The sequence below is a fragment of the Thermaerobacter sp. PB12/4term genome (assembly GCF_003403315.2).
In the GTDB taxonomy this organism is placed as follows: Bacteria; Bacillota; Sulfobacillia; order Thermaerobacterales; family Thermaerobacteraceae; genus Thermaerobacter.
Map to the genome: position 1 here is coordinate 2,014,159 of NZ_CP048407.1, position 57,671 is coordinate 2,071,829.

Annotated in this window: 45 protein-coding genes and 1 pseudogene (2 of these 46 only partly in view); 21 read left to right on the forward strand and 25 right to left on the reverse strand. The window is 71.1% G+C overall.

Features of this window, described 5'->3' with window-relative positions; genetic code table 11:
• From DYI95_RS08365 to DYI95_RS08375, 3 genes are all read right to left on the reverse strand, one after another.
• Positions 1–288 carry the 5' portion of a M42 family metallopeptidase gene (locus DYI95_RS08365; protein WP_116900245.1) on the reverse strand. Its footprint begins 741 nt before the window's first position, so only the first 288 of its 1,029 coding nucleotides appear in the window; it begins with the start codon at positions 286–288; the stop codon falls past the left edge of the window.
• Positions 266–1,378, reverse strand: coding sequence for a M42 family metallopeptidase (locus DYI95_RS08370; RefSeq protein WP_116900244.1), 1,113 nt, complete (start codon positions 1,376–1,378; stop codon positions 266–268). The genes DYI95_RS08365 and DYI95_RS08370 overlap by 23 nt, the downstream gene beginning before the upstream one ends.
• Before the next feature lie 434 nt (positions 1,379–1,812).
• Positions 1,813–3,978 (reverse strand): DUF2512 family protein, encoded by a 2,166-nt coding sequence (locus tag DYI95_RS08375; protein ID WP_116900243.1) that lies wholly within the window; start codon positions 3,976–3,978, stop codon positions 1,813–1,815.
• 456 nt (positions 3,979–4,434) lie between these two features.
• Between DYI95_RS08375 and DYI95_RS08380 the strand changes: the two genes are divergently transcribed.
• The 5 genes from DYI95_RS08380 (at position 4,435) to DYI95_RS08400 (ending at position 8,927) form a co-directional block, all read left to right on the forward strand.
• Complete coding sequence (locus DYI95_RS08380; RefSeq protein ID WP_116900242.1) at positions 4,435–5,358, forward strand: PRD domain-containing protein; 924 nt, start codon at positions 4,435–4,437, stop codon at positions 5,356–5,358.
• Positions 5,359–5,505: 147 nt separating this feature from the next.
• A complete protein-coding gene (locus tag DYI95_RS08385; protein ID WP_116900241.1) occupies positions 5,506–6,639 on the forward strand; it encodes a PTS transporter subunit EIIC in 1,134 nt (377 codons plus the stop codon).
• Between the two features lie 83 nt (positions 6,640–6,722).
• Positions 6,723–7,049 carry a glucose PTS transporter subunit EIIB gene (locus tag DYI95_RS08390; RefSeq protein WP_256366242.1) on the forward strand — a complete coding sequence of 109 codons (327 nt, stop codon included), beginning with the start codon at positions 6,723–6,725 and terminating at the stop codon, positions 7,047–7,049.
• Positions 7,042–7,593, forward strand: a complete 552-nt coding sequence (locus DYI95_RS08395) for a PTS glucose transporter subunit IIA (protein WP_116900240.1) — start codon at positions 7,042–7,044, stop codon at positions 7,591–7,593. Before DYI95_RS08390 ends, DYI95_RS08395 begins: the two co-directional genes overlap by 8 nt.
• A gap of 50 nt (positions 7,594–7,643) precedes the next feature.
• The gene (locus DYI95_RS08400) at positions 7,644–8,927 is read left to right on the forward strand and encodes a hypothetical protein (RefSeq protein WP_116900239.1); all 1,284 of its coding nucleotides are present in this window, start codon (positions 7,644–7,646) and stop codon (positions 8,925–8,927) included.
• Here DYI95_RS08400 and DYI95_RS08405 read toward each other — a convergent pair.
• The 3 genes from DYI95_RS08405 to DYI95_RS08415 form a co-directional block, all read right to left on the reverse strand.
• The gene (locus DYI95_RS08405) at positions 8,907–9,065 is read right to left on the reverse strand and encodes a hypothetical protein (RefSeq protein WP_158556032.1); all 159 of its coding nucleotides are present in this window, start codon (positions 9,063–9,065) and stop codon (positions 8,907–8,909) included. The two genes, DYI95_RS08400 and DYI95_RS08405, sit on opposite strands and share 21 nt — an antisense overlap.
• A 146-nt stretch (positions 9,066–9,211) precedes the next feature.
• Positions 9,212–12,421 carry a M36 family metallopeptidase gene (locus tag DYI95_RS08410; RefSeq protein WP_243149702.1) on the reverse strand — a complete coding sequence of 1,070 codons (3,210 nt, stop codon included), beginning with the start codon at positions 12,419–12,421 and terminating at the stop codon, positions 9,212–9,214.
• 220 nt (positions 12,422–12,641) lie between these two features.
• The gene (locus DYI95_RS08415; protein WP_243149703.1) at positions 12,642–13,175 is read right to left on the reverse strand and encodes a transcription repressor NadR; all 534 of its coding nucleotides are present in this window, start codon (positions 13,173–13,175) and stop codon (positions 12,642–12,644) included.
• 758 nt (positions 13,176–13,933) lie between these two features.
• Here DYI95_RS08415 and DYI95_RS08420 point away from each other — a divergent pair.
• Positions 13,934–14,476, forward strand: coding sequence for a hypothetical protein (locus DYI95_RS08420; RefSeq protein ID WP_116900238.1), 543 nt, complete (start codon positions 13,934–13,936; stop codon positions 14,474–14,476).
• Between the two features lie 219 nt (positions 14,477–14,695).
• On the opposite strand, the gene DYI95_RS08425 is transcribed toward DYI95_RS08420, so the two are convergent.
• The 5 genes from DYI95_RS08425 to DYI95_RS08445 all read right to left on the reverse strand — a co-directional run bounded on the left by DYI95_RS08425 (position 14,696) and on the right by DYI95_RS08445 (position 22,564).
• Positions 14,696–15,991 (reverse strand): C40 family peptidase, encoded by a 1,296-nt coding sequence (locus DYI95_RS08425; protein ID WP_116900237.1) that lies wholly within the window; start codon positions 15,989–15,991, stop codon positions 14,696–14,698.
• Between the two features lie 243 nt (positions 15,992–16,234).
• On the reverse strand, positions 16,235–18,664 hold the full coding sequence (locus DYI95_RS13290; RefSeq protein ID WP_116900236.1) for an ABC transporter ATP-binding protein: 2,430 nt from the start codon (positions 18,662–18,664) through the stop codon (positions 16,235–16,237).
• 42 nt (positions 18,665–18,706) lie between these two features.
• Positions 18,707–19,660, reverse strand: a complete 954-nt coding sequence (locus DYI95_RS08435; RefSeq protein ID WP_116900235.1) for an ABC transporter permease — start codon at positions 19,658–19,660, stop codon at positions 18,707–18,709.
• 27 nt (positions 19,661–19,687) lie between these two features.
• Positions 19,688–20,599, reverse strand: a complete 912-nt coding sequence (locus DYI95_RS08440; RefSeq protein WP_006903423.1) for an ABC transporter permease — start codon at positions 20,597–20,599, stop codon at positions 19,688–19,690.
• Between the two features lie 306 nt (positions 20,600–20,905).
• Positions 20,906–22,564, reverse strand: a complete 1,659-nt coding sequence (locus tag DYI95_RS08445; RefSeq protein ID WP_243149704.1) for a peptide ABC transporter substrate-binding protein — start codon at positions 22,562–22,564, stop codon at positions 20,906–20,908.
• 459 nt (positions 22,565–23,023) lie between these two features.
• On the opposite strand from DYI95_RS08445, the gene DYI95_RS08450 reads away from it, so the two are divergent.
• On the forward strand, positions 23,024–24,040 hold the full coding sequence (locus tag DYI95_RS08450) for a PH domain-containing protein (protein WP_243149705.1): 1,017 nt from the start codon (positions 23,024–23,026) through the stop codon (positions 24,038–24,040).
• 304 nt (positions 24,041–24,344) lie between these two features.
• Here DYI95_RS08450 and lysA read toward each other — a convergent pair whose 3' ends face one another.
• On the reverse strand, positions 24,345–25,682 hold the full coding sequence (gene lysA / locus DYI95_RS08455; protein ID WP_116900233.1) for a diaminopimelate decarboxylase: 1,338 nt from the start codon (positions 25,680–25,682) through the stop codon (positions 24,345–24,347).
• Between the two features lie 817 nt (positions 25,683–26,499).
• Between lysA and DYI95_RS08460 the strand changes: the two genes are divergently transcribed.
• Positions 26,500–28,065: an MFS transporter gene (locus DYI95_RS08460; protein WP_116900232.1), complete on the forward strand. Its 1,566-nt coding sequence runs from the start codon at positions 26,500–26,502 to the stop codon at positions 28,063–28,065.
• Positions 28,066–28,248: 183 nt separating this feature from the next.
• Here the strand turns inward: DYI95_RS08460 and DYI95_RS08465 are convergent, their stop codons facing one another.
• Entirely contained in the window at positions 28,249–28,983 is a 735-nt protein-coding gene (locus tag DYI95_RS08465; protein WP_243149706.1) for a thermonuclease family protein, read from the reverse strand.
• 579 nt (positions 28,984–29,562) lie between these two features.
• Between DYI95_RS08465 and DYI95_RS08470 the strand changes: the two genes are divergently transcribed.
• On the forward strand, positions 29,563–30,195 hold the full coding sequence (locus tag DYI95_RS08470) for a hypothetical protein (protein ID WP_116900231.1): 633 nt from the start codon (positions 29,563–29,565) through the stop codon (positions 30,193–30,195).
• Positions 30,196–30,311: 116 nt separating this feature from the next.
• Positions 30,312–30,692, forward strand: coding sequence for a PadR family transcriptional regulator (locus tag DYI95_RS08475; RefSeq protein WP_243149707.1), 381 nt, complete (start codon positions 30,312–30,314; stop codon positions 30,690–30,692).
• Between the two features lie 6 nt (positions 30,693–30,698).
• On the opposite strand, the gene DYI95_RS08480 is transcribed toward DYI95_RS08475, so the two are convergent.
• The 4 genes from DYI95_RS08480 to DYI95_RS08495 all read right to left on the reverse strand — a co-directional run bounded on the left by DYI95_RS08480 (position 30,699) and on the right by DYI95_RS08495 (position 34,765).
• Entirely contained in the window at positions 30,699–32,504 is a 1,806-nt protein-coding gene (locus DYI95_RS08480) for a hypothetical protein (protein ID WP_116900229.1), read from the reverse strand.
• Entirely contained in the window at positions 32,504–33,220 is a 717-nt protein-coding gene (locus DYI95_RS08485; RefSeq protein WP_158556031.1) for an RNA polymerase sigma factor, read from the reverse strand. Before DYI95_RS08485 ends, DYI95_RS08480 begins: the two co-directional genes overlap by 1 nt.
• Positions 33,221–33,522: 302 nt before the next feature.
• Positions 33,523–34,053 (reverse strand): hypothetical protein, encoded by a 531-nt coding sequence (locus DYI95_RS08490; protein WP_116900227.1) that lies wholly within the window; start codon positions 34,051–34,053, stop codon positions 33,523–33,525.
• A 196-nt stretch (positions 34,054–34,249) separates the two neighbouring features.
• A complete protein-coding gene (locus DYI95_RS08495) occupies positions 34,250–34,765 on the reverse strand; it encodes a DUF1572 family protein (protein ID WP_158556030.1) in 516 nt (171 codons plus the stop codon).
• Positions 34,766–35,030: 265 nt separating this feature from the next.
• Between DYI95_RS08495 and DYI95_RS08500 the strand changes: the two are divergent.
• The 5 genes and pseudogenes from DYI95_RS08500 (at position 35,031) to DYI95_RS08520 (ending at position 42,604) form a co-directional block, all read left to right on the forward strand.
• A pseudogene (locus tag DYI95_RS08500) lies at positions 35,031–36,225 on the forward strand (IS3 family transposase).
• Between the two features lie 284 nt (positions 36,226–36,509).
• Complete coding sequence (gene fadH, locus DYI95_RS08505) at positions 36,510–37,334, forward strand: 2,4-dienoyl-CoA reductase (protein ID WP_203530604.1); 825 nt, start codon at positions 36,510–36,512, stop codon at positions 37,332–37,334.
• A 135-nt stretch (positions 37,335–37,469) separates the two neighbouring features.
• The gene (locus tag DYI95_RS08510; protein ID WP_116900218.1) at positions 37,470–38,720 is read left to right on the forward strand and encodes an NUDIX hydrolase; all 1,251 of its coding nucleotides are present in this window, start codon (positions 37,470–37,472) and stop codon (positions 38,718–38,720) included.
• A gap of 42 nt (positions 38,721–38,762) precedes the next feature.
• On the forward strand, positions 38,763–39,515 hold the full coding sequence (locus tag DYI95_RS08515; protein ID WP_116900217.1) for a (Fe-S)-binding protein: 753 nt from the start codon (positions 38,763–38,765) through the stop codon (positions 39,513–39,515).
• Positions 39,516–39,715: 200 nt separating this feature from the next.
• Positions 39,716–42,604, forward strand: coding sequence for a LutB/LldF family L-lactate oxidation iron-sulfur protein (locus DYI95_RS08520; RefSeq protein ID WP_116900216.1), 2,889 nt, complete (start codon positions 39,716–39,718; stop codon positions 42,602–42,604).
• Here DYI95_RS08520 and DYI95_RS08525 read toward each other — a convergent pair.
• From DYI95_RS08525 to DYI95_RS12840, 6 genes are all read right to left on the reverse strand, one after another.
• Positions 42,580–43,299, reverse strand: a complete 720-nt coding sequence (locus DYI95_RS08525) for a response regulator (RefSeq protein ID WP_116900215.1) — start codon at positions 43,297–43,299, stop codon at positions 42,580–42,582. The genes DYI95_RS08520 and DYI95_RS08525 overlap by 25 nt on opposite strands.
• Complete coding sequence (locus DYI95_RS08530; protein ID WP_116900214.1) at positions 43,280–45,985, reverse strand: sensor histidine kinase KdpD; 2,706 nt, start codon at positions 45,983–45,985, stop codon at positions 43,280–43,282. The genes DYI95_RS08525 and DYI95_RS08530 overlap by 20 nt, the downstream gene beginning before the upstream one ends.
• An 84-nt stretch (positions 45,986–46,069) precedes the next feature.
• Positions 46,070–48,160 (reverse strand): potassium-transporting ATPase subunit KdpB, encoded by a 2,091-nt coding sequence (gene kdpB, locus DYI95_RS08535; protein WP_116900213.1) that lies wholly within the window; start codon positions 48,158–48,160, stop codon positions 46,070–46,072.
• 77 nt (positions 48,161–48,237) lie between these two features.
• On the reverse strand, positions 48,238–48,831 hold the full coding sequence (gene kdpC / locus DYI95_RS08540) for a potassium-transporting ATPase subunit KdpC (RefSeq protein WP_116900212.1): 594 nt from the start codon (positions 48,829–48,831) through the stop codon (positions 48,238–48,240).
• Between the two features lie 34 nt (positions 48,832–48,865).
• Complete coding sequence (gene kdpA / locus DYI95_RS08545; protein WP_116900211.1) at positions 48,866–50,566, reverse strand: potassium-transporting ATPase subunit KdpA; 1,701 nt, start codon at positions 50,564–50,566, stop codon at positions 48,866–48,868.
• 57 nt (positions 50,567–50,623) lie between these two features.
• Positions 50,624–50,758, reverse strand: coding sequence for a hypothetical protein (locus DYI95_RS12840; RefSeq protein WP_256366243.1), 135 nt, complete (start codon positions 50,756–50,758; stop codon positions 50,624–50,626).
• Positions 50,759–51,303: 545 nt separating this feature from the next.
• Here DYI95_RS12840 and DYI95_RS08555 point away from each other — a divergent pair.
• The 5 genes from DYI95_RS08555 (at position 51,304) to DYI95_RS08575 (ending at position 55,467) form a co-directional block, all read left to right on the forward strand.
• Positions 51,304–52,560: an MFS transporter gene (locus tag DYI95_RS08555; RefSeq protein ID WP_116900209.1), complete on the forward strand. Its 1,257-nt coding sequence runs from the start codon at positions 51,304–51,306 to the stop codon at positions 52,558–52,560.
• Between the two features lie 2 nt (positions 52,561–52,562).
• On the forward strand, positions 52,563–52,979 hold the full coding sequence (locus DYI95_RS08560) for an alpha/beta fold hydrolase (RefSeq protein WP_243149972.1): 417 nt from the start codon (positions 52,563–52,565) through the stop codon (positions 52,977–52,979).
• A gap of 186 nt (positions 52,980–53,165) precedes the next feature.
• Entirely contained in the window at positions 53,166–53,723 is a 558-nt protein-coding gene (locus DYI95_RS08565; RefSeq protein WP_116900207.1) for a GntR family transcriptional regulator, read from the forward strand.
• Positions 53,720–54,550, forward strand: a complete 831-nt coding sequence (locus tag DYI95_RS08570; RefSeq protein ID WP_243149708.1) for an ABC transporter ATP-binding protein — start codon at positions 53,720–53,722, stop codon at positions 54,548–54,550. Before DYI95_RS08565 ends, DYI95_RS08570 begins: the two co-directional genes overlap by 4 nt.
• Complete coding sequence (locus DYI95_RS08575; protein ID WP_116900206.1) at positions 54,547–55,467, forward strand: hypothetical protein; 921 nt, start codon at positions 54,547–54,549, stop codon at positions 55,465–55,467. Before DYI95_RS08570 ends, DYI95_RS08575 begins: the two co-directional genes overlap by 4 nt.
• Positions 55,468–55,565: 98 nt before the next feature.
• Here DYI95_RS08575 and DYI95_RS08580 read toward each other — a convergent pair whose 3' ends face one another.
• A complete protein-coding gene (locus tag DYI95_RS08580; RefSeq protein ID WP_116900205.1) occupies positions 55,566–56,666 on the reverse strand; it encodes a DUF5937 family protein in 1,101 nt (366 codons plus the stop codon).
• 154 nt (positions 56,667–56,820) lie between these two features.
• Here DYI95_RS08580 and DYI95_RS08585 point away from each other — a divergent pair, with 154 nt between their 5' ends.
• Positions 56,821–57,237 (forward strand): hypothetical protein, encoded by a 417-nt coding sequence (locus DYI95_RS08585; RefSeq protein WP_116900204.1) that lies wholly within the window; start codon positions 56,821–56,823, stop codon positions 57,235–57,237.
• A 72-nt stretch (positions 57,238–57,309) separates the two neighbouring features.
• On the opposite strand, the gene DYI95_RS08590 is transcribed toward DYI95_RS08585, so the two are convergent.
• Positions 57,310–57,671 carry the 3' portion of a VOC family protein gene (locus tag DYI95_RS08590; RefSeq protein WP_116900203.1) on the reverse strand. Its footprint extends 40 nt past the window's final position, so 362 of the gene's 402 nt are visible here — the last part of the coding sequence; its start codon lies beyond the right edge, outside the window; its stop codon occupies positions 57,310–57,312.

Here is a 57,671-nt window from a genome sequence, read left to right on the forward strand (position 1 = left end):
CCGCACCCGCTTGCCGGGCAGCAGCCGGTCGTCCAGGCCGCCGACCTTGGCAAAACGCAGGAGGCCGCTCTTCTCGATCCGGGTGATCATCAGGCCGACCTCGTCCATGTGGGCGGCCACCATGACCCTGGGGCCGGGCTTGTCCTTCCCCTTGACGACCAGCAGGTTGCCCATGCTGTCGATGCGGTAGGCGTCGATATGGGGGCGCACCGCCTCCAGGATCAGCTCGCGGACCGCCCCTTCGTCCCCGGAGACGCCCCGGGCCTCACTGAGCCGCGCCAGCAGCACCGGCCCTCACCTCCTGCCAACCCGGACCCACCAGCCGGCTGACGGCCTCGGCGTCGAGCCGGGCCGCCGTGACCGCCAGCAAGCGGGCCGCCTCCTGGACGTCGCCCAGGTCGACCACCTCCGCCGGGCTGTGCATGTGCCGCAGGGGCACCGACACCAGGCCCGTGGGAATCCCCTCCCGGGCGATCTGGATCGCCCAGGCGTCGGTGCCCGACGCCCCCGGGATGGGCTCGGGCTGGGTGGCGATGCCCTCGGCCTTCGCCGCCTCCCGCAGGGCCTCCAGCACCTGCGGGTGGATGTTGGCCCCCTGGGCGACGGCCGCGCCCTTGCCCAGTTCCACGGTCTTGCCGTCGGGCACGCCGGGCTGGTCGCCGAAGGTCACGTCCACGGCGATGGCCAGGGTGGGGTCGAGGCCGTAGGCGCTGGTGGCGGCCCCCCGCAGCCCCACTTCCTCCTGGACCGTGGCCACGGCGTACACGTCCACGGCGTGGCGCCGGCGGGCCAGTTCGGCCAGGGCCAGGGTGAGCACCGTGACGCCCACCCGGTTGTCCAGGCTCTTGCCCGTCATGCGCCGGCCCTGAAGGCGCGCCGGCGACTGGCGGATGGTGACGGGGTCGCCCACCCGCACCCGGCGCCGCACCGCCTCCGCCGGCAGGCCCACGTCGACGAACAGGTCCCGCAGGCGGGGCACCTGGCGCGCCTCTTCGGCGCTGGTCAGGTGGGGCGGCTTGGTCCCCACCACGCCGGCGAGGGGCCCGCCCGCGGTGTGGACCGTGACCTCCAGCCCCAGCAGGTTGCGGGGATCGGCGCCGCCGGCGGCGTCGACCCGCAGGAAGCCCTCTTCTTCGATGGCGGCCACCAGTAGGGCGATCTCGTCCATGTGGGCCGCCCACATCACGCTGGCCCGTCGGCCGCCGGGGAGGGCCAGCCCCTCGCCCCGCACCACGGCGATCACGTTGCCCAGGGCGTCCCGGCGCACCTCGGCGGCCAGGGGCCGCCAGAGCTCTTCCACCGCCGCCGCCACGGGCCCCTCATGGCCCGGGGAACCGGCGATGGAGGCGAGGCGGGCCAGCACTTCCGCCGCATCCAACAAACAACCCTCCTCCCACCCGCCGTTCCCGCCGGTCGAACCGGCCGTCCGGCCCGGCCCGCCGTTGGGCGGTACCCGCCGGCCCGGGGCACGGCGCCTGGAACGGACCCGCCGGTGCGGCGCAAACCAGAGCAAACCGCACCGGCGGGCCGTCCTTCTTCCGAAGTTCGATGATACCACTTCTGGCAGGGTGATCTGCGTCCGGCCGTGGTGAGAGAAGGCCGCGGAGGCGGGTCAGCTTGGCTGCGGTAGGCCACGACGGCAACAGGCTACCACGGCGGCGGGCCACCGCGGCTGCGGCAGGCCGCCGCCGCTGCGGATCAAGGGGCTGCTGCGGCATAGGCCGTCGCCGGGGGGTGACCCGGCGGTCTCCCGGGTTTCCGGGTCTTCCGGTGTCCTGGCCGCGGCCGGAGGGTTGCCGGAGGGTGTGCCCTCTACTCGCCCGGCACCAGCCGGGCCAGCCCCCGTGTCTTCAAGTACCGGTGGAAGAAGAACTCGGCGATGCCCAGGGCCAGGGACGCCAGCCCCACCGGTCCCGGCCGCAGGGCCAGGGCCGGCCACAGGTAGCCGGCCACCGCCAGGATCAGGGCCGCCAGCAGGACGTCCACCACCATCGCCACCGCCTGCCCGCCGACGGGCAAGACGATGCGATCGCCGGTGACGTAACCGGCCAAGGTGACGGCGGCAGCCAGCAGGAGCAGAGCACCGGGTCCGGCCATGCTCCCCCCTGCAGGGAGGATCCAGAGCAGGACGGCCGCCGTGGCGACGAATTTCACGGCCAGCGCCGAGAGGTGCGGCACGGGTCTCACCCTGGTTAGGATTCCCCGCAACCCGGGCGGCCGCAACCCGTGCCGCCAGCCGGCCGGACCCCCGGCCTGCCCCGCGGGCCGTCCAGGGCCGCCAGGGGACAAGGGGCGCGTACCGCCGGCGCGGCGCGGGCTTGCCCACCGCGCCGGCGAGGGCGCCACCCTGCCGCCGCCGGGGACCACCGCCGGCGCCACGACCGTGGCCCGCCGGGCAAGGGCGCGAGGGGCGGCGGCCCGGACGACGGGAAGACCCGCCACCGGCGAGACGATCCCCGGGGTGGCCCGCGCCTTGACCAGGGGACTGGGACGCGAAGCCGGCAAACCTGGAGAGGGCGCCGGGCGCACCAGCGACCGGAGGATGCCGAAGGGGCCGTGGGCCGCGGGCAACTCGACGGTCCACCGCAACCCGCCGGGCGCCGCCCGCCAGCGGCCGCCATGCAGGCCCGCCACCGCCGCCACCAGCTCCAGGGCCAGGGGCGAGGTCACGCCGCGGCGCCACCGGTTGCCCACGGCCGCCCCTCCCGCGGGGCCGGTTCGTCCCGCGGTGGAACCGGCGGAGCCTGCCGGGCCGCCGGCCCGGGAGCCGGCCGCAACGGCGCCAGGGCGAGCGTCGCGGACCGCCTCCGGCAACAGTACTGCCCTGCCCTCCGCCGGGATGATCCCGGGCCGGCCCCCGTCCCCGGCCGGGGCCGGCGGCTGCGCCTCCAGGCCCAGCACGACCGCCGCCCCGTCACCGTCAACCCGCATCTCCAGGCGGCTTCCGGGCGGGCAGCGGTCGATGACCGCCGCCACCAGGCTCGAGCACAGCAGCTCGAGCAACGCCCGGTCGCCGCGCACCACCATGGCCGTCCCGGATCGGCCGGCCAGAGTGACCTGCACCTGGCGGGCCAGGGCCACGGCAGCCAGCCGGCGGGCGGCCCGCTCGGCCACGGCGGCCAGGTCGACCCGTTCCCGTTCGGGCCGCACCCGCCGGGCCTGAAGCCGCAACCAGCAGGCCAGCTGCAAGGCGCTGAGGCGCAGCAGCTCGGCCTCGGCCTCCAGCTGGATCAGCACGTGGCTGTGGGGACGCTCGTCAGCGAACCGGCCGGCGGGCAACCCCTCCTGCACGCGAAGGGGAACGATGCGCCCCCACCCGCCGCCAGGGCCGGCGAGGGACGCGCGGGCGTCCGGCCTGTCCGGGGGATCAGGAAACCGGGGCCCGGTGATGGCGGCAGTCTCCCTCGCTGCGGCAGCCGGCGCCACCGGGGAGGTGGGAGCCGGCACCGCCGGGAAGGTCGCCGGCGAGACGGGCGCGGCCGGGGTCGCGGGATCTACCGCAGAGGCCCCGCCGGAGGCCTGGGAACGGCTGCGCCTCAACATGCCGGCCGCCAGGGTGACGGCGGTGGCCCGGGAGCGGAAGTCATCCAGGACCGTTTCCACCAGCCAGCGCCGGTCGTCTTCCTGCCGGCACCAGCGGCCCCACTGCCGGTCGAGCCAGGCGGTACCCGCCGCCACAGGTACGGCTGCGGCCAGGACCACCAGCCAGGCCGGGCTGCCGGCGCGGCGGGCCAGTTCGGTCGCGGTGACGCTGGCCACCACCGTGAGGATGACGCCCGCGGCCTGGCGCCACCGCCACCCGCCGGCGGCGCTCCGGTGCCGGTCCCCCTCAGGCCCGGGGCTGAGGTCCTGCTCCCCGGCGGCTGCCGCCCCGGCCCGCAGCCCGCCGCCTTCCCGCCCCGATCTGGAGGATCTGGCCGTCCAGCGTGCCGGAAGGCACGCCATCCGCGCCATGCCCGGAATATCCCGGATCCCCATGCCCGCTCCCCCCACCGGTCCCGCGTCCACCCGGGCAGAACCCGGTCACCGTCCCGGCCGGGGCTGGATCTCGCCTCGCCGGGGCGCCGGCCCGCCGCGGGTAATGGCCCAAGTTCGCCCGGGCCTGTCCGTTTCCTGGCGCGAAACGTTCCGAAATACCACGAAGACAACGGGATTCGTGCGACAATTCTCGACGAACCCGGCGACGGCCCGCCGCGATGCCGCCGGCCGGTTCCGGCCGCAGGGCGGCCTATCGGGTCAAGGCCTCATAGTCCTTCGACCTGTCGTGATGGCAATCTGTCCCGCCTGCCCTGATCGCCCCGGTGGCGGCAGGATCGCGGGCGGCCGCCCGCGAACCCAGGGGCGGCGCCCGGCCGAGAGCCACGGGCGCGGGGCGCGAGCCTGGTACACATGGCACCCTATGAGCATCCTGCCAGGCGACGGGGAGGGCAGCCGATGTCCCGCGACCACCAGTCCGAGGCGCGCCAGGCGCGGCCCCCCCGGGGAATCGCCGGGCCCGGTGAGGAGGGCCCGGCGGGGTACCGGGTGATTCAGGTCCTCAACAACAACGCGGTCCTGGCCCGGGACGGGAACGGCCGGGCCGTGGTGCTGCAGGGCCGCGGCCTGGGTTACCGGTCCCGGCAATCCCGCTGGGTTGCCGCCGGTGATCCCGCCATCGAAGCCGTCTACGTGGCCGAACCGGCGGCGGTGCCCGCCCCGGACTGGTTGCCGGGCGTGGTGGCACGGCTCGTGCAGCGGGCGGAGGCGGCCCTGGGCGAGCCGGTGGACCCCCACATCGTGCCCGCCCTGGTGGACCACCTGGCCTTCGCCTTACACCGGGTGCAGCAGGGCCTGCCCCTGGAGAACCCGTTCCTTGACGAGATCGAGGTGCTGTTCCCGGAGGAGCTGCTCCTGGCCCGCCAGCTGCTGGCGGACGTGGCCGGCGCCGGCGGGCCGGTTCTGCCGCCCGCCGAAGCCGGTTTCGTCGCCCTGCACCTGCGGGCTGCCCGGGCGGGGGTCCCCGTCAAGCAACCGGCCCGGGACACGGCGCTGGTGCACGAACTGGTGGAGTGGGTCCGGCGGCGCCTGCAGGTGCCGCTGCGCCCCGGAAACCTGGACCACGCCCGGCTGGTGGCCCACCTGCGTTACCTGGTCGACGCGGTGGCGCGGGGTGGCGGCACCCCCAACCCCCTGCTGCCCCGGATCCGGGAGGAGTTTCCCCAGGCCATGGCCCTGGCGGAGGAAATGGGGGCAGAAATCGCCCGGCGGCTGGGCAAGCCCGTCCCCGAAGACGACCTGGGCTACGTGGCCCTGCACCTGGCCAAACTGATGCTGGAGGGCAGGTCCCCGGAAGGAACGGTACCCTCCCGGCGCGAATAAAGTCGATACCCAGACCACCTTCGAAACCCGGTGTGTTACGGGTTCGACCCGGCATGAACCGGAGGCGTGCGCGGCCCCAAAGCAAGGCCGTGCATCCTCCGGTTTTTTGCTGGCAAGGTGGACATATTCAGAGGAGGGGTGTCCGCGATGAACGTCATGGGGGGATTGCAGCGGGTGGGCCGGGCGTTGATGGCGCCCGTGGCGGTGCTACCCGCGGCCGGCATCCTGCTGCGCCTCGGCCAGCCGGACCTTTTGAACATTCCGGTGATGGCCCAGGCCGGGGATGCCGTCTTCTCCAACCTGCCCCTGCTGTTCGCCATCGGCGTCGGCATCGGCCTGGCAAACCAGGCGGGTGTGGCCGGACTGGCGGCTCTGGTCGGGTACGTGGTGTTCCAGAAGACCCTCACCACCATCAACGAGGACCTCAACATGGGCGTCCTGGCGGGCATTCTCACCGGCGCGCTGGCCGCGGCCATGTACAACCGCTACCACAACATCCGGCTGCCCGAGTGGCTGGGCTTCTTCGGCGGGCGCCGGTTCGTCCCGCTGGTCACCGCCTTCTGGGCCCTGGTCCTGGGCGTGGTCTTCGGGTTCGTCTGGGGCCCCGTCCAGCAGGCCATCGACGCCCTGGGCAACTGGATCGTGGGGGCGGGGGCTGCGGGGGTCTTCGTCTTCGGAGTGCTGAACCGGCTCCTGCTACCCTTCGGCCTGCACCACATCATCAACAGCCTGGTCTGGTTCGTCTTCGGTGACTTCACCAACCCCCAGACGGGCGAGGTGGTCCACGGCGACCTGCACCGGTTCTTCGCCGGCGACCCGTCGGCCGGGATCTTCATGGCCGGGTGGTACCCGATCATGATGTTCGGCCTGATCGGCGTCGCCCTGGCCATGATCCACGAGGCGAAGCCGGAGAACCGGGCGGCGGCCCGCGGCATCCTGCTCTCCGCGGCCCTGACCTCCTTCGTCACCGGCATCACCGAACCGCTGGAGTTCGCCTTCATGTTCCTGACGCCCGTTCTGTACGTCACCCACGCGGTGCTCTCGGGCATCTCCATGGCCCTGGTCTACGAGCTGGGGATCCGCCACGGGTTCACGTTCTCCGCCGGTCTCATCGACTACGTGCTGAACTGGGGCATCGCGACCCGGCCCGCCCTGCTGATCCCCATCGGCCTGGTCTTCGGCGTGGTCTACTACTTCCTGTTCCGGTTCCTGATCCGGCGGCTGGACCTGCCCACGCCCGGCCGGGAGCCGGTGGAGACACGCAGCAATCCGCAGGGTTAGTCTGAAACCGGGGCCAGGTTCGTCGCAGACCTGGCCCCGGAACGGGGCCACGTCCCAACCCGCGCAGAGGAACCACGAAGCGGGTGGGCCCGGCCGGCGTCGCCCGGCCCGCCCGCGGTGGCTCCACGGCGTGGCCTGATCTGGTAGCCGGGGAGGCGAGGACTATGTCGGACAAGGCCCGAGCCGTCATCGAGGCCCTGGGGGGGCCGGACAACATCCGGGAGCTGGACAGCTGCATCACCCGACTGCGCTTGGTGCTGGCGGATCCGGGGAAGGTGGACGAAGCCGCCCTGCGGCGCCAGGGAGCCATGGGCGTGGTGCGCATGGGGGGCGGCGCCGTGCAGGTGGTCTTCGGTACCAGCGCCGAGCACCTGGAAGCCGAGATGAAGGAGCTTCTGGGCCGTGGGTGACCGGCCGAACCCGGCCCGCGGCGGCCCGGCCGGGGCCGCCGCGGCGGAGCCGGCCGGCGGCGGTGACCGCAGGGAGCTGGCCGTGCCGGCGCCGGTGACGGGCCGGATCGTCCCGCTGGAGGAGGTCCCGGATCCCGTCTTCGCCGAGCGGATGGTGGGCGACGGGGTGGCCCTGGACCCGCAGGCGGGCCCCGTCATCGCCCCCCTGGCCGGCACCGTCACCGCCCTTTTCCCTACCGGCCATGCCGTGGGACTGCGGACGCCGGAGGGCGTCGAGCTGCTCATCCACCTGGGGATCGATTCGGCCCACGCCGAGGGGGCCTTCGAGGCCCTGGTGGCCGTGGGGCAGCAGGTGGAGGCGGGCCAGCCCCTGATCCGGATCGACCTGGAGCGCCTCAAGGCAGGAGCCCGCTCCCCTCTCTCGCCGGTCCTGGTCACCAACCTGGACGAGCTGGGGGGCCGGGTTGCGCCCGTGGCCCAGGGCACCGCGCTGGCGGGGAAGAGCGTGCTGTTCCGGGTGGTGTGGGCCGGCGGGCCTGCCTGAGGACCGGTGAGCGGCGCATGCCAGGCGGCGAAATCTCAGGAGGTCGAACCGTGAACGTCCCGTTCCACCCCGGCGAGCCCGCCGGGGAGAACCTGTCCCAGCCCTCTGGATCCCCGCAGCCGCGTGCCGCGGGGGCACCGGAAGAGGTCGTGCAGGCTGCCGCCGTACAGGCTGCCGTGCCGCCGGCGCCGGAGGGCCGGCCCGCAGGGCGGCTGCTGGAGTTGGTACCGGCCGAGCTGGTGCGCCTGCGGGGCACGGCGCTGCGGCAGGCCATCGCGGCCAGCGAGGGCCGGGTGCTGGCCGCCGAGGTGGTGGCCGTGGCCGCGCCCCTGGTGGACGGCGTGACCAACGGCGAGCTGGCCGCCGCCTTCGGTGCGGACCTGTTGCTGGTCAACGTCTACGACGTGCGGGCGCCCCGGATCGCCGGCCTGCCGGGCTGGGACGAACCGGCCGGCGCGGCCCCCGCCTGGGCCGTACCGGGTCCGGCGGCGGCTGCCGGCGAGCCCGCGACCTTGCCTGCTGCCCCGCCGGCCTCCACCGGGCCCGCTCGCGCGGGAACGGCTGCCCCCGCCGCCGCACCCGGTACCCACCCGGCCGAAGCGGCGCCCGCCACCGCGCCCCCGGGCGCACCGGCAACCGGCACGCCCGCCGGGCGGGCGGTACCGGGCGCCGCGGCACCCGGCCTCCAGGGCCCCCTGGCCGCCCTGGCCCTGCTGGCCGGCCGGGTGGTGGGGATCAACCTGGAGCCCAGCGACCGGGTGCCGCCGGGGCGGCGGGCCACCCCGGAGAATGCCCTGCGGGCGGTGGAGCAGGGGGCCCAGTGGATCCTGTTGACCGGCAACCCCCAGACGGGGGTCACCCCGGAAGGCATCCTTCAGGCGGCGGAGGCCATCCGCCGGGTTCTTCCGCCCGAGCGGCTGCTGCTGGCCGCCGGCCGCATGCACGGCGCCGGCTGCTGGTTCGGGCAGGAACCCTTTCTGGACGAGGGTGCCGTGAAGGACCTGGTGGCGGCCGGGGTCGACCTGGTGGCCCTGCCCGCGCCGGCCACCGTGCCGGGGGTTACCCTGGACCAGGCGCGCCGCTGGGTGGAGGCCGTCCACGCCGCCGGCGCCCTGGCCATGAGCACCGTGGGCACTTCCCAGGAAGGGGCAGACCGGGAGACCGTGCGGCAGATCGCCTTGATGGCCAAGGCGGCCGGGTTCGACGTGCATCATGTGGGCGATGCCGGCTACCACGGCATCGCCCTGCCGGAGAACATCCTGGCCTACGGCATCGCCATCCGTGGCCGGCGGCACACCTACCGGCGCATGGCCCTATCGCCCTGGCGGCGGTGATTCCAGAACCTCCAGCGCCCGGTCCAGGAAGGGGTCCATCACCCCGGCGGCCACCTGCTGGGGAATGCCGGCCAGCCGCCCGGCCCCCAGGTCCCGAAGAACCCGGCCCGTGGCGGGCTCGTCCCAGTGCCCGGGCAAAGGCCGGCGGGGCGCCTGCAGGCGCCCCGCCGGCCCCGCTCCTCAACTGCCCGCTGGTGCTCCCCTTCGGGGGAAGCCGTCCCCCGCTCCGTCCGCCGGGCGCCGGGGCCGCGGGCGGATTCGGCGGCGCCGCGGCCGGTTCGTCCTCACTGGGACGGTTCGGCGATCAGGCGCAGCGGGACACTGGCGCCCAGCCAGAGGTCGGCCACCACGAACCGGGTGCCGCCCGGGATCACCGCCGACTCGTCGGCTGCCGCCGACGCCTTGCTGCCCAGCATCTGGCAGTTCGCCGCGTAGAAGTAGAGGTCGAAGTCATAGGTCCCCGTGCCCGGCCCGGCGGCGGTGATGCGATGGGTCCCGTCACCGAAGGACTCGGGCAGCTCCATCACCCACCCGTCGAGGCCCTCGCTGGAGGGGTCGGGGTTGCAGGTGGCGACGAACTCGTTTTGCGTCACGCCGCCCACCGTGTCCGAGGTGGGGTTGCCCACCCGGACCGTCCCCTCCTCGACGATCGGGTCTTCCTTGGGCAGCGGTGCCGGTTCGACCGCGGTGGCCCGGTCCCCGCCGAAGACCTGGATCTCCGCCACCTGGGCATAACCCAAGCTGTTGTCCTGGGCGGTGTCGGCGAAGAACCGGATGTAGGCCGCCTGTTCCGGCCGGCTCAGCGTCCAGAGCTTGTAGTGCAGGGCGGGCGCCACGGGGCGCGGCTTCTCCGTGGGGAAGCTGCCCTGGAGGATGGTCTTCCACACCACCCCGTCGGTGGACACCTGCAGGGTGAAGTCCTTCAGGGCCGCGAAGCGCGCCTTGGCGATGTCCTTGAAGGCGCTGACCTGGACCGCCGTGATGGGCACGGGCCGGTCACCGGCCAGGTCGACCACGACCCACTCGCCGTCATAGCCCTGGTCGTTGACCGCCGTGGCCCAGACGGTGGCCTCGGTGTCGTCCAGGGCGTTCTTGGCCGGCAGGGTGGCGTCCTCGCCCAGCCGGCTGACCTGGATCACCTTCGCCCCGTTGGCCAGGGAGGCGTAGTTGGGCTGCAGGCTGAACCGCAGGGAGGTGGTCCGCCCCGCCGTGACCTGGATGCCGCGGAAGGTCCGGGCCCCGAAGCCCCGCGCCTGGATGGTCACGGTGTAGGTGCCGCCGACCATGTCCAGGGCAAAGCCGCCTTTGGCGCCCGTCACCGCCGCCGGGCTGACCCGCGCCTCGTACTCGCCGATGATCACCCGGGCGCCGGCAATGGGCTTGCCGGTGGTGGCGTTGACCACCGTCCCCACCAGCCGGCCGTTGCGGGCCCTGGCCAGGTGGTCGAAGGCCGGGTGGGGGTCGGTGTCGTCGCCGGTGTTGCTCACGGCTCCGGCCCCCAGGCCGCGGCGGGCAAAGGCGGTCCAGAGCAAATCGAAGTGGTCGCCGTGGTAGCGGTCCACGTCGGCCGTGAGGATGGCATCCCGCATGTCGATCATGCTGGGATCGGGCGGGGAGATGGGCATGGCATCGGTCACCAGCTGCTCGGCGATCTGGGCGCCCTTCGCCTTGCCGTACTTGCCCACCAGCGCCTTCCACACGTCCCACAGGATGACCGCCCAGATCTCGCCGTCGGCGTGGACCTCCGGCCCCGTGATGTCATAGCCGATGTCGCCGAAGCCCAGCGGGCTCTGATCCAGGGCGTAGTTGCGGATGCCCGTCTTGGCATTGCCGGTCACGTACTGGCCGACGATGGGCCGGTCCTGCAGCCCCCGGGCGATCAGGTAGGACATGCCGTACCAGTCGCCCCAGGCCTCGCCCATGGACCCCGCCTGGTGGCTGTTGAGGGCCTCGCCGCCCGCCACCAGCCGGTTCGACAGGGCGTGGCTGTACTCGTGGTATATCACCCCGGCGTCGAAATCGCCGTCGGCGCACTTGCCCTCAAAGGCCCCCGGAATGGGCTCCCAGAGGAACATGCCGCTCCAGGAGGGCAGGCCGTCGGGCAGCGTCAGCATGTAGGCGTTGTCCCGGCCGGTGTAGAGCGGCTCGCCGCCGGTCAGCGCCCCCGCCTGGGCCAGGCCGAGGATCGGGTCGCCGCCCTGGCCGCCCTTGCCGAAGTTGTCGACCTGCAGGTTGCCGGCCGGCTCCGTCCAGCCCAGCTTGTAGAAGTGGTCGTGGAAAAGGTTGTGGTGGTAGAAGAGGTTGGTCACCGCCGCCTCCACGTCTTCCGCGTAAGAGGGCGGCGTGGCCTGGCACTGGGTCCGCCCCCACTGGTCGGTGAAGGCGTAGTGGAAGTGGGAAAGCACGTTCACCGGACGAACCAGCCCCGGCGCCTCGGGCACCAGGAAGTTGCTCCAGTTGGCGAAGGTGTCGGCGTTGTTGCCGAAGGTGGTCGGACCGCTGACACCGGGTAGCACCCCTACCCAGCCCCTGGGCGAGGCGCTGGGATCCCCGGCGAAGGACTTCACCACCTGGGTCCCCCCCGCCGGCGCCCCGGGGTAGTTCTCAAACACCAGCCCCTCGGGCCCGCTGAAGTTCACCAGGGGGCGGCGGTACAGGATCTGGCCGCTGGTGGCGTCGACCAGGACCTCGTAACCTTCGGTGAGTTTGGGGATGAACAGGATCCGCCAGGCAGGCCGCAGCTCCTTCCCCATGGGGAAGAGGGCCTTGCGGGCGTACTGGACGGTGGCAAAGGGTCCCTGGGCCAGCACCGTCCAGCCGGCGCGGGTGCCGGTCACCTCGGGCGTGTACGCCAGTGTCGGGGCCAGTACCGCGGCCACCCGACTGACCGCATCGGTGACGCCAAGATCGAAGCCGCCCTTGACCGGCGCCGCCGGCTGGGCGCTGGCGGCCACGGAGAGGATCCGCCCTTCCCGGTTGACCGCCACGATGATGCGGCCCCCAGCCGCCGTTTCAATCCCGCTGAACGTCTGCTGGAAGGTTACGGGGTGGAGCCCCGTTCCCGGCAAGGCATAGTCCCGGACCACCTTCAGCCCGTCGACCACCTGGTCCGTCCAGCCGAACAGATCCTTGTGCTCCCGCAGCCACTGGCGGGCGATGTCCACCGCCTGGCCCTCCGCCGCCCCGGTCAGGTAGCCCTGGCTGCGGGTGATCATGGACGGGGTCTTGTAGAAGGGGTTCCACCGGATGCGCAGGCCGCTGCCTACCTCGGCGGCCAGCTGCGCCGCCGCCTCCCGGGTCCGCTCCGGCAGGTCCAGGGCCTGCAGGTCATCCCGGATGTCGATGGACGGTGCCAGGGCCGCCGCCGGTTCGTCCCCATGCGCCCGGGCATCGAGCCCCTGAAAGGCCTGGGCGGGTGCCGCCAGGAACGAAAGGGCGATGAGAGCGGCCGTCACCAGGCAGGCCAGCGCGGCCCGCCGTTGCCGCTTGGGCATGACGCACCCTCCTCCCCCGCCCGGACCGGCCCGGGTTCCGGCCCTGACGGGCGGCGATTCCTGCCATCCCCTGGGGATTCACTTAGGGATTCGCGGGCGGGATAAGCTTTGTGCACAGCAGAAGGGGCGGAAAGACCGGGCCAGGCGGGGCAGGCGGGGCGGGAAGGACCGGCGGGCCGCTCCAGGGACGGGCCCCATGCTCCCCCCAGGCTCCAGGTTCTTACTCTTTGTCAAGCAGAAAGCCCAGCCGGCGCAGGGCCTGGTCCACCCGGGCACGGGCGGTGGGGTCGTCGGCCTCCAGGGTGTGGAGGTGCGGGCCGCCCGTCAGGGTCAGCAGGGGCTCGGCCCCGGTGGCGACCATCTGCCGGCAGAACCGGTCGACGTCGTGCCGCGAGCGCAGGTCTAATAGCCCCCTCAGTTCCCCGTAGACAGGGTGCTCCACGATCACATCCCGCACCGTCACGCCCTGGTCCACCATGGCGTAAAGCTCCCGGCGGATGGTCTCCAGTTCTGGGCCGTGCTCAACGGCCACCTGCCAGGTGAAGCGGGCCGGCGGCCGGTTCAGGACGTACCCGGCGGGTGTGGCCAGGATGGGCTCCCCCTGGGCCCGCAGCAGGGCGATGTCGTGGACGATCACGGCTCGGGTGACGCCCATCTGCCCGGCCAGCCGCTGGCCCGGGACGGGTTCCTCCGCCCCAGCCAGAAGCTGGAGGATCGCCTGGCGCCGGCGGGCGGCATCACCCGGCCGGGACAACCCTTCGAAACCAGCGGCCCCGCGCCCAGGCGTCAAAGCAGCGTGAGCGTAGGAGCCGGGTGGCCCGGCATGCCCGGAATCAGAAGACTCCCTTGGAGCCTGCCGGCGGGCCCCCGGCGGATCCAGCTGGGTCTTGTCCCCCTGCCCATGGGAGGGCGCGGTGCGCCGGGGTCCATCCCCCCCGGGGGCCTGGCCTTGACCCTGCCCGCCTCTCCCCTCGTCCGGGCGGCGCCGCGGCGACATGCGGAACATGGAACCCCTCCTCCCCGTGCCTCGACCAGGTGCCGTGGCTGGACCAGGTGCCAGGCCGGTGAGCCACGTGCCGAGCCGGGTCTCGCCAGCAAGTTGCCGCGTCCGAACCGGGACGAACCGGCTGGCGCTCTCCTTCGCAGGATGGCCCGCCCTTTCCTCTTGGCCGCAGCAGCCTGGGAACGGGCTGGCCGGAGCACCCGTTGCTCAGCACCTGCGGATGGTGTATATACACCTGTAGATACATGCGTAGATACATGTTCAACGGTTGAGGTGCAGGTTCAGCTCTAGACAGGTTCAGCCCTAGACAGGCGGGTCTTCCGCTGCCGATCCGGGTTGATCGTTGCCGCAGAAGCAGGTTCTGCACGGGCTCCATGCCCGGCGCCCCAGGGCCGGCCCGCTCATCTCCCTGGGGCATCCCGGTGGGGATCCCGGACGGGCGGCGCCCCACCTGGCCCCGGGCCAGACCGTGCGGCAATGAACAGTACCACCAGGAGAGGAAGGTTGCCATGCCTGCCAGAATGTCCCCGCCGGCTGCGCCCGCATCTACCGCCCCGGTGGCCCGCCAGGTGGTGCTGGGCGGCCTGCTGACGGCCCTTGCCCTGATGATCCCCATCTTCTTCCGGGGAACGCTGCAGCTCACCCTTGGCCCCTATTACACCGCCACCCTGGCGTCCCACGTCCCGCCCATGCTGGCGATGACCCTCGGCCCGGGGGTGGCCGTGATGGTGGGCCTAGGCGCCACGGTCGGGTTCTTCCTCACCCTGGGCCCGGTGGTGGCCGCGCGGGCTTTCGTGCACGTGCCCTTTGCGGTCCTGGGCGCCTGGGCCCTGCGCCGGGGATGGCCCCTCTGGGCCGCCCTGCTCCTGGCCCTGCCGGTACACGCCGCCGGTGAAGGCCTGGTGGTCTGGCTGGCCTCCGGCACGGCGATCCAGGCGTGGCTCACCGCTGGTGGCACCGCGGTGCACCATCTGATCGACGGCGCCCTGACCCTGGCGGTGCTGCGCCTGCTGCGGCGGGCGGGGATCCGGCTGGCGGGCACGAGCAGCTAAGATCCCAACCCGGCCCTGGCACCAGGTGGCGGCGCAGCGCCCCGCCTGGCGCTCTGGCCCTGCCGCCGGATCGGGAACCGGGCCCGCGCGGGCCCGGTTCTTCGCGGGCCCGAATCCTTGTGGAACAGGACACCGGAGGAACCGCAGCGTCGCCGCCGCGAGCCGGCCAGCGGGCACAGGTGGGCGCCGGTGCCCGGCGGCCTCGCCGGACCCGGTTTCCTAACCCGCGTGATAGCGGCGGGCGCCGGCGTACTTTTCCCCGTAAGGCGGCGTGTCCAGGGGGATCTCCTCCACCACCCGCCCGGAGCTGGGGGCGTGGATCATGCGGCCGCCGCCGGCGTACATCCCCACGTGATGAACGCTGCCCTTGCCGCCATCGTGGGCAAAGAAAACCAGATCGCCAGGCTGCAGCCGGTCCCGCTCCACCGGCTGCCCCCGGCCGTGATCCCGCTGCGGGGCCGCGTCACGGGGGATCAGCAGGCCGTGGAAGCGGTGGACTAGGTACATGAAACCCGAGCAGTCCACTCCGAAGCCCGAGGTGCCGCCCCAAAGGTAGGGGAGTCCCAGGAACCGGCGCGCCGTTTCCAGGAGGGTCGTTCCCGGCACCTTGGCGGGTGGAACCTGGCCGCCGGGTGGAACCCGGCGGGGAGGGTCCAGGCGAACGGCCGCCCGCCGCACCCACGCCACGGTGGGAGGTCCTGCGGCCAGCGGGTCATCCTCCGCCGGTGGGGCCCCGGTTGGGCGGCTGGCGTGCCGGCCCGGATCGCCGGCCGCCGGGCCGGCCGTGGCGGCCCTGGCCGGGCCACCGCCGTCGCCTTCCGGGGTGAAGCCTGCCCGTCGCCCCGGCGCCGGGTTGGGGGTGGGCACCGCCACGGGCAGCCACTCGCCTTCCGCCCCGCCGGCGGCCGCGCCAGCTCCGGCCGCCGAGCCGTCTTCAAAGGCCGCGGCAATGCTCCCGGTCCCGCTGTCTCCGTGGGAAAGGCCGGGGAGGCAGGTGCCGAAGCTGACCTCCGTCCAGCGAGCCTGAGGGTGGGGCCGGTGGTACAGCCAGGTGGTCAGGGCCGTGACGGTAGCGGTGGTCAGGGCCTCCGCGGCTTCCTCCGGCGCCGGTGCCCCGGCAAGACCCGCCCGGCGCGCCACCGCCGCCCAGGCGGGATCGGCCGTCAACTGCCAGCCCGGGATCCAGCCCGGATACCCACCGGGAGCGCCGGGTTCCGCCTGTTCGGGAACGGCCACCCGGGCCCACCCGTCCCGTTCTTCCAGCACCGTGACCGGCTGGCCCAGCAACACCTGGGTCTCGATGCGGCCCACCAGGTCCTTCCGGGCCTCCACGTCCAGGGCGGACAGCCACTCCCGCAAGCCTGCGGGGGCCGCCAGCGCCGGCAGGTCGACGGGCCGGGGCCGGCCGGGATCCCGCCAGACGGTGGCTACCGCTACGGCCACCCAGCGAGTGACCGCGGGGCCCATGGGGCTCTCCTGGCCCGCACCGGCCTTCGCAGACGAAGGGGTTGCCATGCCTTGCCGCCTCCCTCGGGCTTGACCTTGCACCGCCTCCGGGGTTGAAACCGGCGCCCTTGCCCCCACCCCTGCCATGCCCTGACCGGATGCAGCAGCCCGCAATCTGCAGGGGCCCGGCGCGCCGCCCGCAGAGAGCGCGCCGGACGGGGGAACAACGGCGAACCGCAGCAAACCAGCCCCCTCAACGGGAGCGGACCAGCACCTTGAGCGGCCCGTAAGGCCGACACGCCCTTTCCAGCCTCAGCCGGCCAAGTGGCAGGCCACCCGGTGCCCCGGCGCCAGTTCCCGGAGTTCGGGCACCTCTTCCGCGCAGCGGGCCTGGGCCAGCGGACAGCGGGTCCGGAAGGGGCAGCCCGAAGGCGGGTTCACCGGATCGGGCGGCTCCCCCTGGACCAGCTTCCGCTCCCGCCGCCGCGCCCGCACCGGGTCGGGTACGGGGATGGCTGCCATCAGCGCCTGGGTATACGGATGCAGGGGCCGCGCGAAGAGTTCCTCGACAGGCGCCTCCTCTACCACCCGCCCCAGGTACATCACCGCCACCCGCTGGCACACGTGCCGCACCACCGCCAGGTCGTGGGTGATCAACAGGTAGGAGAGGCCCAGCTCCTCCTGCAGGGACCCGAGCAGGTGCAGGATCTGGGCCTGGACCGACACGTCCAGGGCCGAGAGGGGCTCGTCGGCGACCACCAGCTCGGGTTCCACCACCAGCGCCCGGGCGATGCCGATGCGCTGGCGCTGGCCGCCGGAGAACTCGTGGGGATAGCGCGAGGCGTGGTCGGGGCGCAACCCCACCCGCGCCAGCATGGCCCGCACCCGTTCCCGCTGCTCCCGGCGGCTCAGGCCGGGGATGAGGTGGAGAGGCTCGGCGATCAGATCTTCCACCCGCATGCGGGGATCCAGCGAGGCGTACGGGTCCTGGAAGACCATCTGCAGGTGGCGCCGCACGGGGCGCAGGGCCGGTTCGTCCAGGGGAGCCAGGTCCCGGCCTCGGAAGAGGATGCGTCCCCGGGCCGGCCGGTAAAGGCGCGCGATGGTGCGACCCAGCGTGGTCTTGCCGCAGCCGCTCTCCCCCACCAGCCCCAGGGTCTCGCCCCGCCGCACTTCCAGGGACACCCCGTCGACCGCCCGCAGGAAACGGGTTTGCCGCCACCCGCGCTGGACGGGAAAGACGGTGGCCACATCCTCCAGCCGCAGCAGGATGTCAGCCTGCCTGGGGTCACCGCCGGCCACCCCGCCACGGGCGGTCTGGGGAGCCTGCCGCGGATCCTGCCGGCCAGCCTGCCCCAGGTCCTGCTGCCGATCCTGCCGCGCCGCCTGCCACGGGCCCTGGTGCGGGTCCTGCCGCCGCGGGTCCTGCCCATCGTGGGGACGAACCGGCTCCCCAGGACCGCTGCCGTAGGTCACCCGCACCCGTGGTCCCGCCGGGGCCTGCACCGGGGCGCGTTCCGCGCCGGCCCCGGCCCTGCCCGCACCGCCAGCGGCCCGGCCGGAGGTCGCCGCCGGGGCGCCTTGGCCGCCGCCTCCGGCCAGCGGAGCTTCCCAACCGGCGGACCAGGCCTCCCCTTCGCCCGCCTCCTCCACCAGCCAGCAAGCGGCCACGTGGCCGGGGGCCAGCTCCCGCAGCGGCGGCACCTGGTGGAAGCAGCGTTCTTCCGCCAGCGGGCACCGGCTGGCGAAGGGGCAGCCGGCGGGAAGCCGCCGCGGGTCGGGGGGATCGCCCGGGATGGGGTCGGGGGGTCGCGCCTCGGCTGCGAAGGGATCGGGCACCGCTGCCAGCAGCGCCCGCGTGTAGGGGTGGGCCGGCCGGGCGAAGAGCCGGTCGACGGGCGCGGCCTCGGCGATGCGGCCCCCGTACATCACGTACACCCGGTCGGCCAGTTCCGCCACCACCCCCAGGTTGTGGGTGATCAGCAGCAGGGAGGCGCCCGTCTGGCGGCGCAGGTCGTCGAGGAGCGCCAGGATCTGGGCCTGGATGGTCACGTCCAGGGCGGTGGTGGGCTCGTCGGCGATGACCAGCCGCGGCGGGGTGGCCAGGGCCATGGCGATCAGCACCCGCTGGCGCATGCCGCCCGACAGCTCGTGGGGATACTGGCGCAGCCGGTCGGCCGGCCGCGGCAGGCCGGCCAGCGCCAGCAGTTCCTCCGCCCGCGCCATCGCCCTGGCCCGGGGCATCCGGCGGTGGGCGGTGATGGCCTCCACCAGCTGGTCGCCCACGGTGAAGAGGGGGTCGAGGGAGGTCATGGGATCCTGAAAGACCAGCCCCACCTCCCGGCCACGGACGGCCCGCCAGGCGGCCGGGCTCAGGTCGAGGAGGTCGCGGCCCCCCAGCCGGATCCGGCCGCCCACCACCCGGCCCGGGGGCGGCACCAGCCCCGTAATGGCCCGGGCGGTCACCGACTTGCCCGACCCGGACTCGCCCACCAGGGCGACCACCTCGCCCTGGCCCACGTTGAGGCTCACCCCCCGCACCGCGGGAACCGGCCCCTCGTCGGTGAAGAAGGTCACCTCCAGGTTCTCCACTTCCAGCAGGGGCTCAGCGCCCGGCGCCGTGCTGCCGGCCGGATCTTCCGGGCGCAACGGCTTCACCCCCGCCATGGCCCGGCCGCCGCCCGCCGGCTTCGTCCCCGGTGCCGGCCCGGCGCCGGCCCTGACCTCACCCGTCCCGCCCACATCGCTGCCTCCTCGAGTGCAAGATCGCCATGTCGTCCTGGTCTAGCGCAGCCGCGGGTCCAGGGCATCGCGCAACCCGTCGCCCAGAAAGTTGAAGGCCAGCATGGTGACGCAAATGAAGGTGGCGGGGAAGAACAGGGCCCAGGGTGCCGCCCGCAGGGCGCGGTTGCCCTCGGCCGCCAGCACGCCCCACGAGGCGAAGGGGGCCTGCACCCCCAGCCCCAGGTAGCTCAGAAAGGCCTCGCTGAAAATGGCCTCGGGCACCAGCAGCGTCATGGTGACCAGGATCGGTCCGATGGCGTTGGGCACCAGATGGCGCCACACCACCCGCCACGGCGGCACGCCCATCACGCGGGCGGCCAGGACGAACTCCCGCTGCTTGAGACTCAGGACCTCCCCGCGCACGATGCGGGCCATGCCCGTCCAGTACACCGCGCCCAGGGCGATGAACACGTTGTCCAGCCCCGGGCCCATGACCACCACCAGCAGGACCACGTACAGGATGAAGGGCAGGCCGTAGATCACGTCGATGATCCGCATCATCACGTTGTCGACCAGGCCGCCGTAGAACCCGGCGATGGCACCGTAGGTGACGCCGATGGTCAGGCCGATCAGGCTCGCCATGATGCCTACCGCCAGGGACACCCGCGCCCCCCAGAGCACCCGGGTCAGGATGTCGCGCCCCAGATGGTCCGTGCCGAACCAGTGGGCGGCGCTGGGCGGCTGGTTGGCCTCGGCCAGCACCTGCTCCTCGTAGCCGTAGGGGGACAGCATGGGCCCCACGACGGCCGCCACCACCATGAGGGCCACCACCACCAGGCCCGCCATGGCCAGCGGGTTCTTCCGCAACCGCCGCCAGGCCTCTTGCCAGTATCCTGGCGCCGGGGCCGCCAGCGTCTCCGCGGGTAGACCGTGCCCACCGCCGCCTCCCGGGAACGCGGGGGCCAGGGAACCGGCGTTTCCACCGGGCAGGGGATGGATCGAGGGGGTCGCCATGGCGTCATCCTCCCGTAACGGCGCCACCTACAGCCGGATACGCGGGTCGACGAGCCGGTACGCCACGTCGACCAGCACGTTGGCCACCACCAGCAGCGCGCTGTAGAACATGGTCACGCCCATGATGACGGAGTAGTCGCGGTTCGTGACGCTCTGCACGAAATACTTGCCGAGCCCGGGGATGGCGAAGATGTTCTCGACCACGAAGCTTCCCGTCAGGACGCCGGCGGCCAGCGGGCCCAGGTAGGTGATGACGGGCAGCACGGCACTGCGCAGGGCGTGGACGAAGATCACCCGCCGGGGGCTGAGCCCCTTGGCGTGGCAGACCGTGATGAAATCCTGGCGCAGGACCTCCAGCATGTTGGACCGCACCAGCCGGGCGATGACCGCCGTGGGCAGGGCCGCCAGGGCCAGGGTGGGCATCACCGCCTGGGCGGGCTTGCCCCAGAGGCCGGCCGGCAGCCAGCGCAGATGGTAGGCGAAGACGTAGATCAAGAGGCCGCTCAGGATGAAGTTGGGGATGGAGATACCCAGGGTGGCGGCGAACATGGCCACCCGGTCGGGCCAGCGGGTGTGGTAGACCGCGGCCGCCACGCCGACCCCGATGCCGGCCACCAGGGCGACGCCGATGGCCAGGGCGCCCAGGGCGGCCGAGACCCGGAACCCGTCGGCCACGATGTCGTTCACCGTCCGGTTGGGGTAGGTGAAGGACGGCCCCAGATCCCACACGGCGGTGCGGTAGAGGTAGTCCAGATACTGGCGCCAGAGAGGCCAGTCCAAATGGTAGCGGGCCTCCAGGTTGGCCAGGACCGCCGGCGGCAGTTCCTTCTCGGCGGCGAAGGGACCGCCGGGCACCGCCCGCATCATGAAGAAGGTCAGGCTGGCAATGGCCCAAAGGGTGATCAGGGTCACCACAAGGCGCTGGCCCGCATACTTCACGGTACTGCCTCCTTCGGGATGAACGCCGCCTCGACCGCCCCCAAGGCATCACAACCGGGCCCGCGGCCCCCCAGCGCCACGGGCCCGGTCGCACGGGTCACACGGGACGGTATGGCAACGTCCGGCAGGCGGCCGGTCACGCCGCGGGCCTGCCGGACGGGCAAGGGCCGGCGCGCCGCCCCGCTGCCGCTGGGGTTGTTGGAGGGCACCCGGAACCCGCGGTGGCGGGCCCCGCCGCCGGCGGCACCGGCGCCCCCGGCGGCGGGAACGGCGCTCGCAGCGCGTTCGGCACCCCCGGCCCGGGGCTCACTGGCCCTTGCCTTCGATGTAGGCCCACTTGTAGTCCGTAGTGCCCAGGGCGGTGCGGAAGACGCCCTTGACGTAGGGCTTCTCCTGGTAGACGTTGACCCCGAAAAAGATCGGGCCGATGGGCATCTCGTCCATCAGGATCTTCTCTGCCTCGTGCATGTTCCGGAAGCGTACCTGCTGATCGCCGGTGGTCTTCGCCTCTTCGATCAACCGGTCATATTGGGCGTTGGACCAGCCCACGCGGTTGTTCCCGCCGCCGGTGACCCACAGGTCGAGGAAGGTCATGGGATCCAGGTAGTCGCCCACCCAGTTGCCGCGGCTGAGGTCGTAGTCACCTTGCTTCTGGGCGGCGAGGAAGACCTTCCATTCCATGGACTGGAGCTCGACCTGGACCCCCAGATTCTGCTTCCACATCTGCTGGTAGGCCTCGGCCAGCGCCCGGTTGGTGTCGTTGTCGTTGTAGAGGTAAGTCACCTTGGGGAAGCCCTGGCCGTCGGGATAGCCCGCCTCCGCCAGCAGCCGGCGCGCGGTTTCGACGTCGGCGTCCTTGAAGTAGTCGCCGCCTTCCTCCCGGAAGTCCTCGTTCGTCACCGGGTTAGGAATGCCGAAGGGCACGAAGGCCAGGGCCGGCTTCTGCCCGCCCTTGAGGATCTGCTCGACGATGGCCTTGCGGTCCAGGGCGAGGGTGAAGGCCTTCCGCACCCGCGGGTCATCAAAGGGCGCCTTGCGGGTGTTGAAGTAGATGGACGTCACGCTGATCATGGGCGACGTCTTCGCCTCGCCGCTGGCCAGCAGTTGCGGGATGTCCTGCGGGTTCAGGCTGCCGTTGGAGTCCAGCTCGCCGTTGGCGAACATGGTCTCCGCCGTGGCACCCTCATTGACCATGACGATGTGCATCTTCTCCAGGCGCACCGTGTCCTTGTCCCAGTAGGTGTCGCTCTTCACCAGGTCGATGTGGCTGTCGTGGACCCACTCGGCGATCTTGAAGGGGCCGTTGCCCACGTAGGTGGCCGCCTCGCCGGCCCAGTCCGGGTTGGACTCCACCGTCGCCTTGTGCACCGGCATCAACGTGGGGAAGGCCGTCAGGCTGAGGAAGTAGGGCGTCGGCGCCTCAAGGCTCACCTGCAGCGTCTTCTCGTCCAGCGCCTTGACGCCCACCTGGGTCGGGTCCGTGATCTCACCGCTGTTGTAGGCCTCGGCGTTCTTGATGTAGTAAAGCTGGTACGCATACGGGGCGCCGGTCTCGGGATTCAGCACCCGCAACCAGGCGTAGACGAAGTCCTCGGCGGTGACGGGCTCACCGTTCTGCCACACCGCATCCCGCAGGTGGAAGGTGTAGGTCAGCTGGTCGTCGCTGACCTCCCACTCGGCCGCCATGCCGGGTTCGACCCCGTTGGGACCGATGCGGGTCAGGCCCTCCATCACCGAGTTGACGATCTGGAAGCTGGTCAGGTCGGTCATCAGGGCCGGATCCAGCGTCGGCGGCTCCGATCCGATGTTGTCGTTGAGGACCTGCTCGTCCCCGCCGCTCCCGTCGGAACCCGGCGAGCCGCAGCCGCCGAGGACGAGGGCGACCAGCAGCACCCCCGCCAGGACCGCGCCGCCCGCGCGGCGAATCCGCCGTAGAACGGTTCGGTGCCACCCTCCGTGGTTCACCGTACCACCCCTTCGCTCCCCGTCCGGGGATTTTCCGCCCGGGGTCCGCAACGCGGCGGCCGCCCCCTCGCGACCACAGCCACCGCACCGCCATGCCTGCCGGTCCCCCAGGATCCAACGCCATGGGCATTTCTTAGCCGAAACCGCTATTTCCTGCTTATCGGGCGGCGAATTGCGCGATTGCCCGGGAAATTCACCGCTTCCCCCGGCCGTCCCGGGGTCGCTGGAGAGATTCATCACCCATGCCAGTTCATAAGGCGGCTGGGCGCATCATCGAGGAAGGGAAGGGCCCGGTCGGCAAAGAATCATCAAGGCGCTGGTTTGGTTTTCCTGTAGGCGGACACTGCCAGGAACCGGCGGCCGGATCACAACCGGCTCGGCCCTCGAGGTGAGCCCGTGACGCGAGAAAGCCCACCAGGGCGGGAGGCTCCGGCTTCCGCGCCTCCCGGCGCAACAACGGTGGACGAACAGCCTACCCGGGGCAAAGACGCCGCGCAAGACGAACTGGAGCGAGGCTGGCGGGAGCCCATGACGGTCTGGGAGTGGGTCCTTGAGATTCTGTCGGCGCTCTTGCTCCTGGCGACCCTGGCGTGGATCGTCGCCCTTTGGCCCCACCTCCCCGACCGGATTCCGGTCCACTTCAACCTGCGGGGCGAGGCCGATGGCTTCGGGGCCAAGGCCAGCATCTGGGGCCTCTGGGGGGCCGGCGTGTTCCTCTACGGGCTGGTCACGGCGGTGACGCGATTGCCGGCATCGCTACTCAACTGGCCCGTCGAACCGCAGCCGGAGACGGCCCGGGCCATGGCGCGCGCCAGCCGTCACCTGGTCCGCGGGATGAAGTTCCTGCTCATGGCCACGCTGCTGCACCTTACGGTGGGCGTCACCGCCGTCGCCCTGGGCAGGTGGGCTGGCCTTACACCCTGGTTCTATCTGTGGATCGTGGCCCTGCTGGGGCTGGTGCTTGGCGGCTGCGCGGCGGTATACCGGGCGGGGCTGCGCCCACGGACGGCACCGGCCGCGACCCGACCGGACGGGTCCTGGCCCGACGTGGTCGACTTCCCCGCCGCCCGCAGCAAGATCCTGATGGCCCTGACGGCCATCCCGCCGCTGATTCCCTTCTACATGGCGCTGCGCGGCGACGAGACGGCCATCGCCGGGTTTGTCGCCTTGGGGCCGTATCTCTTGGTGGTGGGCTTCACCTTGTGGCGCCCGTCCTACTACCGCGTCACACCGACCCACCTGCAAATCCGGGCGGGGTTTGCGGACTTCGACATCCGACTGGCTCGGATCCGCCGCGTTCGCCCGACCTGGAACCCCGTCGCAAGTCCGGCACCGTCCCTGCGCCGGGTGGCCATCGAGACCGACCAGGGCGAGACGGTGCTGGTGTCCCCCGTGGATCGCGAGGGCTTCATCGCCGTCCTGCGGGAACGCTGCCCCCAGGCCGTGGTCGAAGGGGGCCGCGGCTCACGTCGCTGAACGGCCCCTCCCCATCCTGCACAATCCGGCCAACCGTTCGCTAGCGTCCCTCGATGTCGACGAAGGGGTAAGATCCAGCGGGCGGGCACAGGCTCGACAACGGACAGGAACGGACAGGCCACGGGGGATGACGGGGCCTGCGGGATCCGGTCCCCTGCAGGACCGGGGGCCCGCCAGCTTGACGCGGGCCTACCCGGGACTGACCCGGGGGCCCCGACCTCCGGTGGAGGTCGCCGCATCGACGGCACCGCCGGCAGGACCGCTGCTGCCACCGATCCCGATGCACCGGTCGCGGGCAGGCCCCTCACCCTTCCCGGTCAAGGGACGGGGGGATGCGGTCGTGGCGCAAGAGATCGTCGTAGGTCTCCCGCTCCACGATGACCGCCGCCTCTCCGTCCCGCACCAGCACCATGGCGGGCCGCGGGAAGCGGTTGTACTGGCTGGACATGCTGTAGTTGTACGCGCCCGTGCTGAAGACCGCCACCACGTCGCCGGGCTCGACCCGCGGCAGTTCGATCTCCGGGATCAGCACGTCGCCCGACTCGCAGTAGCGGCCCACCAGGCAGACCCTCTCGGCCGGTTCGTCCAGGGGCCGGTTGGCCAGCACGGCCGTGTAGAGGGCGCGGTAGAGGGCGTAGCGGGGGTTGTCGGCCATGCCGCCGTCGACGGCCACGTAGGGCATCAGGCCCGGAACCCGCTTGACGGACCCCACCGTGTACAGCGTGACCCCGGCCTCGCCCACGATGGAGCGGCCGGGCTCCAGGATGAGCCGCGGCACCGGCAGGCCGCGCTCGCCCGCCGCCCGCTCCACGGCGGTCCGGATGCGGGTCACCGTCTCCGCGATGGAGGGCGGCTCATCGCCCGGGACGTAGCGGATGCCCAGGCCGCCCCCCAGGTCCAGCTCCCGGACGAACCGGCCCGTGCGCCGGTGCGCCTCGGCGGCCAGATCCATCATGATCCGGGCCGCCTGCTCCCAGGGCTCGACGGCCAGGATCTGCGAGCCGATGTGGCAGTGGAAGCCGTGCCAGTCCAGGGCCGGTTCGTCCAGCACGCGGTCCAGGGCCTCAAGGACCTGGCCGGTGGCCAGGTCGAAGCCGAACTTGGACTCCTGCTGGCCGGTGCGGATGAACTCGTGGGTGTGGGCCTCGACCCCCGGCGCCACGCGCAGCAGCACGGGTACGGACCGGCCCGCGGCCCGGGCCATGGCGGCCAGGCGGTCGAGCTCGTGGAAGTTGTCTACGACGACCCGGCCCACTCCCGTCTCGATGGCCAGGCGCAGTTCCTCGTCGCTCTTGTTGTTCCCGTGCAGGAGCACACGGCCGGCGGGAAAGCCGGCGGCCAGGGCGGTATGCAGTTCGCCGGCCGAGACGGCGTCGATCCACAGGCCCTCCTGGTCCATGAGGCGGACGATCGCGGTGGTGCACAGGGCCTTGGCGGCGTAGGCCACGTTCCCGGCGTCGCCCATGGCCTCGCGGTAGGCGCGGCAGCGCCGGCGGATGGCGGCCTCGTCGAGGACGTAGAGGGGCGTTCCGAATCGTTCCACCAGTTCCAGGGCGTCGGCCCCGCCGATGGCCAGGTGCCCGCGTGGGCTGGTGACCAGCGGCGGCCAGGCCGTGCGCGGCTGCAGTTCCGGCTGCGGCAAGGCGCTCTCCTCCTGCGGCGGCGTACTGTCCTGCGTCGTGCGTTCGTGGCCGCGCTGCGGATCAACCCGTAACGGGACCGGATTGCCGGGATGTGGGATAGGTCGCGGTTAGGTTAGCACAGGCACGGCAGCGGGGACAAGGTCCTGGACGGGCGTGGCGATCGCAGTCACGATCGAACGATTCTATAACCGCTGGGTCCCACGGGATGGGCCTCACGGGTTTCGGAACCCTTGGTCCTCGGTATGGGGCCGTTTTGGGCACCGCGACGTCCCCGGCGCACGGCGAGGACCGTTGACGCAGGTTGCCGCCGCGTGGTAGAAAGTCAGGTGTACTTCCTGGCCGGGTTGGCATTTTGTGGCAAACTCCCGCTGGTAACCCGGCTCAGGCGATCCTCCGAGATGTCCAACGCCGCGGAGGTCCGGATGACCTCGCGGCCACCCTATCGGGGGGAGGGAGGCACCCGTGCTCGCCATACCAAACCTGGACGCACCCGTCGCCCTGGTGGGCGGGACCGGCGGCCTCCCGCTGCCCCTCGCCCTCCAATGACGCCCCTCACGGGGTCAAGCGTGCGTTTTTGACCCATGGGCCGTTAACCCATCGGTGACCCATCGGTTAACCGGCAGCCGGGCGACCGGCAGGCGGTTCCCGCGCGGCTCGTCAGTCGCCGGCCGTCAGGGGTAACCCGCCCCGTTGGCCGCGCCACGCGCCGTGTTTTCTGAAGGCTTTGCCGGATTCACGGGGCCCGTTGCGCCGCGCCGGTCCCTCCCCGTCGCAGTGCGCGGGATCTTCATGCCAGACAAGGAGCGACGCATCCCGATGAAGTCCATCGTCACCCTCGCCGCCCGGTTGCGGGCCGCGGCCGTCCCCACCGGCCTGCCGCCTTCCCTGTACTGGCTGGCCGCCGGTCAGGTGGTGGACTCCCTGGGCAGCGGACTGGTCTTCCCCCTGACCACCCTGTTCGTGGTGCAGGTGCTCGGACGGGACCTGACCTGGGCGGGATCGGTCCTGTTCTTCCATTCTCTGGCCGCCACTCTGGGTGCGGCCCTGGGCGGACGGCTCGCCGATGCCCACGGGCGCAAGCCGGTCCTTCTGGCGAGCCTGGCCGGAGCCGCCCTCTGCTCGCTGGTCATCGGCTGGCGCCAGGAGGCGGCCCTCTACGCCGCCGCCATGGCCGTCTTCGGCCTGGTCATCAGCCTGTTCCGCCCTGCGTCCCAGGCGCTGGTGAGCGACCTGGCACCGGGCCGGGAGCGGCAGGTCTTCGGGCTGATCTACATGGCCAGCAACGTGGGCGTCGCCGCGGGTGCCGCCCTGGGCGGTATCGTGGCCGCCTGGTCGTTCCGGGCGGTCTTCTGGGTCGACGCGCTGACCTACGCCGTGTTTGCGCTGGTCCTGGCGAAGGCGGTCCCGGACCCCTATGGCCAGCTGCTGCGGGCCCGGCGGCGCCGGGCGAGGGCGGCGACCGATCCGGCGGCCCCGCGGTCAAAGGGACACCAGGTGGGAGCCGGCGGCGCCGGTGGGGACGAACCGGCCCCCGCGGCAGGAACGCCGGCCGCAGCGGTGTCTGCAGCGCAGGTCCCGGCAGGGGGTGCCGGCGCGCCTGAGCCGGGTTCCGGCCCCGTGGTTGCGGCACCCTGGACGCCGGCACCTGCGGTGCAGGACCCTGCCGCACGGCCCCATGGCGGGCGGCCATGGCGTCCCGCGGTTCCTCCCCGTAGCCCCCGGTCCCCCTGGGGGACACGCCTTGCGGTGTGGCACCGACAAGGGCTTCTCACCGTGGTCCTCCTGGCCGTGGCCAGCGCCTTCCTGTTCTTCCCGTACGCGCAGCTCCACACGGCGCTGCCGGTGGACATGACGCGGCACGGGTTCAGCGAGGCGGCCTACGGCCTGCTCTGGACCCTCAACGCGTTGCTGGTGGTGGTCTCGACGCCGGTGGCGTCGACCTGGGCGGACCGGCGCGGCTGGACGCTGGACGACATGCTCAAAGGCTCGGCGGCGCTGCATGGAGCCGGGTTCGCTCTGTTGCTGGTGACGGCCGTATGGCCGGCCTATGCCGCCTTCGCATTGGCCATGGTGGTGATCACCGCGGGCGAGGTCCTGCACGCCATCTCCTTCAACGCCGCCGTCGCCCGAGCCGCCCCGGAAGACCGCCGGGGATCCTACCAGGGTCTGGCTGGGACCCTGGCCGGGGGCGCGTGGATGGTCGGACCGCTGGCCGGCGGGGCGATCGTCGACCGCTTCGGGATCCACGTCCTGTGGACCGTCACCGTGGCGGTGGCGCTGGCGGCGCTGGGGGTGTTCTGGCTGGCGGAAGCCGTCGAGAGCGCCCGACGCCGGGCTTCGGATGCGGCGGTGCCCACCGGCTCCATGCCCCAGGACGCCTGATCGCGGCGGGGCTTGCCGGCCGGCGCCGCTGGTGGAACGGGAACCCGCCACAGGTATCCCCGGACGCGTGTTCGCGGCGGAACTTGCTGGGCCGGCGCCCGCCACGGGTGCCCTGGGACCCGTGATCGCGGCAGAGCTGGCAGTGTTGCTGCTCCTGCACCGGGTCCGGCTCTCTGTCCCGCCTCAGCTCTCGCACCCGATCCCGTCCCGATCCCGCCCGTCGAAGCGGTGCGGATCGGGCGGCAGCACCCGGAAGTTGCGGTAGGGGATGTCCCCGCAATCGAGATCCGGCGGGGGCGACGGGATGCACACGTCGGGATAGGCGGGGTCGCATCCCGTCCGCCCGCCCGGAGCGGTGGAACCGGCCGCCCCGGCCCGCCCGATCGCCCCGGCGCCTCCGCCGGGCGACCGGGAGCCGCCGCTCGGGGCTCGGGCGGCCCCGCCGGCCGCACCAGCCCCCCAGAGACCCCGCTCCGCTTCCCGGGCCTCGCGCTGGAATTGGACGAACAGGTCCGCATATCGCACGTCCGGCGGGTACGTGGCCACCTGGGCGTAGCCCTCGAGGACCAGGATGGCGTTGAACATGCCCTTGCGCACCTGGGTCGGGGTGGGTTCCGCGGGCGGTTCGACCAGCCAGACGTAGCGCAGCGCACGACCGTAGCGGTCCGTCTCGGAGACGTCCTTCTCGAGCCAGACCGTCCTGCCGGTCAGGCGCCGTTGGGTGAACCGGGCCGCCTCCGGACCGTAGGGTTCGACGTCCCCGTGGATCTCGGGCGTGTTGACACCGATCAGGCGGACCCGGGTGGCCGGCAGGGGCGCACCGGCCAGCGGCTCGACGTCGATGGTGTCCCCGTCGACCACGTGGACCACCCGGGCCCGGGTGACCCCCGGCCGCTCCCGGCCGGCAGCCGGTTGCACCGGACCGGAGCGGCGGCCCGGTCCCCCGGCAGGATCCGTGCCTGGATGGGTTTCCGAGGCGGTGCCAGAGGGGCCCCACGGTCCCGCGTTGGCCTCATTCCCAGCGCCGGCGCCGCCCCCCTCCATTGCGGGTCGTTCAGTGCCCGGCGCACCGGGATCGGCCGTGGTGCCCTGCTGCCGCTCGGCCGCGCAGCCTGCCACCCCGAGGACGACGGCGACGACCAGCGCAACGACGACGGCCGTGGCCGCCGTCAGGCCGCTCTTCCTAAGGCTGCTGTTCTTAATAAGGCCACCCTTCCTCAGGCCAACCTTGGGCCGGATCGTCCGGACCACTTCCCCATCACCACCTGCGCGCCCAACGGCCGCACAAACTCGAACCCGACGCCCGCGATGGATCTCGAAGTTCCATACGTTAGTTGTCCGCGGCCATCGCCGCGCCGGTCAAGAGGCAACGGGCTCCGCTCAAGCGTCGATGAGCCCCCATGGCAAAGTATCTTGCAACACATGATAGCGACTTGTATGCTTCGCTCAGAGGTACCTTGCAGTACAAGATACGCCCGAGCCAGGAGGGGTGGCACGATGCCGCAGGGTTCCCGGAACGCCGTCACCGAGGCCGTCGACTCGTGCGTGGTCTATTGGGTCGCCGCCGGTCTTCCCCGGCCTCAGATCGACCAGATGGCGGCCGAACTCCGGACCCATCTGGAGCAGGCCGCCGCGGCCGGCAAGTCCGTCGAGGCCGTGATCGGCGACGACGTCGCCCGGTTCGCCGAGGAGTGGCTCAAGGCCGTGGGCCGGCACCGGCCAGGGTGGGAACGTCTGCTGGCGGCGGCCCAGATCGTCGCCGCGGCGGTCTTCATCACGTTGCTGCCGGCCGCATGGTTGCAACCGGTGGTCGCCATCGAAGCGGCCCACCTGGTCCAGGTGCTCTGGGTCACGGCGGGCGTCTGGGTGCTGCTGTCGCCCCGGTTGGGCGCCCGCTGGCTGGCCAACAGCGCCGATGGGCGCCAGGGTCGCTTGTGGGTGGCGGTGCTGGCCCTCACCTTCGTCGGCCTGCTGCTCTCCAACCCGGCTTGGCCGTGGGTTCCCGAACGCATCCTGTACGAAGTCCCGCGGTGGCAGGCGCTGGTGGTGATGGCCGCTTGCGTCGCGGCCAACGTGCTCGCGATGCTCCGCGACCCTACCCGGCCGCAGCGACCGGCAACGCCCTCCTGAATCCGCCGGTTCGTCCCGGCTGCTGCTGCCCGGGCTCGGTGACGGCGCGGCCCGCACGGGCGCCGGATCCACGATCGTCGTGTGCGGTCTCAGGTGGTCTCGTTCGTCAGGAGGAGGTGCCCGCAGCCTTGCCCGCCCGTGGTCGCGACGAAGCCCGCGGCAGTCAACTGCTCAAGGGTGTGCTGGACATGCTGCTCCTGGCCCTCATCGCGGAGCAGCCCCGGTACGGCTACGAGATGGTGGAGGAACTCGGCCGCCGCGGGCTCCGGCTCGTCAGCGAGGGAAGCATCTACCCCGTCCTGGCCCGCCTAGAGCGGTCGGGGCTCATCCAGGGATACTTCGAGCCGTCGCCTCAGGGACCGCCGCGGAAGTACTATTGCATCCTTCCCCGGGGAAGCCAGGCACTCCGGCAGTGGGTCGATGAGTGGCAGCGGTTCGCGCGGGGCGTGGACGCCGTGGTGGTGCGCCACGCTGCCACCGGTGCGACATCACCTTAAGCACCGTCACCGCAGGGGAATCTGGACCGTCCACGGCCCCTCCAGGACCACCGAGGGGCTGCTGAACCGCACCACCAGCACGCCGTCGCGGGGTACCGGCGCCGGGAAGATCAGGTCGACACGCTGCAGCCGGTCCGTCACCGGGTCGTGGATCATGCCCACCGTGCTCGCCACCCGACCCTCGCCGAAGGCCTCACCCGGGCGGCCCGGGCCGGATGCACCTCGTCCACCTACCGCCCCGGTGCCGGCGGCATCGTCCATCGCTTGGTCCGGGACCACGGCGGCCTGCACGCTCAGCCCCCGGAGGAGCGCGCCGCCTTGCGCGGCCCCAAGGTCGAGGTGCAGGCTAACGGCACTGGCGTCGACCCGCTCGACCTCCCGCACGGTGACGGTCCACCGGCCCACCTCGACGCGCCGGTCCACGGCGCGTCGGGTGCCCCGAGCCAGACCACCCGGCGCCAGCGGGATCCGCAGCTCGCCGGCGCCAGGTTCCAGCACATAGAGGCGGGACGCCTTCAATTCCAGGGAGCGCGCCCACGCCGGGACCACGCCCCGGAACCGGGCCACCAGGCCGAAGGTGGGCGCGTCGACCCGGCCGTGGGCCGTGCCGGCCTCTTCCAGAGCAAGGCGCGCGCCCAGGGGTCCCGTCAGGTGGAGGTCGTCCGCCCTCAGCAGGTGCCAGGACGGGGTCCCGGTCCCGCCGCCATCCCCTTCCCTGGTCCCCTGGCCGCTCCCCTGTCCCGCGCCGGGTACACCACCCGTAGCATCCGGCGCGGGACGCACGTCCAGCCCCAGGAGCACCTCGTCTTCCCGGACGACCAGGTGGGGCACGCCCAATTCCCAGCCCGATCGGGCCGGGGACCAGGCATCCGGCTCCACGGCCGCCACCCCCACCAGCGCCGCGCTGACCAGGTTCAGGGCAATCTTCGCAGTCACCGCAGAGGAACCCGGAGGGACGCCGGGCGCCGGCGCCGCCTGGTGCACCAGTTCCACCCGGTCCACCCCGTCCGGCAGCGGCGGGAACCACACGTTGAGGGGCGAACCCGGGCCCCACTCCACCACCTGGGAGTTCAACGCCGTTCCGTCCGGGAGCCGCAGCGTCCACCCCTGGACCAGGGCATCGGGCCACTCCGCCCCGGGTGCTCCGTCCGTTGTCACCGGTCCACCCGCTCCGGCTGCGCCTGCCGACGTCGCGGAGGTCTTGCGGGTGTCCGCGGCGCCCGCCACCGCGGCGCCTTCCAGACGCATGCGCACCTCCGTGAGCTCCGGCAACGCCGTCACGGCCTCCACCGTGAGGCGACCGGCCCCCCAGCCGGGGACCGCCACCGCCACCGTGACAGGATCCTTCAGAGCCCGAACCCTTTCCCCGGTTCCGTCACGCAGGACGAACCCGGCCCCCGGCAGCCACAGGGCAATGCGCTCCAGGGCGGCTTGCACCACGGCCGGGTGCATCCAGGCGAGAAGACCGGCCGCAACCAGCGCGGCGGCCGCCACCTTCCACGACCGGGGCCGGAAGAGCGGCGTCGAGCGGTACGATGGGAAGACGCGCGGCGCGGAACGCGACCGGGAGCGCAGCCGGGATCGGGCACCTGCCCCAGGCTCCGTGGATTCGGCCGTCACGGCGCCCGCCACCCGCTGCCGGAGCCGCTCGACGGCGAGCGGGTCGGGAGCGGGTGCCGCCGCCGCCAGGCGCTCCAGCAGGACGTCGCCCACCCGGCCCCGATCCGCGGCCTGCACGCCGAGTTCCTCAAGAAAGGTCGCCTCGTCCGTGGTCCACCGCGGGTGACCGGTTCTGGTGCGTCCTTGTCCCATCACGTCCGGTCTCCTTTCCTGTCCGCCGGTTCGGGTGGCTCCATCGCCCGGCGCAGCGCCTGGCGCGCCCGCCAGAGCCGGCTGTCCATGGCGTTCCGCGAGATCCCTGCCTCCCGCGCCATCCGTTCGATGGGTTCTTCCAACCAGTACCGGCGGATCAGCAGGTCCCGTTCCGCCGGGGGGAGGGACTCGAGGGCCATCCGCAGCCGCACCGCCTCGTCCCGCGCCGCCACCAGCTCGGCGGGGTCCGCGGGTGCGACCGGGGCGTGGCCGCCCGAGGGCAAGCCGTAGCCAAGGCCGGACCAAGCCGGGCCGCCAGGCTGGGGCGCGGGATCTGGGCCCCTTCCCGGACCGGCCCCGACCCGGCGCAGCCACCCGCTGCGACGGCGCAGCTCGCGTTCCAGCTGCCGGCGCCGGTCCAGGGCCGCGTACTTGAGCAGCATGAAAACCCAGGTCCGGAACCGGCCGCGCGCCGGGTCAAACTCGGCCGCCCGCTGCCATGCGGCCACCAGGGCGTCCGCCGCGACTTCTTCGGCGTCGGCGTCGGTGCCCGCGGGCCCGAGGATGAGCCGTGCCAGGTACAGCACGGCCCCGCCCAGACGCCGCACCATCTCCGCCACGGCGCCCGGGTCGCCCCGGCGAATCCGGTCGACCAGGTCCGGTGGAAGGTCGCCGGTCCGGTCCGCCGGAACGGTGGCCGCAGGGGTCAGGGCCACGGGGGCTCGGCCGGCACCGTCCGGATACGCAGTGGGTTCCTGCGCGTCCGTGACGCCTTCCGGTGACTCCGTGACGCCTTCAGGTGACGCCATGACGCTTTGCGGTGCCTTGGATCGCATGCGGAATGGTGGTGGGGTCGCGCCCCCCGCCGGCCCATGAGAGATGGCCCGTCGCCTCCTCGCAGGGCACCCTTCACCCATTTACTACGGCGGTCACCGGAGTGATCTTGCGAGGGAAGGATCCGGTCGGTGGCATGGGACGGGGCGGGGCGGGGCGGGACTGGCCGCGCGCCTGCGACCCGTCAGGCCGCCCGCGTATGGCGTCCCGAAAATCCCACGATCAGCAGGCAGGTGGCAAAAGCGACGGCGGTCACCAGCACCGCCGCGATGAGGCCCACGGCAGCCATGACAAGGTCGTCTCCCGGGTACGCCGGCTGGAGACCCGCGAGCCGGTAGGAAAAGGCGGCCGCCAGAAGCAAATACGGGCTGCTGCCCAGGAGTGCCACCCGGACGCTGTGGCGGCCCCTCACCCGGCAGGCGGCAGCGGTGCATAGCCAAAGGTACACACTGGCAACGACCGCACCGGCCATGACGAGCCAGTGCAAATACGGAACCTGCAGCCGAACCACGCCCGCCAGCAACGCCAGCGCCGCGCCGAACAGCAGCAGGTTCGATGCCAGCAAGAACCCGCCAGCGCCCGTATCCCGGTGGAACCACGGCAACCGTAGCAGGTGACGGGTCAGGCCATGACCCTGCACCCGGTCCACCAGCGATCGCCGGATCCCAACCACCCACAACACCCCGGCAAGACCGGCGAGCAGCAGGAGAACCACACCCTCTCCCTCCCCGATGGGCCGCCCGAGACACGGCACACGTACGGTCACGGCGCGGCAGGAATCCATTCCCCGTAGCCTGGTCCTGTTGCCGAGTCTGCAGACATCTCCCTCCGCTTGCCAGGGCAGCCGTGCGGGGTGTACCGGTCAGGCTAGGGCCCTGGCCGAAACGACGGGCAGGGGCCGTCGCAGCCGATCATCGCCTTCGAGGGATGGTGAGACTCCGCCATCGCTCGCCGGCCCTCGCCTTGGCCAAGTAGACGATCTGGCCCACGTGATAGGAGTAGTGGAACATCTGGCGCTCGATGGCGTCGATGACGGTATGCGGCTCGCCGCGGATGGACACGGTCCGCAGGAGGTCGTCCGGCCCGAGGGCGTCCAGCGCCGCGAAGACCGCCTGCCATCCCCTCTCCCACCGCTCCAACAGTTCCTGCCGGGGGAGCCGTTCTTCCACGAATTCGGCATCGCGGTCGCGGCCCGGCTTCTCGCCGTCGGAGGTCAGGAAGTCGGTCCACCGGGAGAGCATGTTGCCGCTCAAGTGCTTGATGATCACCGTGATGCTGTTGGACTCCCCGCCGGAGGACCAGGCGAGGGCGTCATCGTCGACCTGCGCCAGCGCCCGCTCGGCGAGGTCCTTGATGTAGCGGAAGCGGCTCTTGACGGCCTCGAGGTAGACCTCCGCCACCCGCCGGCCGTCCACCAGGTCATCCACGGGCCTTCCCTCCCCGGTCTGGGAAACATGCACCGCACCTTCCGGCCGCCGGTGCGGCGGCCGGCCGCAAGGGCAGCGGGGGGTTAGTTGCACATTCCGCTGGGCAGTTCCTGCGCCTCCCGGCCCACCGGGCAGCTGCTGCGCATGGTCGCGATGGAGTGGGCGGTCAAGCTGGCGGGCTGCCGCGGTTACTTCGTGCTGGACTTGCCCCGGTTTAGTGGACACCCCGATACTTGGGGCGTAAGCCCCGGAAAGGGTGATCCCCATGCCGGCTACCAAGCCGCCGTATCCTCCCGAGTTCCGGGCCGAAGCCGTCCGCCTCGTCCGGGAGAGTGGGAAGAAGCTCCAGCAGATTGCCGCCGACCTCGGCGTCTCGGAGGCCAGCCTGCGGAAGTGGGTTCGGCAAGCCGGGATCGACGCGGGGCAGCGCCCCGGGTTGACGACCGCCGAACGGGAGGAACTCAACCGGCTGCGGCGGGAGAACCGGATCCTGCGGGAGGAGCGTGAAATCCTAAAAAAAGCCGCAGCCTTTTTTGCCCAGGAGAGCCGACGGAACCGGTGACCGTGTTTCGGTTCATCGAGCAGGAGAAGGCCCACCATCCGGTGGCCACGCTGTGCCGTGTCCTGGGCGTCTCGACGAGTGGCTATTACGCATGGCGGCAACGGGGTGCCTCCAGACGGTCCCAGGAGGACGCGGATTTGAGCCAGCGGATCCGGCTCATCCATGCTGGCAGCCGGGGCACGTATGGCGCGCCCCGCATCCATGCAGAGCTGCGGTTGACGCATGGGGTCCGCTGTGGTCGGAAGCGGGTCGCCCGGCTGATGCGGGCTATGGGGCTGGCCGGCGTGCACCGGCGCCGGACCCGGGGGATCACACTCCGGGATCCCCGCCGCCCCGTCTACCCTGATCGGCTGGGTCGGCAGTTTGTGCCCGATGCCCCCAACCGGGTGTGGGTGGCGGACCTCACGCAGCATCGCACGGAGGAAGGCTGGCTGTACCTGGCCACGGTGGTGGATGCCTTCTCCCGCGCCGTGGTGGGCTGGGCCATGGGGACCGGCCCGTGGCGGAGTTGGTGGTCGACGCCGTCACCATGGCGGTACGGCGTCGCCGGCCGGGGCCCGGTCTGATCCACCACTCGGACCATGGCGTGCAATACACCTCGCTGGCATTCACCCGCCGCTTGGAGGTCCTGGGCATCGCCGGATCAATGGGTTCCGTGGGCGATGCGCTGGACAACGCGATGGCGGAGAGTTTCTACGCGACCCTGCAACGGGAGCTCCTCGACCGCCAAGCCTGGGCCACACGGGATCAACTGCGCATGGCGATCTTCGAGTACGTCGAAGGGTTCTACAACCGGCGGCGGCGTCACTCGGCACTTGGTTACCTCTCGCCCTACGAGTACGAGGAGCGTTGGATCCAGGAGCGAAAGGCTCAGCCACAGGAAGGGGTTGTCGCGTAAGCCTCAACCTGTCCACGAAACCGGGTCAACTTCAGTGCCGCCATCGCCTCGCCGCGGATCCTAATCCCGCTCCCGGGAATAGACCAGCGGGAGGACGACAGCGTCCGCGCCCCCGAGGCGCTCCGGCCGTACATGGGTGGCCTAAATACGCTGGTCCCGTCACGTTGCGCGGACAACCGTGCGGGCAGGCATTCGCACCTTGACCGGGAATCTCTGTAACGAAAACCTGCGTCGAAGCGGTGCACGACCGCCAGTGCGGATTGCAACAGGGGGAGGCGAACAAGGTGCTACCGCCAGGTACGCTGCAGGACCGCGTCGCCATCGTCACCGGGGGAGGAACCGGCCTCGGCAAGGCCATGGCCCTGGAGTTCACCCGCCTGGGAGCCCGGGTCGTCCTGGCCAGCCGCAAGCCGGAGAACCTGGAGAAGGCCGCCGCCGAGATCGCCGAACGGGGCGGCGAGGCCTTGACCGTCCCCACCGACGTCCGCGACCCCGAGCAGGTCGACCGGATGGTCCAGGCCGCCCTGGATCGCTTTGGCCGGATCGACATCCTGGTCAACAACGCCGCCGGTAACTTCGTCTGCCCCGCCGAGGAGCTCTCGATCAACGGGTGGAACGCTGTCGTCAACATCGTGCTGCACGGGACCTTCTACTGCACGCGGGCCGTCGCCCGGCACTGGATCGCCCAGGGCCGGGGCGGCAACATCCTGAACATCATCGCCACTTACGCCTGGACAGGCGGGCCCGGCACGGTCCACTCGGCAGCGGCCAAGGCGGGCGTCCTGGCCATGACCCGCACCCTGGCCGTGGAGTGGGCACCCAAGGGGATCCGGGTCAACTGCATCGCCCCTGGGCCCGTCGACGGCACGGGCGCCGCGCCCCAGCTCTGGCCCACGGAAGAGGTCCGGCAGGCGGTGCTGCGCTCCATCCCCCTGGGCCGCATGGGCCGGCCGGAGGAGATCGCCCACGCCGCGGCCTACCTGGTGTCCGACTACGCCGGGTTCATCACCGGCGAGGTGCTGACCATCGACGGCGGGCAGTGGCTGGGGCGGGGCGTGTTCAAGGGAACTCCGCGGGCCGGGTCCACCGCGTCGGAGTCCGGGACATGAAGCCGGCACCGGGTGGAACCGGCGGCGCCTGAGGCGCGGGCCTGAGGCGTGGCGGCGGGTTCGTCCGCCGGTCCCGCGCCGGGCCGTTCCGTCGGAACCCAGGGACGTCGCCGCAGGGGAGGACCGGAGGAGCCCATGGAGCACGCCGCCGGTTGGGAAACCATCGTCGCCGAGGTCACGGAGGACGCCATCGCCATCGAGGTGCGTTGGGGGAGGGAGGTCTTCTACGTCGAGGTCTCGGGCGGTGACGTGCGCTACCGGGAGACCACCCGCTGGGACCGCAACGCCTCGTATATCGAGAATCTGTTCGACCTCGGCAAACTTGTGCAGCATCTTCGGACCGCGCACGCATCCCTGCGGGGTCGTTCCGTTCTGGCCGAGCTGCGGTTCGACAACCACCAGATGGCCGTCGTCCGCTGGAGGCAACGGCCCGCAGCGAGCCGGATCCCCTGGACGGTTGAACAGCGATGGTCGCAACGGGCAGCCGACTATGAGAAATGTAGCGAGACCCGTTTCGTGTGGGGCGCGTTCGACTGCGAGGGCGTGGTGTGGAACAGCGACGAATGGAACCCGGAGGAACCGGCCGGCGACGGTCGCAAGGGCCCGTTGGTGCTTCTGACCGGACAGCATCCCGTCTGGGCGGATGGGAGACTGGCTTCCCTTCTCCGGCAGGGCCGGCAAGTCGTGCTGCTGGATTCCGAAGACGGGTTTCGCCTGGCCGAGCGGAGGGATCGGCTTCCTCCCCCGGGTGTCCCGAAGCACCACTTTGGATACATGTCCGTCGCCTGGCTGCCCCCCCAAACGCTCCTGGGCAGGGTCGTCCGGGTGATCTCCGACGGGCACCAGGGCGTCCTCCTGCTGCCTCGTGCGGAAGCAGGCGACGGTAGGGCGCCTCATGCCACCCATGACCGCCGCCGCACCGACCTGTTGCCGGCCGCCCGGCGCCGGGTGACGTTGACCCCCGTGGCGAGGGACGTCGTACCCTCGTTCGAGCAGGTCACCAGCGTGGGGGTCGTCGCCTTCACCGCGGAGGGGAAGGTCGTCGTCACCCTGCAATCCCGGGGTTTCGACATACCGGGGGGCCATGTCCAGCTGGGCGACCGGACGCTGGAGGAAACGGCGCGAAGAGAGGCCCTTGAGGAAGCCAGGGTGACTCTGGGGAAGGTCGAGTACCTGGGCGCACTGCGCTCGAACTACTACACGGTGCCTACCTACATCGTGCTGATGGCGGCGATGGTGGACCAGGTCCTTCCCTTCGAACCGACGCCATGCCATAGGCTGCGGCTGTTCTTGACCCCGGAGCAATTCGGCTCCGTGTACTCGGCGGGTGACCGGGAGCGGATGCAGAAGGCGGTCAACCAGGCCCGGGCCTTGCTGTTCCCGTGATGCCGCGCGGTCCCCAAACTGCCGCTGGAGGAGCGATCAGCCGTGCGCGTCGCCCTGTTCATCACCTGTCTCTGTGACCTGTTCTTCCCCGAGGTCGGCGAGAGCACCGTCCGGCTGCTGCGCCGGCTGGGCATCGAGGTCACATTCCCCGCCGGGCAGACCTGCTGCGGCCAGCCGGCCTACAACACGGGCTACACCGCCGAGGCCCGGGACGTGGCCCGCAACCTGATCGAGGCCTTCGAGCGGGAGGCACCGGACCTGCCGGTGGTGACCCCGTCGGGCTCCTGCGCCGCCATGATCCGCCACCACTACCCGCGGCTCTTCGCCGGCGATCCGGCCTGGGCCGCCCGGGCCGCGGCCTTCGCCGAGCGGGTGTACGAGCTGTCGGAGTTCATCGTCCACGTGCTGGGCCGGAAGGACCTGGGCGCTCGTTACCCCGCCGTCGCCACCTTCCACCGCTCCTGCCACATGGCGCGGGGACTGGGCCGCGTGGAGGAACCCCTGGCCCTCCTGCAGGCGGTGGAGGGGTTGGAGCTGGTGGACCTCCCCCACCCCGGCGAGTGCTGCGGCTTCGGCGGCACCTTCGCCGTGAAGATGGCGGAACTCTCGACGGCCATGGTCGACGCCAAGGTCCAGGCCGTCGAGGACACCGGCGCCCAGCTGCTGGTCGGCTGCGACGTGGGCTGCCTCATGCACATCGGTGGGCGGCTGCGGCGCCTGGGCCGGCCGGTGCGGGTTCTTCACCTGGCGCAGCTTCTCGATGAGGCCACCCGGCCCGCCCGGCAGACGGCATAGGCTCCTGAGGAGGCGCCGCCCTGGTCCGGCCGGAACGGCCGGCGGCACCGCCCCGGCCGACAGCCCCGGCGCCTGGAATGCAGGAGACGGCCTGCAGCCCCCGTCCGGAGGCTCGCAGAGCCGGCTAACAATCGGCCGCCGTCCGCCGGGTTCGTCCGGCGGGTGACCCCTTGACCGACGTACCGGGGGAGGAACCGGCCATGCGGAACGCAACCCCAGATCACGCCGAAGCCCGCACCGCGGCGGCCACCGCGGGGGCCGCCGCGCCTGCCACCGCGCCCGGCAGCACCGGTGCGATGGCGAGCACGACCACGAACCGCATCGTGAGCAGCACCCCCCGCCCCGCTAATCCCTCCCACCGCCCCCCCGCCGAGCCCTTCCAGCAGCGGGCCGCCGCGGCCCTGCGGGACGACTTCCTCCGCGTCGCCGTCCCCCGCGCCACCTACCGCCAGCACTACGGCCGCCAGGAGGCCCTGGCCCAGCTGGGCGACCCCCTCAAGTGGCGGGAGCGGGCCCGCGCCATCCGCGCCCGCACCATCGCCCAGCTCGACCGGTACCTGGACCAGGCCATCGCCGCGGTCAAGGCCCGGGGTGGTCACGTCCACCGGGCGGCGACGGCGGGCGAGGCGGTGGAGGCCATCCTGGGCATCATCCAGCGGGCCGGCGCCCGCCGGGTCGTCAAGTCGAAGTCGATGGTGACGGAAGAGATCCAGTTGAACCCCCACCTGGAGGCGGCGGACATCGAGGTGGTGGAGACGGACCTGGGGGAGTACATCATCCAGCTGGCCGGTCACCGGCCGTCCCACATCGTGGCGCCGGCCGTGCACCTGTCCCAGCAGCAGATCCGGGAGATCTTCAGCCGCGAGGCGGGCCGCCCCCTCCCCGACGACGCCGTCGCCCTGGCCGCCTTCGCCCGCCAGCAGCTGCGCCGGAAGTTTCTCCGCGCCGGCGTGGGCATCTCCGGGGTCAACTTCCTGGTGGCCGAGTCGGGCACCGTGGTGCTGGTGACCAACGAGGGCAACGGGCGCATGGTCACCTCCCTGCCCCGGATCCACATCGCCGTCATGGGCATGGAGCGGGTCGTGCCGACCTGGGCCGACCTGGCCGTGCTCCTGGAAGTCCTGGCCCGCAGCGCCACGGGCCAGAAGATCACCGTGTACACCACCTTCGTGGGCGGCCCGCGGCGCCCGGGCGAGGCCGACGGGCCCGAGGAGTTCCACCTGGTGATCGTGGACAACGGGCGGTCGAACCTGCTGGGGACGCGGTTCCAGGAGGCCCTGCACTGCATCCGCTGCGGGGCGTGCCTGAACGCCTGCCCGGTGTACCGGCAGATCGGGGGCCATCCCTACGGGGGCGTGTACAGCGGGCCCATCGGCGCCGTGATCACGCCGCTGCTGGGCGGCCTGGACGGCTGGGACGACCTGCCCTACGCCTCCAGCCTCTGCGGCGCCTGCCACGAGGCCTGCCCGGTGATGATCCCCCTGCACGATCTTCTGGTCGACCTGCGGGAAGAGGTGGTGAACCGGCGGCGGCCGGCCGGGGAAGCCGCCCATGAGGACGCCGGCCCCCGAGCCCGGCCCTCTGGCACGTCCGGGTGGAAAGGGGCGACCGCCGCGGGAGGCGAGGCAGGCGCGTCCGGCCCCGAGGCCGGTGGCCGGGAGACCGGCGTGTGGGCAGATTCAAGGCGGGAAGCTTCAAGCAGTGACGGCTTGCATGGCCTCCGCCACCGCGCCGAAGGCTGGGCGTTCCGTCTGTGGCGCTGGGCCTTTACGGACCCGCGGCGCTATCGCCTGGCGGCCCGGCTCGCAGCCTGGCTGCAGGCGCCCTGGCTGGTTCAGGACGAACCCGCTCCTTCCGCGGCGCCGCCCGGCGCCACCGGCCACCGGCCGCGGGACGGCCAGCGAGAGGCCGCCGGTCCAGTTCCCCATGGCCGAGCAGTTCCCCATGACCGAGCGGGCAAGCCGCCGGCCATGCCCGCCACCCAGGAGGATCCGGAGGAGCATGCCGGGGCACCCGGCGCCGGTGCCAAGAGCGACCGCCGGTCGCCGGCGGGGTTCCCGGCCGGGCTTCCGGCGGGGCTTCCGCCCGGGCCTTCGGCCGGCCTGATGGACGGTGCCGTCCTGCGCGGAGGTCCGGGCCCCCTGGGTGCCTGGACTGCCTCCCGCGACTTTCCGGCCGTGGCCTCCCGGCCCTTCCACGCCCGCTGGGCTGACCTCGCCCGGGAGGAGGAACCCGGCCCCGCGGCCGCGGCGAGCCCGGGTCCACTACAGCCGGGCGTTCCACCGGAGTCCCGACCTGGGCCTTTGCCGGGGTCTCCCCCTGGGTCTGTCCCGGGGTCGCCGCCTGCGTCGCCGCGCGGGTCCCCGCCACGGCCTTTGCCAGGATTCGCGGTGATGGAGAGCGGCCCCACCGCCGGCTTGCCCCGGGTAGACCACCCGGGCCCCGACCCTGCCGGCTGGCCGGAGCGCTTTGGCCGGGAGCTGGAGGCCGTCCACGGCACCTGGACCCGCGTCCAGGGGGGAACGCCCGAAGCCGTGGCGGCGGCCTGCGCCGCCGCCTGTGCCGCGTTCGTCCGGTCCCGCGGCTTACGCCGGGTGGTGGCCTGGGACCCCGCCGCCCCGGACCTGCCGGAGGGAGCCGGGCCGGTCCTGGAAGCCGTGCTTCACGCCCTGGAGGAGGCGGGCTGCCAGATCACCCGCTGGCGGGACCACGAGCCGGGCCCTTCCCCGCTAAGGCTGCGTGAGGCAGCGGCCACCGCGGACCTGGGCATCGTCGTGGCCCACTTCGCCATCGCCGCCAGCGGTACCGTGGCCGTGGTGCACGGGCCGGGCCGCGGGCGGGCCGTCAGCCTGCTGCCGGAGCACCTGGTGATCCTGGTCCCCGGCGCTGTGCTGGTCCCCACCCTGGCCGAGGCCGTCACGGGCCTCACCGGCCGGTACGGGGTCGCCGACCCCATCAGGGCCCCTCAGAACGTGACCTTTATCACGGGTCCCAGCAAGTCGTCGGACATCGAGCTGCACCCGGTGGTGGGAGTCCACGGGCCGCGGTACGTGCACGCGGTGATCTACGAGCCCTCCCGCAGCCGATAGCCAACGCCCGGTTCCGTGATGAGGTACTGGGGCTTGAGCGGGTTCGGCTCCACCTTGCGCCGCAAGTTGCTCATGTTGACCCGGAGGAGGTGGCTCTCCCCCTCGTAACCCGGGCCCCAAACGGCTTGCAGCAGCTGCTTGTGGGTCAGCACCTTCCCCGCGTGCAGCGCCAGGGTTCGCAGCAGCGCGTACTCCGTGGCCGTCAGGTGCACCTCGCGCCCGCCTACGGTCACCCGGCGCCTTGCCAGATCGATCACGAGGTCCTTCACATGGATGACCGGCTCGTCGGGCGCCCGCGCCATGCGCCGGAGGGCAACCCGGAGCCTTGCCAGAAGCTCGCCGGTTCCGAAGGGTTTGGTGAGGTAGTCGTCGGCCCCGGCGTCCAGGGCCTGGATCTTGTCACTTTCCTGGCCTCGCACCGAGAGGACGATGATGGGGATCTCCGTCCACTCCCGCAGGCGGCGGATGACGTCGACGCCATCCCCGTCAGGCAGGCCCAGGTCCAGGATGACCAGGTCCGGCTGCGTCGTCACGGCCTGCTGCAGTGCCGATTGCACGCTGTCGGCCTCGACCACGCCGTACCCCGCGCTACCGAGGGCAACCCGCAGGAACCGGCGAATCGGCCGTTCGTCATCCACCACGAGGACCCGGGCAAGCGCAGCGGATGCGGATGCATCACCGGGCCTCTTGCCCAAGGCCGTTCCCCCCTGACTGTGCAGCGGCGGTGACGGGCAAGGTGAAGGTCACGACCGTACCGCCACCCGGGCGGGGTTCACTCCAGATACGACCGCCGTGGGCCTCGACGATCCCCTTGCAGATGGCCAGGCCCAGACCGGTACCCACAGGATGACCGGGCTGTTCCACACGGTAGAACTTATCAAAAATCCGGTGGCGGTGTTCCTCCGGGATCCCATATCCCCGGTCCGCCACCCGGACGTGCACCTCGTCGTCCTTTCGGTAGACGGACACCTCCACCGGGCTACGCGGCGGCGAATACTTGACGGCGTTGTCCAGGAGGTTCGCCAGGACCTGCGCGATCAGGGCGTGGTCCACCTGCAGCAGGGGCAGGTCCGGGGCCACGTCGACCTCCACGGCCCGGTCCCTGAGCTGGGGCGCCACCTGATCGAGGGCGGTGGTCACCACGTCCTCCAGGTCGCACCAGTCGGTAGCGAGCTTGAGGCGCCCCGACTCCAGCCGCGTCATGTCCAGCAGGTTCGACACCAGGCGGTTGAGCCGTTCTGCCTCCTCCCGCGCCGTCTCGAGCAGCTCGTTCCGTGTCGTCTCGTCCAGTTGATTACCCTGGCCCGCCAGCGTGGTGAGAGACCCGATGATGGACGCGAGGGGAGTGCGCAGATCGTGGGAGATGGAGTTGAGCAGCGTCGCGTGCAGGCGCTCGGCTTCTGCCGCCAATTGAGCCCGCCGCGCCTCGTCGGCCAGCCTGGCCCTTTCGATGGCGACCGCGGCCTGGGCGGCGATGGCCTCCAGCACACGGCGCTGATCGGGTGTCAGGGGCGGCTCTTTCTCCCCCGCCGGTGCCACCGCCAGCACCCCCACCACTCCCTGGCCCGTCTTCAGGGGCAGAAAGCGGGCCCGAACGCCGGGGAGGGTGTTTTCTCCGCGGCCGGACGGCTCCCCGTGGCTGAAGGTCCAGCTGGCGGCAGCCATCTCCTTGGCGTCTAACCGAAACCCTACACCGCCAGCTTGGACGCGGAGGCGGCCGTTCTCCGGGAGCAACACGGCCACCTGGCGACGGAACCGTTCCCGCATGTGCCGGACAAGGGCGAGAGCAGTTTCCTCGACGCTGCGGGTGGCAACCAGCCTGCGGGTCAAATCGTAGAGTGCGGCCTGCTCCAACTCCCGCCGCCGGGACAACTCGGCCTGCTCCCGTAACCGGCCGGTCAGGGTGCCCACCGTCCCCGCCACCACCAGAAAGGCCACAAAGGTGATCACATATTCCGCATCGCTTACCGCGAAACTTAGACTCGGCGGCACGAAGAAAAAGTCGAAGGTCAGCACCCCCAGGACGGAGGCGAGGATGGCCGGCGTCCGGCCCCACCACACCCCCACCAGGACCACCGCCAGCAGGTAGAGCATCACAAGGTTGACGGGTTGGATGTAGGGAGCGATGGCCGCACCCGCTCCCGTGACCACGACGACCGCGGCCGGCGCGGCCGCGAGACGTCGCCACCGGACCGCCGGACGACTCGCCCGGCCCCACCGCCCCCGGCCCCGGGCGGCCGCCGGGGAACTGATTACATGCACGTCGACCCCGCCGCTCCGGCGGATCACCTGCTCGACGAGAGAACCGCTGGCGAAGTCCTTCCACCGGGGCCCGACGGACTTGCCGATGACGATCTTGGTGACATTGTGGGCGCGGGCGTAGTGGACGACCTCGTCGGCGACATCGAGACCCGGGACCGTGACCGCCCGGCCGCCGAGTTCCTCGGCCAGGCGTAGGGCTCGGTGGACCTGGTCACGCTCCGCCGGCGGCCGCGCCCGGTCCCTGGGCGTCTCCACGTACAGGGCGATCCACTCGGCATCCAGGTGCGCGGCCAGCCGGCGCCCGGTCCGGACCAGGCGCTCTGCCATGGGACTCGGCCCGACACAGACCAGCACCCGCTCGCCCGCAGGCCACGGTCCCGGGATGCCGTGGGTCACCATGTAGGCGCGCATCTCCCGGTCAACCCGCTGGGCAGTGCGGCGCAAGGCCAGCTCCCGGAGGGCGATCAGGTTCCCCGGACGGAAGAACTGGCGCATCGCCCGTTCGGCCTGCTCCGGGATATAGACCTTGCCTTCCTTCAGGCGCTGGAGCAGCTCCTCGGGCGGCAGGTCGATGAGCTCCACCTCGTCCGCCTGGTCGAACACGCGGTCCGGAACCGTCTCCTGGACCCTGACGCCCGTGATCTGGGCCACGATGTCGTTGAGGCTCTCCAGGTGCTGGACGTTCAGGGTGGTGTAGACGTGAATACCTGCAGCCAGGATCTCCTCGACGTCCTGATACCGCTTCACGTGACGGGAGCCGGGCGCGTTGGTGTGGGGCAGTTCGTCCACCAGCACCAGCTGCGGGCGGCGGGCCAGGATGGCGTCCAGGTCCATTTCCTCCAGCACCACGTTGCGGTAGCGGACCTGGCGGCGAGGGATGACCTCAAGGCCGCGCAGGAGGGCCTCCGTCTCCTTGCGGCCGTGGGTCTCTACGTATCCCACCACCACGTCCACACCCTCGGCCTTGCGCTGGTGCGCGGCCTCCAGCATGGCGTAGGTCTTGCCCACACCCGCGGCGAAGCCGAAGAAGATCTTCAACTTGCCGCGGTTCCGGCTCTGCTCTTCCTGCTGGACCGCCGCCAGCAGTTCTTCCGGATCGGGTCGTTCTTCCCGTTCCATGGCCAGGGCCGCCTCCGTCCACCGCCTGCGCCCGCACCTGATGGCCCACGCCGCCCCCCCCCGCCGCCGGCAGTAGCCTTACCTTCAGGCGAGGCCCAGGGCCACGACGAGCCAGTCGATGAGCTTGATGCCCACGAAGGGCGCCACAACCCCGCCCAGGCCGTACACCAGCAGGTTGTCGCGAAGCAGGACGCTGGCGCCCACCGCCCGGTAGCGAACACCCCGCAGCGCCAGGGGGATCAGGGCGGGGATGATCACCGCGTTGAAGATGACCGCCGACAGGATAGCACTCTGCGGCGTGTGCAGGTCCATGATGTTCAGCGCGCCCAGTTCCGGGTAGATGCCCGCGAAGGCCGCCGGGATGATGGCGAAGTACTTGGCCACGTCATTGGCGATGCTGAAGGTGGTGATGGCTCCCCGGGTGATCAGGAGCTGCTTGCCGATCTCCACGATGTCAATGAGCTTGGTAGGGTTGCTGTCCAGGTCGATCATGTTGGCCGCTTCCTTGGCCGCCTGCGTGCCGCTGTTCATGGCCACGGCCACATCCGCCTGGGCTAAGGCGGGCGCGTCGTTGGTGCCGTCGCCCGTCATGGCCACGAGATGGCCCTCGGCCTGGTACTTGCGGATGAGTTGCAACTTGTCCTCTGGCTTGGCCTCGGCCAGGAAGTCGTCCACCCCGGCCTCCGCGGCGATGGCGGCCGCGGTGAGCGGGTTGTCGCCGGTGATCATCACCGTCTTGATCCCCATCCGGCGCAGTTGCTCGAAGCGCTCGCGGATGCCCCCTTTGAGGACATCCTTGAGGTGGATCACACCGAGGGCCCGCTTGCCGTCGGGGCCGGCCTCGGCCACCACCAGGGGCGTACCCCCCGCCTTGGCGATCTCCCGCACGGCTTCCTCGACTTCGCGGGGCAGGTCCCGGCCCAGCCACACCCGGATGGCGTCGGCCGCCCCCTTGCGGATCTGCCGCCCCGGCAGGTCCACCCCGCTCATGCGGGTCTGGGCCGTGAAAGGCACGAAGCTGGCGCTGTCCGCCCGAAGATCGCGGGCGCGGAGGCCGTAGCGCTCCTTGGCCAGCACCACGATGCTGCGTCCTTCCGGCGTCTCATCGGCCAAGGATGCCAGTTGCGCCGCCGCGGCCAGTTCGGCCTCGTCCACGCCGGCGGCAGGTGCAAAGGCCACCGCCTGCCGGTTGCCCAGGGTGATGGTGCCGGTCTTGTCCAGCAGCAGCACGTCCACGTCGCCGGCCGCCTCGATGGCTCGGCCGGAGAGGGCGATCACGTTCCGGCGGATCAGGCGGTCCATGCCGGCGATACCGATGGCGCTGAGCAGGCCACCGATGGTCGTCGGGATCAGACAGACCAGCAGGGCGACCAGGATGGTGAGGGGAACCGGTGCACCCCGCCCGGTCGCTTCGACGCTGTAGAGGGAGAAGGGCAGCAGGGTCGCGCAAACCAGGAGGAAGATGATGGTGAACCCCGACAGCAGGATATGCAGGGCGATCTCGTTGGGCGTCTTCTTCCGCCGGGCTCCTTCCACCAGGGAGATCATCCGGTCCAGGAACGTCTCGCCCGGATTGGCGGTAATGCGTACGATCAGCCAGTCGCTCAGAACCCGCGTACCACCCGTCACCGCGCTCCGGTCCCCGCCCGATTCCCGGATGACAGGCGCGCTTTCGCCGGTGACGGCACTCTCGTCCACCGCCGCCACGCCCTCGACGACTTCCCCGTCGCCGGGGATGATGTCGCCCGCCTCCACCAGGACCACGTCACCCTTGCGCAGCCGGTCTGCCGGCACTTGCTGGTAGGGGGCGCCCCGTTCCGGCCGCTCCAGCCGCTTGGCCACGACGTTCCGGCGCATGCGGCGAAGGGACTCGGCTTGAGCCTTGCCCCGCCCCTCCGCCAGCGCCTCGGCGAAATTGGCGAAGAGGACGGTCAGCCAGAGCCAGAGGGCCACCTGGCCGGTGAAACCGGGCGATGCCTCGCCACGCCCCCAAAGAGCCTGGAACCAGAGAAGGGTGGCGAACACGCCGCCGACCTCGACGACGAACATCACGGGGTTGCGGACCTGCCAGCGCGGGTCCAGCTTGACGAAGGCGTCGCGAAAGGCTTGCCGCAGCAGCGGTGCGTAATCGGGTCGCCCGGTACGCTTGCCGCGCCGGCGCGTATCGTCCTTCATCCCATCCCCACTCCCCGGGAACTGGGTGCGGGCCCTCCGCCCGCTGGCCCCAGGGGCTGTCGCACGGGTCATTGACATCACCGGCCATCTCCTCCCCGCGTCGCCAGCTGGTCGAGGGCCAAGTTCAGTTCCAGCACGTTCACGACCGGCTCACCCAGGAACCCCGGTGCGGGCCGCTGCACGTGGCGGCTGACCAGCGCGCGCACCTCGGTCTCGGGCAGGTCGCGGGCCCGGGCCACCCGCGGGACCTGGAGGAACGCGGCCGCAGGGGAGATGTGGGGATCCAGCCCGCTGGCCGAGGCCGTAACCAGGTCGGCCGGCACGCCGGCGCCTTGCGGCAGGCCGTTTTCCTTGCGCACCCGCTCGACCTGCCGGCTCACGGTGTCGATCAACCGGCGGTTGGTGGGACCCAAGTTGCTGCCTCCAGACGATGTGGCGTCGTAACCCTCCCCGGCCGCCGAGGGGCGCCCGTGGAAGTAGCCCGGGCCGGTGAAGGGCTGCCCGATGAACCGCGAGCCCACCGCCCGCCCGTCGACCTCGATGAGGCTGCCGTTGGCCTGGTGGGGGAAGAGCACCTGGGCGATCCCCGTCATCGCCAGGGGATAGGCAATGCCCGTCAGGATCGTCAGGACCAGGACCATGCCCAGGGCCTGGATGGCGGTGCGGCCCATGCCGTCGCGACCTCCTCTCGCCGACTCCATGCCTTCAAAAGAGGCGCCCGGCCCGCAGCAGCAGGTGTTCCACGACGGGCCCCAGGGCCAGGGCCGGGAAGAAGTTCAAGGCGCCCACCAGCAGGATGACCCCCACGAGGAACCCGCTGAACAACGCCCCGTCGGTGGGCAGGGTGCCGGGCCCCGGCGGCACCGGCCGTTTCGCCGCCAGGCTGCCCGCCATGGCCAGCACCGGAGGGATCACGGCGAAACGCCCGATGAGCATCGCCAGGCCCAGGGCCACGTTGTAGAAGACCGTATTGGCCGCTAGACCGCCGAAGGCGCTGCCGTTGTTCCCCGCCGCCGACGCGAAGGCGTAGAGGATCTCGCTGAGCCCGTGGGGACCGGGGTTGAAGACCGAGGCTCGTCCCGCCGGCAGGGCCGCCGCCGCGGCGCCGCCGATGAGGATGGTGACGGCGGGCATCAGTACGGCCAGCGTGGCCATCTTCATCTCCCAGGGACCGATCTTCTTCCCCAGGAACTCCGGCGTGCGGCCCACCATGAGACCGGCGATGAAGACGGCGACGACGACGAAGGCCAGGATGCCGTAGAGACCCGCACCCGCACCCCCGAAGACGACCTCCCCCAGCATGATGTTGAACATCGGCACCAGCCCGCCCAAGGGCGTCAGGCTGTCATGCATTGCATTGACCGCCCCGCAGGCCACGGCCGTGGTCACGGCGGCAAAGAGGGACGAACCGCCGATCCCGAACCGTACCTCCTTGCCCTCCATGGCCGTGGGACCGATCACCCCCTGGGCGGCCACGACGGGGTTGCCCGCGTGCTCAACGGCGTAGAGGGTTCCCAGCCCCACCACGAAGAGCAGGGTCATCGCGCCGTAGATCACCCAGGCCTGCCGCCTGGCCCTGGTCATGGCGCCGAAGGTGAAGACCAAGGCAGCTGGGATCAGGATGATGGACAGCATCTCGACGAAGTTGGTGTAGGCATTGGGGTTCTCGAAGGGGTGGGACGCGTTGGCCCCGAAGAAGCCGCCGCCGTTGGTGCCCAGGAGCTTGATCGCCTCCTGGGAAGCTACCGGCCCCATGGCGATGGTCTGGTGCGCCCCCTCCAGTGTGGTGACCGTGACATAGGGGTTGAGATTCTGGATCACGCCCTGGGACACCAGGAAGAGGGCCACCAGGCAGGAGAGGGGCAGCAGGACCCAGAGGACGGAACGGGTCAGGTCCACCCAGAAGTTACCCAGGGCCTGCGTGTCCCTTCGAACCAGGCCGCGGATGAGAGCGACCGCCACCGCCATGCCCGTGGCAGCCGAGACGAAGTTCTGCACGGTCAGTCCGGCCATCTGCGTAAGGTAGCTCATGGTGCTCTCGCCCGCATAGGCCTGCCAGTTGGTGTTGGTCACGAAGCTGGCGGCGGTGTTGAAGGCCAGGTCCGGCGGCACCGCTCCGAAGCCCTGCGGGTTCAGGGGAAGCCAGCCCTGCAGGCGCTGGATGACGTACAGCACGCCCATGCCGAAGGCGTTGAACATGAGCAGGGCGACTGCATACCGTTTCCAATCCATCTCTTCCGCTTCATTCACACCGGATACGCGATAGATGAGGCGCTCGAGGGGACGCAGCAACGGATCCAGCCGTGTTGGCTGGCGCTCGAACACCCGGGCCATGTACGAACCCAGGGGTACGGCCAAGGCGGTCAGGACCGCCAGGAAGGCGGCGAAGAGGGCGACGTCCTTCAACCACGACCTACCTCCTCCACGACCGTTCCCGGACCCCGGCGGGCACCGGCCGGGACGTCATTCGAAGACCTCCGGCGCCAGCAGGGCGATGAACAGGTAGATCAGCAGGAAGAGGGCGATCAGGCCTGCCAGCAGGTACACCGCGCCTACCCCCCGTTCAATCGGTCCAGCATGTGAACCAACGCCATACAACTGAGGAAGAAACCAGCGGTCAGGACCATGAAGAGAAGATCCGTCACGGAGCGCCTTCCCCCCTGAAGGAACGCGCGCAAGGCATCGGGTGAGAACTCGACCCGTATTATGGCAACGCGCTGACTCAAGGATGCGTCAAGGATCTCTGCAGGGTCGTAAAGAAACCATCAAGGCGACCGGCAGGACCGTTCAGGCCTGGCTCCTCCGAAGCGGAAGAGCGGTCCTGGAAGCGCGGCCCCCCAGTAAGCCGTCGTCGTCGGACATCGAGCGGCACCCGGTGGTGGGGGTCACGGGCCGAGGCACGTCCACGGCGTGATCTACGGGCTACCGTGATCTCTCCCACGAGTGACCTGCAGCGCGCCTCGCGGAACGAGGCGTCCGCGGGCCGTGTCTGCGGATCGCGAGCCGGGGAGGGTGAGGGGTCAAGTGCTTTTCTTGCGTCAACGGCTGCCAAAGCGGATTGGAACGTGCGGTGAAAGGTGTAATCCTCACGCGCCATGCCGTGTGGCACTACGTAATTTGCATGACGGCAGGGATGATGAAGGTTGTACCGGAAGTTGTTGACGAACAAGGCCTTCTTGCTACTTTTTGGGGGTCGCTTGATCACCAATGCCGGCGACAGCGTCTACCTGGTGGCGACGCTGTGGTACGTGAGCCAGTCTGATACTTCCGGTGTGGTGGCCGGACTGGCGGGATTTCTGATCACGGTTCCACAAGTGTTTCAATTTGTCTTCGGGCCCTTTGTGGATCGTCTCCGGGTGAAGCCCGTTGTCGTCGGAGCCCAGATCGTGCAAGGTGTGTTCGTCATGCTCTTGTTGATCCTTGTCACGAAGAACGCGTCCACCTTGCTTGTGTTGCCGGTGGTATTCGGCATTCATCTTGTCGCGACGGCCGCCAAGCCGGCCTATGGCAAGTGGATGCGCATCATCGTCCCCGACCGGCTGATGGTCCATGCCACCTCCCTCATGGGATTTGCCAACGAAACGGCCGACGTGGTGTTCAACTCCATGTCGGGCGTCATCATCGCCACCGCCGGCGTGGCCGGTTCCCTGTGGTTCGACGTATCGACTTTTGTCGTTGCCATGGTATTGTTCGGACTGATTGGCGTCTCTCGAGTGGCCAGGGAGTATGCCTTGGGGAAACTCTCTGTCAAATCCTTTTGGGGAGACCTGGTCCAAGGCGTTCGCTTTGTATACGGCACGTTAGTCGGCAAGATTGCCCTCACGGCCGTCCTGGCTAACGGGCTCAATGGAATGCTCTTGCCGATATTGCCTCGCATCGGAGAGGCGTTGGGAGGACCGGAGTACTACGGATTCCTGGTCGCCGCCCAAAGCGCTGGCATCCTGGCCGGCACGCTTGTTGCACCCCTGCTTACGGAGGTCAATGTGGGGATCCTCGTCATTGGCTGCATGGTTGTCAGCACAATTTCGTGGGTTGGATCGCTGGTTGCAGCCTTCATCTTCGGATATCCCGAAGTATCGGTGGCCATGTTCGGAATTGCATGGTTACCTGTCGGAATTATGAATGTGGTCGTCTCATCGGCGGTGATGGTTCTCACCCCTCCAAATTTCATAGGAAGGGTAGGTTCCACAGTACAAAGCATCAGTACGATGGTGATGCCTGTCGGAGCGTTGCTGGGTGGTGTGGTGGCCGGGTTTACAAGCGTCGGCACCGTGTTTGGCTTAACATGTTTGACGCCGTTGAGCGTTGCGTTGCTGTGGATGGCGATTCGCGATTTGCGTGGCATGCCTGCAGCAAGTAAATTGACCCCGTTGCCGTTGGCGGAAGGAGTCGATGGTTGAAGGTGCCCGGGCTGGCGCCGGCCCTGTTCGCCTTGACCGTGTCGCCCCCGCTCTTTGGGTGGCAAATGCGCACTCTCTTCGGATTGTCCGACGAGGCCCGGATCGCCGAGTACCGGGCCGCATACGTCTCCCGCCAGTGCCGGCGGGCGGTGGCCCGTGCGGTCGCCGCCTGGGCGCCGGTTTTACCGCCCGTGGCGGGGCGGCTGCGCCTGCTGCGTTGTCCCGTGCTTCTGCTGTGGGGCATGCGCGACCGCTGGATCTTCCCGTGGAAGCCCTTCGGCGAATGCTTCCTGCGGGACCTGCCTCGGGCCCGCGTGGTCAAGCTTCACCGGGCGGGTCACTTTCTGCAGCTGGAGGCACCGGCCGAGGTGGCGCACCACGTGGCGGACTTCGTCACGGCTTGTGCCGCCCGCATGTGAGCGGCGGTCCGTTTGGCCACGTAACATTGCGATCAGGTTTTGAGTCGCCTTGCACCGCACGCCGCATTCCCCGATCGGGTGCGAACCGGCCCATGGCCCACCCCCCACCACCGCCATGCTCCCCTTGACACCTATCTTTCTAGTGCACTAGTGTAGTAGTGCAATCGAGTGACGGGAGGAGCGGCGGTGCCCGAACTCTTCGGCAGCGAGTTCCGTCTGGACCCAACCCGGCCGATCTACCTGCAGATCATCGAGCGGTTCCAGGAGGCCGTCGCCCGGGGCGTGCTCCAGCCGGGGGATCAGATTCCCGCCCAGCGGGAACTGGCCCAGCGCATCGGCGTCAACCCCAACACGGTGCAGCGGGCCTACCGGGAGATGGAGGTCATGGGCCTGGTGGAGACAGCCCGGGGCACCGGAACCTTCATCACTCTGGACGCCGGCCGCGTCCGGGCCCTTCGGGAAGACCTGGCCCGCCAGGCGGTGGCCGAGTTCGTCCGGCGGTTGCAGGACCTGGGCTTCGGCCAGGACGAGATCGTTCGCCGGGTGGCTGCGGCTCTCGGCACGCCGGTACCGGGCGCGGGCGACCTCGAAAGGGGGTCCCACCCAGACGACCCCGGAAGAGCGTTCCACGCGGGAAGCCCCGGAAGCCGGTCCCCCGCAGATCGCCCCGCCACCGGGTCGCAGGCAGCAAGCCCGGGCAACGGGTCCCGCGTTGAAAACCAAGAAGGAGGGACACCATCGTGACGCCCTGGCATCCTCTGGCTGCATCCGCTGCCGCACCGGCTGCGGCGGCCGAACCCACCGTCCAGGCTACCGCGCCGCCAGCCGCCGGCTCTGCAGGCGGTACAGACCCGTCGACGGCGACGGGGGCGCCCCCGCCTGCCGTGTCCTTCCGCCACGTCTGGAAACGCTACGGCTCCGTGGAGGCCTTGCGGGATGTGACTTTCACCCTGCCTGCCGGCACCGTCACGGGCCTGGTCGGGGCCAACGGCAGCGGCAAGTCGACCCTCCTCAAGGTGGCGGCCGGGTTTGTGCGGCCCGCCCGGGGCGAGGTCCAGGTCCTGGGCGAGACCCCCGGCGTGGAACTGCGCCGCCGGATCGCCTTCGTCGCCGAGGTCGACCCGCTGGACCCGTGGATGACGGTGGACCAGACGGTCAGGTTCGTCCGTTCCTTCTTCACCGGCTGGGACGAGGAACACGAGGGCGAGCTGCGGGAGATCCTGGAGCTGCCGGGCCGGAGGCGCGTGGGAGAGCTGTCCAAGGGAATGCGGACCCGGGTGCGCCTGCTGTTGGGCCTGGCCCGCTCAGCGCCGCTGGTTCTTCTGGACGAACCCTTCTCGGGCATCGACCCGGTGTCCCGCCGCCGCATCGCCGACGCCATCCTGGCGGCCTGCCGGCGGGGCGGCCGGACGATCCTGCTCTCGACCCACGACTTGAAGGACGCGGAGCCGCTGTTCGACCGGCTGATGGTGCTGGCGGGCGGGCGCCTGGTGCTCGCGGGCGATGCCGACGAGCTCCGGGCCCGGCACGGGAAGTCCCTGGAGGGGATCGTCGAGGAGGTGCTGGCATGACGCCGTTCTTCCGGCTCCTCTGGCGGGAGGTGCGCCAGGGGCTGCCCACCACGGCGGCCTCGGTGGTCGCCGTCCTGGCGTGGTACACCTTTCTGGCCAGCCGCATCGGCCGCTGGAACGAGGGGCTGGTCCTGGCGATGAGTCAGATGCCGCTGTGGTGGCTGCCCCTGGGAGCCTTGTGGCACACGTACCAGAGCTTCAAGAACGACCTGGACACCTCCCGCGCCTACCTGCTCCTCTCCCTGCCGGTCTACGGATGGCAGCTGGCCGGGGCCAAGCTGCTGGCGGTGTGGCTGGGGACGGCGCTGTACGTAGGGGCGACGTTCGGCGGTATCGCGGCCATGGTACAGGGCGTGGGCGTTCCCGGCCTGCCGCCCGACATGTCCGCCGCGGTGGGCGCCCAGTTTGCGCGCACGCTGGTGGGGGCGGTGGGCATCCTCCTGGCGATCCTGCTGGCCTTCGCGCTGCCGGCGTGGCTCGTGCTGGTGCAGGCGGCATGGGGTGCCGGCCGGACCGTGCCGCGGGGGCGCCACGTCCTGATGGGCCTTGCCTTCCTCGCGGGTGGTTGGCTGTTGCTACGCGTCGCTGTCGTTGGGGCGGCCGTGCTGGACTTCCTTCCCACCGTGCCCGCCTTCCCCTACCCCGACCTCTACCGGGCGCCGGGCGGGATCTGGACCGTCGCAACCCGGTGGCTGGCCATGCACCCGGGTCCGTGGCTGGCGGTGGTCCTGGCCACGGCGGTGGGGTTCGTCGGTACCGCTCGGGCGGTGGAACGGGCCCTCGACGCCGAGGGAGCTCGGTGGCCGGCGGTGGCAGGGGTGGCCATCGTGGCGGCCGCAGCGGCGGCCGACCTCTACCTGAACGGGGCGGGGCTCTTCGATGCCCTTCTCCAGGCGCTGATCGGGGCCGGGACGTAGGTCGAACGCAGCCGGCCGGCAGCCGGCGATGGCCGGCCGGCGAGGCACGGCCTCCATTCCGCCCGCGGGGAGCCACGCGGCCCGAAGGGTGGGCCGGCCTAGCCAAGGAAGGATCGGAGGTGCCGGCTCACGCTTTCCACCGCATCCTTCCGGCTGGCGTACAGGACATAGTAGCCGTCGCGCCTCGCCTTCACCAGACCCGCATCGTGAAGGATCTTGACGTGGCGGGAGATCGCCGCTTCCGACAGGCTGAGGGCCCGGGCCAGTTCCTGGGTGCTCTTGGGCCCCTCCTGGCAGAGCTTCAGGATCTGCAGGCGCGCCTCGTGGGCCAGGGCGAACAGCATGCGCTGCAGGGCAACCGGAGGTTGGGCAGGGGGTCGCAGCAGGGGCCCCTCGAACGCATAGACCAGGCAGGGCTGCCAGGGCGGGTCGCACTCCACGCGGGTCTTAACCCGGGTGAAGAGGCTGGGGACCAGCAGCAAGGGCCGGCTTGGGGTGACGTCGACCACGACGTCTTCGGGGAGCCGGTGGAAGATGAGAAGGTGACGGTCGCGGACCACCCGGGCGTCGGGTGCCACCTCGTGCAGCACCGTCCACACGTCGCTCTCGCCCAGGCGCCGGGAGCGCCGCTCGGCATCGGCCAGCAAGGCGGGGCGGATGTGCGCCCACTCCCCTTTGAAGGCACATTCCCAGAACTGGTCGAGCAAGGCCACAAGGCGCCTCCGCAGCCGGTCGGGGCTCCGGATCAGCTCCTCGCAGGCCTGCACATACCGCGGGTCGAGACGTCGGGCATGCTCAAGGAGCATCGCCTGGGTCGCGCCGTCCCGCATCACCTCGTCCCAGGTGGGATCCCGCTCCGCCTCCCATGGCGTGAACGCCCTCGCACATTCCTCCACGAAGGTCTCCATGGGCAACCGTTCGATGTCCGCCAGTTCCTCATGAAACTCGGGAACGCCCTCCCGCGGCCGCGGGGTGAAGAAGCCCAGTTGCCAGTCCCGATAGGCGAAGCCCAGCTTGCGAATCTCCGCGAGCAGGGAAGGGGGCAGCCGCTTGCGCGTCTCCAGAACCCAGTGAAGTTGCAGGGGGTGGGCCCGCGGGTTGACGACCGCCTCGAGGGCGCACACCGCCTCGAGAAGAGGCGACAGGTTGAAGGTCACAGCCTTTTCGGCATTCGCACGCAGCTGGATCTCGATGGTCACCGCCCGTCACCATCCCTCTCGCCGTCGCGGTCCGCCACCCTGCCATGGCGAGCTCGCCCAATGCCATCCGATTGCGAATTCTTCGAATGTGTTGAACCGCCGGGCGAGCACCCCATAGGCTTTTGAGCAGCGACAACACCGAGGAGGTGCCCCGATGCCCGCTTCCGCCCATCCCGTACCCAAGTGCTACCTGGTGGTGGCCTACGCACCGCCGCGGGTGTCCGCCCGGGCCGCCAACGACGCGTTCAACCGGTACATCGCCGATACCAGCCGCGGGTTGGTCCTGACCCATGACCACTTCATCCACCCGCGCGGCGGCTACGCCATCTTCGCCTGCGAGCGGGAAGAACAGGTACGGCGCGTGACGGACGCCCAAGACGAACTGTCCGGTTGGCAGGTCTCCGTCCACCCGCTCACCTTCGCCCACGATGCCGTGACCTGGCTCTACCAGAGCGACTTCACCCTGGCCTGGTACCGCGGCGGCGAACGCCTCCGGACGTGGATGAACCGGTACGAGGCGTCGGAGCATTGCCACCGCCTGGAGAGCCGGCTTCCGTCCCAGGCAGGTTGACCGTTCCGGCCGCGGCGGTCCACCGGTCGACGGCACCAGACTGCAACCCTGCACCGGCAGCCGGTGGGACGTTCAACCTTGCGCCCGGCGGTCGCGCAAAGGCCCCAGCAGGAAGATCACGTTGCCGTCGGGGTCGTGGAGGCTGCACGCCCGCGCGCCCCAGTCCTGATCGGCCGGCTCGGTGGCGAAGGTAAGCCCCTGTTCGACGAGCCGCCGGTAGGCCGCGTCGACGTCGCCCACCCAGAAGCTGATGTGGTCGATGCCCGGCGGGTTGCCCGCCAGGTCCGGGCTGCGCCGCACGCCGCCCTCGGGCCGGTTCGTCTGAAAGAGGTAGAGGCGGGCGTCGCCGGCAACCAGCAAGGCTCCCGGCGTCTGGTCCCGGCTCTCGACCCGGAATCCGAGGCGGGTGTAGAAGGCCTCGGCAGCCTGAAGAT

What these genes read in the sequence shown, in the direction of transcription:
- DYI95_RS08375 (WP_116900243.1), bottom strand. Translation starts at nt 3,978, where the DNA reads ATGGGGATCCGGGATATTCCGGGCATGGCGCGGATGGCGTGCCTTCCG.
- DYI95_RS08380 (WP_116900242.1), top strand. Translation starts at nt 4,435, where the DNA reads ATGTCCCGCGACCACCAGTCCGAGGCGCGCCAGGCGCGGCCCCCCCGG.
- DYI95_RS08385 (WP_116900241.1), top strand. Translation starts at nt 5,506, where the DNA reads ATGAACGTCATGGGGGGATTGCAGCGGGTGGGCCGGGCGTTGATGGCG.
- DYI95_RS08410 (WP_243149702.1), bottom strand. Translation starts at nt 12,421, where the DNA reads ATGCCCAAGCGGCAACGGCGGGCCGCGCTGGCCTGCCTGGTGACGGCC.
- DYI95_RS08420 (WP_116900238.1), top strand. Translation starts at nt 13,934, where the DNA reads ATGCCTGCCAGAATGTCCCCGCCGGCTGCGCCCGCATCTACCGCCCCG.
- DYI95_RS08425 (WP_116900237.1), bottom strand. Translation starts at nt 15,991, where the DNA reads ATGGCAACCCCTTCGTCTGCGAAGGCCGGTGCGGGCCAGGAGAGCCCC.
- DYI95_RS08435 (WP_116900235.1), bottom strand. Translation starts at nt 19,660, where the DNA reads ATGGCGACCCCCTCGATCCATCCCCTGCCCGGTGGAAACGCCGGTTCC.
- DYI95_RS08460 (WP_116900232.1), top strand. Translation starts at nt 26,500, where the DNA reads ATGAAGTCCATCGTCACCCTCGCCGCCCGGTTGCGGGCCGCGGCCGTC.
- DYI95_RS08470 (WP_116900231.1), top strand. Translation starts at nt 29,563, where the DNA reads ATGCCGCAGGGTTCCCGGAACGCCGTCACCGAGGCCGTCGACTCGTGC.
- DYI95_RS08480 (WP_116900229.1), bottom strand. Translation starts at nt 32,504, where the DNA reads ATGGGACAAGGACGCACCAGAACCGGTCACCCGCGGTGGACCACGGAC.
- DYI95_RS08510 (WP_116900218.1), top strand. Translation starts at nt 37,470, where the DNA reads ATGGAGCACGCCGCCGGTTGGGAAACCATCGTCGCCGAGGTCACGGAG.
- DYI95_RS08520 (WP_116900216.1), top strand. Translation starts at nt 39,716, where the DNA reads ATGCGGAACGCAACCCCAGATCACGCCGAAGCCCGCACCGCGGCGGCC.
- DYI95_RS08530 (WP_116900214.1), bottom strand. Translation starts at nt 45,985, where the DNA reads ATGGAACGGGAAGAACGACCCGATCCGGAAGAACTGCTGGCGGCGGTC.
- kdpB (WP_116900213.1), bottom strand. Translation starts at nt 48,160, where the DNA reads ATGAAGGACGATACGCGCCGGCGCGGCAAGCGTACCGGGCGACCCGAT.
- kdpC (WP_116900212.1), bottom strand. Translation starts at nt 48,831, where the DNA reads ATGGGCCGCACCGCCATCCAGGCCCTGGGCATGGTCCTGGTCCTGACG.
- DYI95_RS08575 (WP_116900206.1), top strand. Translation starts at nt 54,547, where the DNA reads ATGACGCCGTTCTTCCGGCTCCTCTGGCGGGAGGTGCGCCAGGGGCTG.
- DYI95_RS08585 (WP_116900204.1), top strand. Translation starts at nt 56,821, where the DNA reads ATGCCCGCTTCCGCCCATCCCGTACCCAAGTGCTACCTGGTGGTGGCC.